The following is a 57,671-nucleotide window of genomic DNA, read 5'->3' as shown; positions in this document are numbered from 1 at the left end:
CCGAGAGGTTGACGACGCAGATGAGGCCGTGGGTCCGCTCGAAGGCGAGGACGCCCGGAGAAGAGGGCAGCCAGTTCAGCCGGCCGTCGGCCGTCTCGCCGGGGGCGGCGGCGAAGCCCGGCTCCCGGCGGCGCAGCCCCAGCGCCTCGCGGTACAGGGTGAGCATGGAGCCGGGATCGCCGGCCTGCTCCTCGGCGGCGTACGAGGGCCAGGAAGCCGGCTGCGGCAGCCAGGGTTCGGCCGTGGATCCGAAGCCCGCGTGCGGTTCGCCGGCGGACCAGGGCAGCGGGACCCGGCAGCCGTCACGCCCGGGGTCGACGCCCCCCGAGCGCAGATGCATCGGGTCCTCGATCCGGTCGCGCGGGATGTCGGCCTCGGGCAGTCCGAGCTCCTCGCCCTGGTAGAGGTAGACGGCGCCCGGCAGCGCCAGGGAGAGCAGGGCTGCCGCCCGGGCCCTGCGGGTACCGAGCTCCAGGTCGGTCGGCGTGCCGAAGACCTTGGCCGCGAAGTCGAAGCCGGTCGCCTCGCGCCCGTAGCGGGTGACCGTGCGGGTCACGTCGTGGTTGCACAGCACCCAGGTGGCGGGGGCTCCCACCGGGGCGTGCTCCGCCAGCGTGTCGTCGATCGCGGCACGCAGGAGCCCGGCGTCCCAGGGGCAGGCGAGGAAGTTGAAGTTGAACGCGGTGTGCAGCTCGTCGGGCCGCAGGTAGCGGGCGAAGCGCTCGGAGTCGGGGAGCCAGACCTCGCCGACGAAGATGCCGTCGTACTCGTCCGCGATGGCCCGCCACGAGCGGTAGATGTCGTGGAGTTCGTCCCGGTCGACGAAGGGATGAGGGTCGGTGCCCTTGACGAAGTCGGGCAGGGCGGGGTCCTTGGCGAGCAGGGCGGCCGAGTCGATCCGCACACCCGCGACGCCGCGTTCGAACCAGAAGCGCAGGACGTCCTCGTGCTCCTGGCGGACCGCTGGGTGGGCCCAGTTGAGGTCGGGCTGCTCCGAGGCGAACAGGTGCAGGTACCACTGTCCGTCATCGATCCTGGTCCACGGGGTACCGCCGAACTCGGAGACCCAGTCGTTGGGCGCGATCTCCCCGTGCTCGCCCCGCCCTTCACGGAAGTGGAAGAGCTCGCGCTCGGGGCTGCCGGGGGCGGCGGCCAGTGCGGCCCGGAACCAGTCGTGCCGGTCTGAGACGTGGTTGGGGACGATGTCGATGATGGTGCGGATACCCAGCTCACGGGCTTCGGCGATGAGCTTCTCCGCCTCGGCGAGATGGCCGAAGGCAGGGTCGATGGCCCGGTAGTCGGCCACGTCGTAGCCGCCGTCGGCCAGCGGAGAGAGGTACCAGGGGGTGAACCACAGGGCATCCACGCCCAGTTCGACGAGGTACGGCAGCCTGGCCCGTACTCCTGCGAGGTCGCCGGTGCCGTCTCCGTCGCCGTCGGCGAAGCTGCGTACGTAGACCTGGTAGATGGCGGCGTCGCGCCACCACGGTGCGGTGGCCTCGGTCGGACGGATGGCTGCCACGTGACGTTCCTTTCGGGCAGGAGGTACTCCGCCCCCGGCCCGGACGCGGGGCATGTGATGGAAGGGCCGGCGGCGGAGTGCTGGTGGGAGGCGGTGTAGCTGGGGCGTCAGCCCTTCAGGCCGCCCGCGGTCAGACCGCTCATGATGTTGCGCTGGAAGAGAAGGAAGATGAGCAGCGTCGGCACGGACGCGATGGTGAGCGCCGCGATGAGGACGTTCGTCGGCACCCCGTTGGAGAGCGAGTAGATGCCGACGTTGAGGGTCTGCTTCCCGGGGTCGGGCAGGGTCAGCATGGGCCAGAGGAAGTCCTTCCAGACTCCGACGACCGCGAAGATGGAGACGACGCCCAGGATCGGCCGGGAGATCGGCAGGATGATGGAGCGCAGGGTCCGCAGGGGCGAGGCGCCGTCGATGGCCGCGGCGTCGAGGAGTTCGCCCGGGATGGAGTCGAAGAACCGCTTCAGCAGGAAGATGTTGAAGGCGTTGGTGACCGAGGGCAGCCAGATCGCCCAGGGCGAGTTGAGCAGGTTGCGCTCGAAGATCGGCACGTCGAGGACCGTGAGGTACTGCGGGACCACCAGCACGGTCGCCGGGATCATCAGGGTGGCGAGCATCATGCCGAGGATGACCTTGCCGAACATCGGGCGCAGCTTGGACAGCGAGTAGGCGGCGGCAACGTCGAGGACCAGCTGGAAGGCGAGCGCCCCGAACGCGTAGTACAGGGTGTTGAACAGCAGTTGGGCCAGGTCCATCACGTTCCACGCCTGGGAGTAGTTCTCCGTGTGGATCGAGGAGGGGAAAGCGGTGGGCGGGCTCTGCACGACTTCCTGGGTGGTCTTGAGACCACCGGTGACCATCCAGTACAGGGGGCCGAGGAAGGCGAGCGTGAAGGCCGCCACGACCAGGGCGAAGATGATCCAGTAGAGCGCCTTCCCCCGTGGCCGGCCGAGCTGGGCCGGTGAGATGAGGGTCCGCTGGCGGCTCTGGTCGGTCTCCCGGCGGCGGGCCCTGCCTGCGCCGGGTCCGCGCCGGGAGACAAGCGTGTTCGATGCCATCGTCGTGCTCCCGTCCTAGTCTTCGCTGCTGCGGCTGAGGCGTACGTACACCGCGGAGAAGCCCGCGAGGACGACGAGCAGGAGGAGGCCGAGGGCCGCCGCTCCGCCGTAGTTGTTGAAGTTGAAGGCGTACTGGTAGATGAGGTAGACGACGGTCGTGGTGGAACCCTCGGGGCCGGCGCCGTTGGTGAGCAGGAAGGGCTCGGTGAAGACCTGCATCGTCGCGATGATCTGCATGAGCAGCAGCAGCGACAGGATGAGCCGGGTCTGCGGGATGGTGACGTGCCAGATCTTGCGGAGAATTCCCGCTCCGTCCAGCTCGGCCGCCTCGTACAGCTCGCCGGGAATGCCCTGGAGGGCGGCGAGGTAGATGAGAGTGGCCCCTCCCATGTTCATCCAGGTGGAGGCGATGACGACGGAGAGCATGGAGGTGCTCGGGTCCTGGAGCCATTGCTGGGCGGGCAGATGGAGGAATTCCAGGATGCGGTTGAACAGTCCGTAGCCCGGGTCGTAGAAGTACTTGAAGAGCAGGACCGAGGCGACCGGTGGCAGCATGACGGGCAGGTAGACCAGCAGGCGCAGGTATCCCTGCGCGTGCCGGAATTCGTTGAGCACCACGGCCACGACGAACGGGACGGCGAATCCCAGGACGAGTGCCAGGACGGTGAAGAGAAGGGTGTTGCGCCAGGCCTGCCAGAACGCCGGGTCGTTGAAGACGTAGCTCAGGTTGGACCAGCCGGCCCAGGTCGTCCTGCCGTCCTCGGTCTTCTGGAAGGCCAGGACGAACTCCCTGACCATGGGATACCAGGAGAAGAAGGAGAAGCAGAGGACGGCTCCGATCAGGAAGCCGTGCGCCGAGATGTTGCGGCGCAGGGCGCGCACGAACTCCTCACGGGCGGAGTCCGGCCCGGTGGGCCGCGGGTGGTGCCCGGGAGGCGGTGCGCTCGCCTTCCCGGTGGACAGGGTGGGGGCCGACATGGTCTCTCCTCGGTGCAGTCGCTCGCAGACGGTACGGATGCGGGGCCGGGCCCGCCCGGCCCGGCCTCCGCACGTCCGTTACTGGTTCGCCAGAACCTGGTTGACCTGCTGCTCGGCGGTGTCGAGCAGCTTGTCGATGTCGGCGTTCTTGTTGGTCAGGACACCGGACATCGCGTTGTCGAGGATCTTGTAGATCTCCTGGGCCTTCGGCGGCTCCGCCTTGCCCTGGACGGGGTTGTCCATGAAGGCCTTGAAGTTCTCGACGGGCATCGTGGCGTTGGCGACGCGTTCGGCGTCGTCCGCCGTCTTGCTCTCACCGACGAAGAAGTTGGGCTGCGGAAGCCCGACGGGGAGGTTGTCGGTCTTCCTGCGGCCCCAGTCGAACTGCCCCTTCTTCGGGGTGAGGTTCTGGAAGTTCAGCCAGGCGACGGCGGCCTTGATCTTGTCGGGCGAGCTGCCCTTCTTGATCATGTAGTTGTTGCCGCCGAAGAGGGTGCCCTGGGCCCCGGGGATCGGGCCCATGCCGAAGTTCTCGTACTTCGCGCCCAGCTGCTGCACCATGTACGTGATGTCGTCGGGCGCGGCGAGGAACATGCCGAGCTTGTCGGTGGCTATCTGCTTCTGCAGATCGCCCCACTTGAGCAGCTGGGTCTGCCCCATGCTGTCGTCCTCCCAGCGCATGTCGTGCAGCTGCTGGAGGACCTGCTTGCCCTTGTCGTCGTTGAAGGCGGCCTTCTTGCCGCTCGCGTCCACGACGTCACCGCCCAGGCCGTACTGCGAGGCGGTGAAGTGCCAGCCGCCGTTGTTCCCGGCGCTGTACTCGCCGAAGCCGGCGATGCCCTTGCCGAGCCCCGCGATCTTCTTGCTGGCGGCGCGTACCTCGTCCCACGTCGCCGGCGGCTTGTCCGGGTCCAGACCGGCCTGCGTGAAGAGCTTCCGGTTGATCATGAGGCCCATGGTGTAGTTGCTGGTCGGCAGCGCGTAGAGCTTGCCGTCCTTGCGGGCCACGTCGAGCACCTGGGGCTGGATGTCCTTGAGTGCGGGGACGGACGTGTCGTTGACATACGCGGAGATGTCCTCGGCGCCGTCGTTGTCCAGCACCTGCTGGAGGTCGGTGAAGTACGCGTAGAACACGTCCGGCTGGGACTTGCCCTTGAGCATGGCCGTGAAGCGCGGGGGCTCCAGACACTGACCGGGAGTGGACTTCCCGTTGATCTTGACGTTCGGGTACTTCTTGTTGAACGTCTTGATGTCCTCGTTCCACTCGCGCAGCTCCGCGGCCTTCGCGGCCGGCGGCATGCAGTCGATCGACAGCGTCACCTTGGCCTTCGGGTCGAGCGGCGCAGACGGATCGGACGAGCCGCTGCCGGAGTCGTCGTTCGTGTCGCCGCTGCTGCTCGTGCCGCAGGAGGCAAGGGCGGTCAGGGCGAGCGCGGTGACTACGGCGGCCGCGGAGGCACGGCGGGTACGGCGAATCCCAGCACTTCTCATCGGTGGTCCCCTTCGGGCATGAGCACGGAAGGCCTCGGCCGACTGTCTGCCGGGGCGCGGCATACTCAACCACCAGCGACATGGGAGCGCAATATCTCGCGCAGATTTCGTAAATGTTTGACAGCGCTCCGCATGTGAGGAGTCCCCGATCACCGGCCCCCTCCGCCCCGCCAACATGGCTCTGCCCGGCTCACACAGGGTGAGCCGGGCAGATACGCCCCACTGGGGCGCCCGTCGGGGATCCGCCCCACTCGGGACGGGCGCCACCGATGTCGGGCCAGGGGCCGCAAGAGTCAGACTTCTGACTGCAAAGAGACTACGCGGGAGGGCGCGGGCCCCGGCCTCCTGGCGAAGCCCAGGAGGAGCCCGTGAGGGCTCCCCGGCGAGTCCTCAGGGAGGAGGACTCGCAGGGGCCTTCCCCGGCCCGCACGGGGCCGGGGAAGCCTCCTCCTACGGGTTGATGTTGATCTTGAATCCGGGGGTGGTGTTCTTCACGTCCTGGGCGTTGTTGCTGAGCTTCAGTCCGTTGAAGGTGACCTCACCGACGGCAGGGCCCTGGCCCGCCTCCGGCATCTCGTTGGCCCACAGGCCGAAGCCGGACTTCGCGTCGAACGCGTCACCGCTCTTGCGCGCGCCGGAGATCGAGATGTCCGTGAGCACCGTGTCCTTGATCGGGAACTGCGGCTGTCCTCCTACGTAGTTGGTCTGGAACATGATCCCGCTGTACGTCGGGTCGACGATGTCCACGTTCGAGATGCGGATCCCCTGGAAGACCTTGGAGGCCGAGAACAGCCAGATGCCCGGGAACGTCTGCGTCCCCCAGAAGTGGCCGCCGGACCGCACCACCGACACGTTCTCGATCGCCGTGGGCCCGGTCCCGAATCCGTTCATCGGGTAGCCGAAGTCCAGCGAGCTGACCGTGATCCCGGAGTACACCAGGGTGTCGGCGATGTGGATGTTGCGGAAGGTGTTGTCGTAGCCGCCGTACACGGCCACTCCCGCGGCCCGCCAGGTGAGGATCGAGGTGAGGTTCTCGTACACGTTGTTCTTCATGTCCGCGCCGCCGGAGTCGATCGCCGAGAACAGCGCGAAGCTGTCGTCCCCGGTGGCTCGTGCCTCGTTGTTGGTGACGTGGTTGTCGGTGGACCCGTTCGTCATGTTGATGCCGTCGGCGAACATGTTGCGGATCCGGGAGTTCTTGATGGTCACACTGTCGGTGTTGGCGCCCCAGTAGAGGCACACCATGTGCTCGTTCCAGATGTTGTCGATCACGATGTCGGAGACATTCGAGAAGTCGAACACCTTGCCGGGCCCGTCGATGCGGGACGTGTAGTTGCCGAAGTACGCGAAGTTCGAGAACGAGGAGCCCTTCGCGCTCGCCTCCGCACGGAATCCGATGTCGGTGTTGTCCTGCGTGGACGGGGCACGGAACCGGGTGAACCAGGGACCTGCGCCGACGACCTTCACGGCCTTGCCGTAGACCTGGAACTTGCTGGCCGTGGAGTAGTCACCGGCCGGCAGGTAGACGCCGACGAGCTTCCCCGTGGTGTCCATCCGGACCTTGTCCAGGGCGTTCTGGACGTCCTGGTGGGTGAAGCCGGCGGGCACCGTATAGGTGGCCGGGTCCGGGTTGGCGACCTGGGAGACCTGCTCCAGGCTGACGAAGTCGATCGCGTAGGTGCTGGTGTTGGCCGCGTCCTTCTGCAGCCGGATCCTGCTGCCCGCCGGGACGGTCTTCCCCAGCATGACGTTCGCCTCGTCGTAGATGTGCCGGGGCGCGCCCGAGCCCGGGTCGTTGCCCGGCCCGGTCTCGTTCCCGTACAGCCAGGCGTACTTCGAGGTGAGGTCGATGGCCTTCAGGAAGGTGCCGTCCACATAGACGTTCAGCTTCGAGTCGATGCCGCCGCCGCCCGCGGAGTCCGGGATGGAGAACCGGGTGACCAGGGTGTTGGTGGTCGCTCGCGTCGTGAACTCGACGTAGTTGCCCGTGGAGTCGAGCGTGACGGCCTTGCGGCCCGACGCCTCGCCCGCGACGTCGCCGACGGTCCTGTTGGGGCCGACGACCTTGGCACCGCCGCCGGTGACCCCGTCCTCCGCCTCGTACATGTCGTACGGCATGTTGGCGCCGCGCCCGACGAAGAGCGATTCGGTGCTGGTGTTGTTCGTGCGCTTCACCAGCAGCTCGTTGGCGTCGTCGGCGATCACCACCTTCACCGTGTACGAGCCGTTGGCCGCCGTCCAGGTGCCCAGGGAGACCGGTGCGGTCGTGGCACCCGCGGCGATGGCGCCGTTGTGCGCGCCGGTGAGCGTCTTGACCGTGGCGCCCTTGGAGTCGATCAGGCTGAGCGTGATCCCGTGGGCGCCGCTCGCGGAGGCCACCGAGCCCTGGTTCTTCACGGCGACGGAGAAGGTGACCGTGTCACCGTTCGAGGGGCCCGAGGGGGAGTTCGTGACCGCGCTCGCCACGAGGTCGGAGCTGGAGACCGGCTTCACGACCAGCGGTGTGCCACTGGTGAAGCGGTTGTTGGTCTCGTTCTGCTCGATGATCTCGCCCGCCGGGTCGACGACGGCTCCGATCGTGTAACTGCCCGCGTCACGCGCTCCGATGGAGGCGGTGACCTGGGCGGAGGCGCCTGCGGCAAGAGCGCCCACCGAAGCGGTGGCGACCTTGGAACCGCCGAGCTCGAAGTCCACCTTGCCGGCGGGAGAGGCGACCGCGCCGGAGTTGCGGACGGTGGCCGACAGGGTGATGGCGTCCGATTCCACAGGGGCCGAGGGCGAGGCGGCGACCGCCGTGACCTGTAGGTCCGGGTTGGGGGCCGGAGCGCCCAGCACCTGGAACTCGGCGACCTGACCCGCGCCGGATCCGCTGTTGGACGTGAACTTCAGCTGGACGTCGGCCACTCGCGCGGTGACCGGGATCGTCACCGTGTTGCCCGTCGCCGGGCTGAACGCGTAGTCCTTGGCGGCGGCCAGACTCGTGAACGCGGTGGCGTCCTGCTCCCGGCCGAGCACCTGGATGTTCTGGGTGCGCGCTCCCCAGCTGCTGTCGGGGTTCAGCTTGACGACGACGCTCTCCGTGTCGGCGTTGGCACCCAGCTTGACCGTCAGGGTGTTGGGGTAGCTGCCGCCCGCACCCTCCCAGTACGTGCTGAGGGAGTTGTCGTTGGCGTTGGCCGCGACGAAGGTGTGGACGACCGATGAGGCGGTGATCGGCTTGGAGACGGCGAGGTTGGAGGCGCCGCTCGTGGCTCCGTTCCGCGTCACGGTGTTGCTGGCGCCGGACACGTTGCCCGCCGCGTCCTTGGCCCGCACGACGTAGCTGACGGTCGTGGCGGCGGACTGGGTGTCGGTGTACGTGGTGACGTCGCCCGCGACGCTCTTGCGGAGCACGTTGTTGGCGTAGACGTCGTAGCCGGTGACGCCCTTGTTGTCCGAGGACGCCGACCAGGTCAGCTTGATCTGCCCGGTGGCCGGCTCCGTGAAGGCGAGACCCGAGGGCGCGGTGGGCGCCTGCGTGTCACCGGAGTCGCCGGTGCGGGTGACGGTGTTGCTGTTGCCCGACTGGTTGCCCGCCGCGTCCTTGGCCCTGACGTAGTAGGAGACGGTCTCGCTCGCCGGGCGGGTGTCCGTGAAGGTGGTGACACCGCCCGCCACGCTGGTCAGCAGCGTGTTGTTGGCGTAGACGTCGTAGCCCGTGACGCCGGTGTTGTCCGAGGACGCCGACCAGGTCAGCTTGATCTGCCCGGTGGCCGGCTCCGTGAGGGCCAGACCCGAGGGCGCGGTGGGCGCCTGCGTGTCACCGGTGGCGGGGCCGTAGATCTCCAGCTCGGAGAGCTGGGCAGCAGGCTGGACGGAGTTGGCGGTGACGAGCACCCGCACGTAGCGGGTCGTGGTCGCGTCGAAGGAGATCGTCGCCGACTGCCCGCCCGCGGCGTTGAAGGTGTACGCCTTGGACGCGGTCAGGTCGCTGAACTCCGTGCCGTCGGCGCTGCCCTGGATCTTCAGCGTCTGGGAGCGCTGCTCCCAGCCGTCGGGCAGCCGGAGCACGACCCGGTCGACCCGGACCGACGAACCGAGGTCGGCCTGGATCCACTGCGGGAGCTCGTTGTTCCTGCTCTCCCAGTAGCTGGCCCTGTTGCCGTCGTTGCCGTTGGAGGCCGTGTACGTCTCGGTGTAGCTGCTCGCCCTGAGCGTCTTGCCCGCGGCGAGGTTGGCCGAGGACTCACCCGCGGCCCGGACCTCCAGCTCGGAGAGCTGCGCGTTCTGCCACCCCGTGTTGGCCGTGACGTTCACGCGCACGAACCGGGTCTGGGTGGCCGGGAAGGATATCTTCACGGCGTTGGAGGTGCCGGGGCTGAAGGTGTACGCCGCCGAGCTCTTCAACGTCGAGAAGCTGGTGCCGTCGGCGCTTCCCTGGACGGAGAGGGTCTGCTGCCTGGTCTCCCATCCCGCGGGGAGCTTCAGCGTCACCTCGTCCACCCGGGCGGTCGTGCCGAGGTCTGCCTGCACCCACTGCGGCAGCGTGCCGCCCGATCCTTCCCAGTACGTCGCCTGATTGCCGTCCGTCACGTTACGGGCGGCGTACTCGCCGGCGCTGCTCGCCGCGGCGGTCCGCCCTGCGGCAATGTTGGGCCCGTCGGCCGCCGCAGCGGTGAGCGATGGCCATCCGATCATCAGAAGACTGGTCGTGACCACGGCGGAAAGGGCCCGCCATCTCCAGCGTTGGGCTCTCATAAGTCCCCGATCTTGGGCCTCGGTGCGGGACACACCGAGGACGCGGCTCTGTCGGTACAGCTCTGCGGCACCCATTTCTGCATGCACTGAGCTGGCTTTTGCGCTTTGCCGTCAGAGAGTTGCAGAGAAGTGCGAGAGCGTCCACGGTTGGGACAGAAACCGGAACAGCGGATCGCGTCGCGCATGACCCCCAAACACGCCCGTATGAAACGGATTTGGAAGGAGACTTGAGTCTGGAACGAGAGAGAGGACGCACATGCAACGAACGTAAGAAATTTGCGTAGATCTGCAAGCTGTCGGAAAGTGCCTGTTCCACGGCACGACGAAGAGCGGGGCCCGCGGCACGCGGACCCCGCTCGGTGGAGCAGGCGGAGGTCAGAGACCGCCGGTGTACAGCAGCCGGTCGGGCGAGCCGGAGCCCAGACCCGTCAGGACGTCCGGGGTCGCCTCGGCGGCGAGCCAGTCGGCGACCTCCTGCGGCGCCGCGTCGGGATTCTGCTCCTTGTAGAGAGCCACGACGCCGGCGACGTGCGGACTGGACATGGAGGTTCCGCTCAGCGTCGTGGAGCCGCCGTCGAGCTTCGCGGACACGATGTTCACGCCCGGGGCGTACAGCCACACACAGGTGCCCCAGTTGCTGAACGTCGCCTGTCGGTCCTGGTCGTCGGAGGCACCCACGGCGAGCACGCCGTCGGCGCGCGCCGGGGAGACGTCACAGGCGTCCTGGTTCTCGTTGCCCGCCGCGACCACGGGGAGGGTCCCCTCCGCCGCGAGGGCGTCGAACGCGTCGTCGACGGCCGACGACGCGGGCCCGCCGAGGGAGGCGTTGACCACGGCCGGCTGCTCGGCGTTCTGCGCGATCCAGTCGAGACCGGCGATGATCCCGGCCCACGTGCCCGACCCCTCGCAGTCGAGCACCCGCACCGGCACGAGGGTTGCGGCGGGGGCGACACCGTACGTCGCACCGGCCACGGTCCCGGCCACGTGCGTGCCGTGGCCGTTGCAGTCCTCGCCGTTGCGGCCGTCACCGATGGCGTCGTAGCCGGCCCCCACCCTGCCGCCGAACTCGCTGTGGGCGGCCTCGATGCCGGTGTCGAGGATGTACGCGGTCACACCCTGCCCGGTGCCGGACACGTCGTACGTACCGTCCAGCGGCAGATTCCGCTGGTCGATGCGGTCCTGCCCCCAGCTCCCGGCCGCGGCCCGCTTGCCCGCCGCCCCCTTGGCCGCGGGCGGCGCGACGGACGCCTCGCTGTTCTCCTCGACGGTCTGGACACCGGCCGCGCCGCGCACCTGCTCGAGCTGCGCGGGCGTGAGCGAGGCCGCGAATCCGTGCAGGACCTTGCTGTACGTGAAGAGGGTGCTGACCCCGAGCTGCTCGGCCATGGCGCCCGGCTTCTGCTCGGGCGAGAGGGTGACGATGTACTGGCCGGGCACGGCCCGGGCCGACTTCTGCACCGGCACGAGGGTCTCGCCGGTGTCGGCCGTGGCCGTGGTGGTGCCGATCAGAGGGGCGATCAGCAGTAGAGCGGCTGGTGCCCAGCGGGCGCGCAGGCGCATGCGTTCTCCCTTGAGGTGGAGGAGCGGATCGCGGACCACGTCAGGTCCGCGACGTGCGAACACCTGACCTTTCGTCCACATCCCGGGCGGGCCTTGAGCCGCGTCAGCCGGACAGCGCAACGATCGGTACCGGGCCAGGCCCATTCGGCCGATGCCATGAAAGGTTTCAATAGGTTCTGGCGGGCGGGGTCCGACCCGGCTCGACAGGGCCACCCATTCCGCAGACACCCGGCTCAGGACAGTCGGGTCAGAGGCAGCACGATCGCGGAGCGGCCTTCGGCAGGCGCCTGGTGCACCCTCGGTGCGAATTGAAACGTTCTATCCCACGCTCCGTGCCCCGGCTCCCGGCATGGGCGCGGCAGCCGGGGCGGGCCCGGCTCCATGTGGGGCAGGCACCGGCCTGCGGCACGCATGACGTGGACACCCACCACCTGACGTGAACACCGTGACCTCGTCGGGAAGGCCTGCGCCCCGGCTCAGCCTCCGAAGGCCGGCACGGGCTTGCCCGGTGTCGCCTCGTGGGTGATGAGGTCCGCGATGTGACGGAGCATCGGCTCGGCCCACTGCTGCCAGCTCGTGTCCTCGCGCCAGCGCAGGGTCAGGGTCACCCGGTCCTGCCGTGCGATGACCATCAGCATGCGGGGGGCGGCGGTCGCACGGGGCGGCATCGCCTCCACTACGTCGCACGGCGCGTCCCGCATGACCGCCGGAATCGGGTCGCCCCGCAGCGCGGCCTCGGGCATGAAGTTGAAGACCGCGCTGGTGAGCGCGCCGCCCCGCAGATCGCCCAGGACCTCCTCGGCGATGCCCCCGGTCAGCCGGTGATCGGCGTTGGCGTACCGGAAGACCTGGACCTGCTGGGCCGCCGCGGCCACCACCGTTGCGGCGAAGCCGCCGGGCTGCGCGACGTCGAGGGCGACCGGCGCGCTGATGACGGCGTTACGGACCGAACGCATGGCGGCCGCCGTCAGCCTGTTGGCCGAGAGCATCAGCGTGCCGACGACACCGGCCTGTTCGGCGGCACCGATGGCGCTGCTGAAGGCGGCCAGGTAGACCGCGGCGACCGGGACCCGAAGCCGGTCGGCGACCGTGGACGCGGCCTCGGCCAGCCGGAAGGACGTCATCGTGCAGCCCGGGAAGGACAGCGGGGGCCCGCCGGGCGGTGCCTTCGGCACGGGGTCGGGCCTGTGGCCGGCGAGGTCCCGTGACAGACGCTCGCACTGCTTCCGCCAATAGGTCAGGGCCCGTTGGAGGTGCGCGGCTCCGGCGGGCGTGGCCGACTCCCACAGGGCGAGGTCGACGGGCTGTTCCACGGGTCCGGCGGGGGTCCAGTCGGTGCCCCGGGCATGGGCCAGGAGTGCCGAGGCGAGGTCGTCGTGCAGCACGAGGACGCCGAGGCCGTCGGACGCCCAGTGGTCGACCACCACGGCGATCCGCAGGACCTTCCCTGCCCGGATGCCCATCAGCAGCGTGAGCGGCCACTGCGAGGCGAGCCGGAAGGACGTGCCCCGTGCCTCGGCCACTGCCTCGTCCCATGTGTCGAGGTCGACCGTCCGCAGGACCTGCTCGTATCCGGCGTCGAGGGCGTCCACGACCTGCCGGGCGCCGTCTCCGAGACCGGTGATGCGGCTGCGCAGCACCTCGTGGCGTGCCAGGACCTGACGCACCGCCCGCCGTGCGGTGCCGGGGTCCAGGGGCGTGGTGAGGGACAGTTCGCGGAACTGGTTGTCCTCGTGCGAGGCGATCTGGCGGTCGGGCGCCTCGGGCAGCCAGAGCCGCTGGACCCAGGTCAGCGGCCCGGTCCGGTCGGGGGCCGCCCGGTCCGCAGGGTCCGCGGGTCTCCGCAGGGGGGTCGGGTCTTGGACGGACACGTGGGCGTTCCTCTCGCGGGACGTGGGCCGGGCGGTGGACCGGCACGGCATCCGGTCCGGGGTACACCGCGTCGTGTCACGGCTCGTCCGTGGGGCGGCACGGGAGCGTGTGCACGACGCGGGGCGTGTTCAGGGCAGGAGGACCGTCTGGGCGCAGTGGCCGAGTCCTGATCCGAATCCGAGCAGCAGGGCCGGACGACCCGACATCTCTCCCTGGGCCAGCAGGGATTCCAGGGCGAGGGGGATCGAGGCGGCCGAGGTGTTCCCCGCACGGACGACGTCGCGCGCCACGCGTACCTCCGGGGGAAGACCGAGTGCGCGCACCAGGGACTCGGTGATGCGCAGGTTGGCCTGGTGCGGCACGAAAGCGGCGAGGTCCTGGACGCTCATGCCCGCACGGGCCAGTGCGCCTTCCGCGACCGCGGGCACCGAGTCGGTGACCCAGCGGAACACCTCCTGCCCGCGCATGCCCAGGTACCGGTTCGCCGGTTCCGGCCGCGCCGGTCCGCAGTCCCAGGGATCGGGCTGTGCGATGGCGTCGGCGCCGGACGGGTCACTGCCCCACTCCGGGGGGAAGATGCCGGTCTCGCGCGACGGTGCGACCACCACGGCTCCCGCGCCGTCGCCGAAGAGGAAGGCGGTGGAACGGTCGTCGGGGTCGACGATGTCGGACATCCGCTCGGCGCCGACGACGACGACGTGGTCGGCGCTGCCGGAGGCGACCAGGGCACGGGCCAGTTCCAGGGCGTGGCAGAACCCGGCGCAGGCCCCCGACACGTCGAACGCCGCGCCCCGGAACCCGTCGAGCAGGGCGCCGGCCCGGGCGGCCAGCGGGGGTGCCTGGTAGAGGTAGGACATGGTGGCCACGATGATCACCCCGACCTGGGACGGGTCCACTCCGGCCTCGGCGAGCGCCTTGTCGGCGGCGGCCGCCGCCATCACCTCCAGCGTCTCGTCGGGCTCGGCGAAGTGCCTGGTCTCGATCCCGGTCCGGCGGCGGATCCACTGGTCGGTGGAGTCGACGTGGGTGCAGATCTCCTCGTTGCCGACGATGCGGCGCGGCCGGTAGCCCCCGACCGCTGCGATCCGCGCCTGCCTCGGGAGCTGTCCGGCCTGTACGTACTGCGGCATGGGGGGTGCCTTTCGTTTGCGAGTGGGTTGCTTCCCGCCGCTGCGGACCGGTCACCGCCCGGCGGGGTCACCGTCCGGCGCGCTGCCGCCCGACGGGAGGGGTCACTGGCCGGCGAGTCTTCGGTACCTGCTGCCGTGGAAGACCAGGGGCGGCACCTGCGGGTCGACTCCCATGGCGTGCACCCTGAGGAGGGCGATCCGGTGGTCCCCGGCGCCGATCTCCCGCTCGGTCGAGCAGTCGAACCAGGCGCTGGCCCCGCTGAGCAGTACGGCGTCGCCGGGCGTCCCGTACCACGCGAGGCCGGCGAAGCGTTCGGCGCCGGGGGACGCGAGCTGCCTGCTGGCCCCTTCCTGGCTGCCGCTCAGCACACTGATCCCGAGGCGCGCGGCGCGGCGCAGCCGGGGCCAGGTGGTCGAGGTGAGCGCGGTGCAGAAAGACACCAGCGGGGGGTCGAGCGAGACGGGGACGAAGGAGGACGCGGTCATGCCGACGGGCTCACCGTCGACGAGCGCGGCCAGGGCCGTCACCCCGGTCGGGAAGGCCGCGAAGACCCGGCGCAGCGCGATCGGGTCGAACGCGCCGACGGCCAGGCCTGCTTCGGCGCTCACCGCTTCAGCGCGCGGTGGAAGACCGCCGCGGTCCTGGCGTAGTCGTCGTCGGCACGCGCCGTGTCCAGGACGAACGTCCCGCACCCGGAGTCCACGTAGCCCCGGATCTCGTGCTCAACCTTCTCGTGGCTGCCCACCAGATAGGGGCAGTAGGTGGCGTGGTTCAGGAAGGGGCCCATCCAGTACGGGCTGTCCGGCCCGCCGGGGAACTCGTCCGCGGCGGACAGGTCGGCCACCCACCGCGAGTCGGAGACGCCGCGCGCCGCCATCTGCGCGAGGCGGCCCGCCCTGCTCGCCGGAAAGCGTTCGTGCGCCACGTCCCAGGCCTCCTGGTCGGTGTCGCGGGCGATGACGCCGATGCGTACTCCGCCGCCTCCTGGGTCGCCCCCTGTTCCCCGCGCGCCGGTGCCCGGCGGTTGCGGGTAGCGCACCGGGACCGCCCCCAGTGTCCGCCCGGCCCGGCGCCCCGCGTCGGAGGAGCCCGAGATGAACAGCTCGGGTGCCAGGTGGGCGGGCAGCGCGGGTGACATCGGCAGGGACCGCACCCGGTAGTAGTCGCCCTCGAAGGTCACCGGTCCGCCACCGGCGAGCAGCAGCCCGATCAGTTGGGCGTACTCCGTCAGACGTCGGTAGCGGTCGTCGTGGGCGCCGTTGTCGTCGCACAGGGCCGCGAGATCGCCGACGGACCCTCCCGCGACCAGGTTGAGGGCGATGCGGCGCCCGTACAGCGAGGCGTAGGTGGCGATCTTCTTCGCCACCGCGTACGGGTGTACGTACAAGGGTTGCAGGGCGACCAGCGGGACGAAGTCCGCGGTGGCGGCCAGCACCTCCTGCGCGACGACCCACGGGTCGACGGTGTTGTTGTCGGAGTAGACGAGGGCGCCCGTGAAGCCCGCCTCCTCGGCGGCGCGCGCGGCCCGCCGGACCGTCTCCGGACCACCGCCGGGACCCGTGATGGGTGGGATCGTCGCGAACAGCCGGAGGCCCAGCGCTGCATCGGCCACGGAAACACCTCTCGTCATCTGCTCAGCCTGGAGAACCGGGGGGACCGGGGCTCTCACGGTGGGCGAGGCGGACGGGGTGCGTCCAGGTAGTGCGCAGGCAACTTTGCTGCCTGTCGTCAGAGGCGCCCAAGCTGCCGCACGCTTGCCTGTTCCCGTGCCGGTCGGCACTTCTAGGCTGACGCGGCGTCACCAGTACCGGCGCAAGCCTCGTGCGAACGAACGGAGCCGTCCGTGAATGAGCCCGCCCCCCTTTCCTACGGCCAGCTCTCGGTCTGGCGCGACGTCCGGGAGCTGAGCAGGGGCCGCTGGCACGAAGCCAACACCCAGACGTTCTGGCAGCTGCCCGAGGACGAGGAGTACGGCGCGACGGAGGTCGAGAACGCCGTTCTGACCCTCGTCGGCCGGCACGAGTCGCTGCGGACCGCCTACGACCTCACGGACCCCTTCGCCCCGGCCCAGCGGGTGCTGCCCTTCCTGGAGAGGGTGGACCGCGGTGTGGTCGAGTGCGGTCCGGAGGAGTTCGACGACGTCGTCGCGCGGCTGGCGGCCGAGCCCTTCGACCTTCGCGCCGCGCCCAGTTGGAGGTTCCGGGTCCTCACCCACGGTGGGCGTCCCCAAGTGGTGGTGCTGGTCCAGCACCACATCACCGCCGACGGCTGGAGCAACGGCATCCTGGAGTCGGACTTCCGGACGGCCCTGCGCGCGTCCGCTCCGGCTGCCGCCGCCCCCGTCCCGACCCCCCGGGGGCTTGCCGCGTGGCAGCGCTCCGAGGGCCGGCACGCCCGCCGCGCCGCGCTGACGGCCTACTGGGAGCGGATCTTCGGCCTCAGCGCCGCCTCACTCGCCGGGGCCGGGCCCCAGGCACCGCCCGGCACCGCGTGCCAGTACTCCGTCCGCTCCCGGCAGGCGTACTCCGGGTGCCGGCGGCTGGCGGAGCGGCTGTCCGTCCCGGTCTCCAGCGTGGTGCTCGCCGCGTTCGCCCTCAGTGTCGAGCACGCGGTGGGGCCGGGCGCCCTGGTCGCGCAGCTCATGTCCTCCAACCGCTTCGTCCCGCCGTGGAACACCGTGGTCAGCTCCATGAACCAGTGGACGGCGGCCTCCGTCAGCCCGGCACCCGACGACTTCGCGGCCTACGTCGGGCACGTCAACACCCAGAGCCTGCTGGCCTACCGGTACGGGATGTACGACGTGGACGAGATGGATCTGCTGCGCGACAAGGTCCGGGCCGGCCGTGAGCCGTACGAGGCGTCGCTCGGGTTCAACTTCCTCACCGGCTCGGCGCCGCCACCCGGCGCCCCGGCCGAGTCGGACACGCTCCGGGAGTCGCCCTTCTCCCGCATCGGGCACCCCTGCTATCTGCGGGCCACCGACGAGGGCGGCGAGTCGCTCCACCTGAGGCTGCGCACCATGGGGCTGGCGGACTCGCTCACCCGGGACCTGCTGGAGGAGACCGTCGCCCGGCTGACGGACGCGGCCGCCTGACCCCGGCCGGCTCCCGATCCGGCCGGCCTCCCGCCCGGCCGGCCTCCCGGTCCGGCTCACCCGCTGATCCGGACCACGACCTTCCGTTCATGGAGCCTCCTGTGCCTGCCCATGTGATCGTCCTCCACCGTTGGACCGACTCCTACGCCGACTACGCCTCCTACCTCGACCACCGCACCCTGGCGGTCAGCTACGTGACCACGGCACGCGCCCGTCCGGTCCTGCCCGACGCCGCTGCCGGCGTCCGCGTCGTGCCGAGCACCGAGGACCGCGCCGCGGTCCGCGCCGCGGTCGGCGAACTCGTGGCGCGGCACGGCCGCCCCGACCGGATCGTCGCCCTGCACGAGGTGGACCTGGACGTCGCCGCGGAACTGCGTGAGGACCTCGGGGTGCCGGGCGAGACCCCGGCCGGGCTCCACCCCTTCCGCGACAAGCTGGCCATGACACGGCGGCTCGCCGCGCGGGACGTCCCGGTGCCCGCCGCCGAACCGGCCCCCGGACACCGGGCGGTGGCCGGGTTCGCACGACGGCACGGCTGGCCGGTCATCCTCAAACCGGTGCGGGGCACGGCGAGTTCGGATGTCACACGACTGGACGGCTCCGCCGATCTGGACGCGTACGTTTTCCCGCCGGACCTCCCGCTCATGGTGCAGGCGTACCTCCCGCACGCGGTCCTGCACGTGGACGGGATCGTCGACGGCGGCGATCTGCGAGTGTGGCGGGCGTCGCGGTACGTCAACACCTGCCTGGACTTCGCCCGTGGCGCGGCCCTCGGTTCGGCCGAGATCGACGATCCGGTGCTGCTGAAGAACATCGGGGAGTTCACCCGGCGGGCCGTGCTGGCGATGTCGGCCGACCCGTGGGTCTTCCATCTGGAGCTGTTCGCCTCCGACGACAGCACCGACCCGGTGTTCCACGTCCTGGAGGTGGGCGCCCGCCCCGGTGGCGCCGAGGTGCCCTTCGTCTGGCGCGAGGTGCACGGTGTCGACCTGATGGCCGCCACCGTCGACGTGCAGATGGGCAGGCCGCTGCACGGCCACTCCCCCGGGGCGGAGCCGGGAGAGGAGGAAGGGGCGTACGGCGGGTGGCTGCTCGTCCCCACGCCGGCCGCGCGCCCGTGCCGGGTCCTGGCCGCGACGTCGCAGACGGGCGAGGCGGACGGGCCGTACGCCGAGCGGCTTCCCCCACCTGGCGGGTATCTGGCGGACCTGCCGGGATACGAGCACTCGGGCGCCCGCTTCCGCTTCCGGGGGCGCACCTCCGCCGACGTCGAGAATGCGATCGCCCGGACGCTGGAACGCCTCGACTTCCGCTGCGAACCGGTGGACCCGGCCCACCCGGCGCGGGTGGTCGTGGTCGCCTCCGGTGGCCGCGCCTACCGGGAGTACGCGCTGCGGGACGCGGCGGCGCACGGCCGGGTGCTGGCGGTCGGGGACACCGCCCCGGACTGGGAGTCTCCGTACCTGACAGCGCATCAGGTCGTGGACACCGGGGACGTCGACGCCCTGACCCGGGCCGTGTCAGGGCTGCTGGAGTCGGACAGCGGCCCGGCCGGCCTGCTGACCTGGAGCGAGGTACACCTGGAGCGGACCGCCCGGGCGGCCGCGCGCCTGGGGCTGGCGCACATGACACCACAGGCGGTGCGCAACTGCCGTGACAAGCTCCGCACCCGGCAGCTGCTGGAGCGGGCGGGACTGCCGTCGGCCCGCTACACCGTCGTGCGGTCCCTCGCACAGGCGCACGAGGCGGCAGCGCGGATCGGCTATCCGGTGGTCCTCAAGCCGCGCGCCCTGGCCGGCAGCAGCGGAGTGGTGCTGGCCCGCTCCCCCGCCGATCTCGACGAGGTCCACCGGCATGCCGCCGGGGCCGCCTTCGCGGGTCTCGACGCGCTCGACGGCCTGATGGTCGAGGAGTACCTGGACGGACCGGAGATCAGCCTGGACAGCGTGGTCGTCTCCGGTGAGGTGCACTGCGTCAACCTGGCTCGCAAGCGGATCGGCTACCCGCCCTTCTTCGAGGAGGTCGGGCACCTGGTGTCGCCGTGGCGCCAGGAGCCATGGGCGGACGAGCTGACCGACATCGTCACCCGTGTCCACTCGGCGCTCGGCGTGACGGCCGGGGTGACCCACGCCGAACTGCGGCTCACCGCGGACGGGCCGCGCCTGGTGGAGCTGAACGGGCGCCTGGGCGGCGACTTCATCCCGCTGCTCGGCCGGCTGGCCACGGGCGTCGACCTGACGGCGGCCGCCCTGGACGCCTCGCTCGGCGTCGTCCCCGATCTGCGGCCCACCCGGGACCGCTGCGCCGCCGTGCGCTTCCTCTACCCCGAACAGGACGGCACCGTCGACCGGCTGGAGGTGTCCGCCGCACGCGAGGTGCCGGGCGTCGAGCGTGCGGTGGCGCTGGCGGAGGCCGGGCAGCGGCTGCTGCTCCCGCCGCGCGGGGTGGTGCCCCGGCTGGCGGCCGTCATCGCCACCGGCGACGACGCCGCCGCGTGCGACCGCGTCCTGGACGAGGCGGTCGGCCGCATCCACGTCCGTGTAACCCCTGCCGAGGAGCGATGAGCACTCTGATGGAATCTCCGGAAATCACCCATGTGGTCCTGGGGTACAGCGTCGGCCTGCTGAACCAGCTGGAGCGGGTGCTGCCGCCCGGTTCGGTGCTGGTGGTCGAGGAACCCGCGATGTGCGCGGCCAGGGACGTGGCCGGGCAGCTGGCACGCTTCGCGTGCGCCGCCGGGCTGGCCGAGGCCCCGGTGCAGGACGAGGCCGGTGCGGCGCGGCTCGCCGAGCACGTCGAACGGCCCGCCACCGTACGCGCCGTGCTGCCGGGGCTGGAGTACACCGTGGTCGCCGCCGCCGGACTGGCCGAGTCCTGGGGACTGCCGAACGGCGGCCCGGCGGCCGTCCGCGCCTTCCGTGACAAGTCCCTGCTCCGTGAGCTGGTGGCGGAGCAGGGCATCGCCCAGCCGGACTGGCGTCGGGTCGACGGCCCCGAGGACGTGGCCGCCTTCCGTGCCGCCCACGGCGGTGAGTGCGTGCTCAAGCCGACGCATCTCCAGGGCAGCGTCGGTATCCAGCTCCTCGGCGCCGGGGACGACACCGTCGAGGCGTGGCGGCGGACGGCGGCCGCGGACGAGGCGAACCTGCGCACCGCGCGCGCGGGCACCGCCGGCTACGTGGCCGAGGAGTGGCTCCACGGCCCCGAACTCAGCGTCGAGGCGCTCGTCCACGACGGCTCGGTCGTCTTCCTGAACACGACCGGGACGCAGCTCTACCCGGGACCGCATCCCGTCGAGCGCGGCCACGTCGTCCCCGCCGCCCCCGATGACGCGGTGGCGGCCGAGAAGGCGATGCACACCCTCGTGGCCGCCACGGGCTTCCGCAGCGGCATCCTGCACGCGGAGTGGATCCTGCGCGACGGCACACCCCATCTCCTGGAGTGCGCGGCCCGGCTGCCCGGGGACTACATCCCGCTGCTCATCGCGCTCGCCTACGACAGCGACCTGGTGCGCGGCCTGCTCGACGTACTCGAAGGACGTCCGCCCACGATGGCCGCCGCCCCGGTCAGGGGCGCGGCGGTCCGCTTCCTCGACGCGGCCCCCGGCACCGTGCGGGAGATCCGCGGGCTGGACGCGGCGCGCGCCCTCCCCGGTGTCGTGGACATCTGGATGTCCGTCGACCCGGGCGGACAGGTGGCTCCTCTGACCAGCTCCTGGTCCCGGGCGGGCGAGGTCGTCGCCCTCGGCGCCGATCGTGAGGAGGCCGCCGCCAACGCCCTGGCGGCGGCCGAGGCCGTGGAGGTCGTCACCGTCTCCGCGTAGCGTCCGACAAGGCCGGGGCCGGCGCCGACTTCCCTGTCGGCGCCGGCCCCCGGCGTTGTCGGACGGTCCCGTCAGACCTGGGCGGCCCGGAACTCGCGGACCTGCTCCCACAGCATGCGCGGGGTGCGGAACATGTCGACGATCTGGAAGTCGTCGGGGATGACCAGGTCGTAGAGCTGCTCGATCGCCACCATGAGACCGACCGTGGCCATCGAGCTGAGGCCCGCGTCGGCCAGGGGCACATCGGGATCGAGCGGGGTGTCCTGGGGCACGTCGGTCAGCACCCCTCGCAGCAGCTCCTCGAAGTCGGCGTCCCAGGGCGCCGGTGCGTGCTCGGCGGGCCCCTGGGCCGGGTCGGCCGCAGTGCCGGGCGGCTCGGGAAGCCGGTCCTGGTCGACGGTTCCGGCCCCGGTCAGCGGCCACTCGTCCACCACCACGAGGACGTCCGGGATCAGGTGGCGCGGCAGTCTGCGCCCGGCCAGCGCCCGGCGGATCCCGTCCGGGGAGAACTCCTCGGCGGGCACCGTACGCACGTAACCCACCAGCAGCCGCCCGCCCGGGGCGGTGTCCGGCCGCTCGACCACCCGGCAGTCCAGCACCGAGGGGTGGAGCCCGAGCAGTTCCCGGGTCCGGTGGACGGCGGCCGGGCCCATGGGCTCCAGCCGTCCGGACCGGTGGACTCGTGCCGTCCGGCCGGTGCGGTGCGGCCCTTCGGTGCCGTCGACCCGCAGCTCCGCGACCACACCGGCCGGCACGGAGCGGCGCCGGGTGTCGACCACGTCAAGGGCCAGACCGCAGGGCGGCACTCCGTCGTAGGCGACCGGACCGATGAGTCCGTCGGAGTCGACGGTCTCGATCACCCGGGCCCGGCCGCGCAGGGCGGCGGGCAGGGCGGGCCCCGCCTCGTCGTCACCCCCGAGGACCACGGTGAGAGGACGGGGCGGGTCGACGACCACCCGCTCCGCCACCAGCGGCGTCGTCCCGAGGTGGGTCACCCGGCCCTCGGAGATCAGGCGCCTCATCTCGGGAACGGCCTCCGGCAGCGGGGTGGGCACCAGGACGACGGTGGCTCCGGACGTCAGCGCCGTCAGGATCTCGATCAGACCGGTGGGGGTGACGGCGGGGCCGGCGCAGAGCCAGGAGGATCCCGGTTCGGATCCGGCGCCGCGTGACGCCAGTTCGTCGCGGAACCGGGCGAGGGCGCGGGCCAGGGCGTCGTGCGTCACCGGGGCCCCCGGCTCCCCGGGCAGGACGCAGGCCGCACCGGCGGGCAGCGCTTCCGGGCGGGTGACGGCGGGCGGGCCGGCGGCCGGGGCCGCGGCGCCGGGCGCCGCGAGGGTGACGGCGGCTCCGGCGCGTACCGCGGCGAGCAGCAGGGCGACCGTCTCGGGGCCCCGCTCCGGTGAGAGGGTTCCGACCACGACGAGGGCGCCGGGTCCGACGCCGCGCTCCCGCAGTTCCCGGGTGATCCGGTCCGCCGTGGCGTCGAGTTCCCGGTAGCTGAGCTCGTTCCCCCCGCAGCGCACCGCGACCGCGTCGGGGTACGCGGACACCACCGCGTCGAAGGCCTCGGCGACGGGCCGCGGTTCGGGTACGGGCTGCGCGGCGCGGTCCAGGCGGAGCAGTCCCTCGCGCTCGTCGGCGGGGAGGCAGCCGGCCCGGGAGTCGCCCTCCGGGCCGAGGGACATCCGCTCCAGGACCGTCCGGTAGAGGGCGGTGAGCCGGGCCGCGGCCTCGCGGTCGAGGCGGTGGCTGGTCGTGTTGAGCTTGAGGACCCCGGAGATCGTGAAGACGTGCAGCGCGAACTCGTTGTCGTTGTCGTTGTACGTCGCGTCCTCGTCGATCAGTGACGCGTCGACCTGCCGGAAGTCGAGGTAGTTGAAGAAGACGTCCAGCAGCCGGCCGCCGGGGCCGAACTCCTGCTGGATGACCTGCATGGGGAAGACGCGGTGCGGCCACATCTCCGTCAGGCCGTCGTAGACCGCCCTGACGAGATCGCCCCAGGTCTCCGCCTCCGTGGGCATGGCGAACGGCAGGGTGTTCAGATACATGCCGAGCACCCGGTCCGCGCCCAGGACCTCGGGCCTGGCGTCGCACACCAGCCCCGTGTAGAAGTCCTCCGTGGCGACGACCATGCTCATCACCTTCATGTGCGCGGCCAGCAGCACCGCCTTCATCGAGGTGCCGGTCCCGGTCGCCAGCCGGCGCAGGTCGTCCTCCAGGTCCCGGAAGTCCAGCGTGTACTGGTACCGCTCGCGGGCCAGCGCCCTGTCGCCCTGCCAGGCGGAGGGCAGTGCCGTGCCGGTACGGCCCTCGACGACGCCGCGCCAGAAGTCGCGGTCCTCCCGCGACTCCCTGGCCGCCGCCTCGGCCGCGACGTAGTCCGCGTACCGGAAGGGCACCGGCTCGGGCTCGGGGGGCGTGCGACCCTCCCGGATCTCGGCGTAGCCGGTGAGGATCTCCATCAGCATCGTGTGGAAGCTGAATCCCTCGAGGATCGGATGGCACTCCGTGATCGTGATCCACCACTCGGGGGAGTCCTGCGCGGTGTGGGCGTGCACCCGGATCAGCGGAAAGGTCGTGATGGCCATCGGGGACCGGCGCTCGGACGCCGCGTACTCCTCCAGCGCGGGCCGCCAGCCGCCCGGGCCGAGCGTGCCGTGTCCGGTCGCACCGACGTCGATCCGCGCGGTGCGGTGCACCAGCTGCAACGGCTCGGTGTAGCGGTTCAGTTCGAAGCTGGTGCGCAGCACCTCATGGCGGTCGACGACGAGTTGGGCCGCGAGCTGGAGTGCCGCGACGTCCGGTGCCATTCCGTCGCGGACGAGGTAGGAGGTGGTGTCCTGGTAGGTGTTGATGTCCGGACGGGCCCGCAGCTCGATGATCATGCCGAGCTGGGTCGCGGTGAGCGGGTAGGCGTCCACCACGTCCGTGGGCAGTGCCGCCCGGTCCTGGGCGCTCAGCAGGGCGAAGGGTTCCAGCGGCGCGGGCAGGGCGGCGCCGTCCGGTGCCGCGTCGAGGGCCTGCCGCGCGCACCACGCGGCCAGTTCCTCGACGGTCTGGTGGGCGAAGATGTCGGTGGCCGACACCTCCAGGCCCTCCGCACGCAGCCGGCCGGCGAGGGCCACGGCCCGCAGCGAGTCCCCTCCGACGTCGAAGAAGTTGTCCTGGAGGCCGATGTGGTCCGTTTCCAGGATCTCGGTCCAGAGGCGGTGCATCATCTCGGTCGGCACGGTCGCGGAGGGGACGGCGGCCGGGACGGGCTCGCTCGCGGGTCCCCCGTCCGCCGGACGGACGGCGGGCCGCGCGAGAGCTGGGCCGACCGGCTCGTACGGGCGGCCGACGAGGCCGGCGAGCAGCGCCTCCCACTCCGCGGCCCAGGTCCGCGCCGTCTTCTCGTCGATCACCGCGGCGGCGTACTCCAGCCGGGCGTGGAGCCGTCCGCCCGGGGCGGTGACCGTGTGCAGGGTCAGATCGAACTTGGCGTCGGGCACCGCGTCCGTCGCGATCCTCTCGACCCGCAGGCCGGGGAGCCGGAACCGGCCGTCCTCGTCGGCCTCCTCCATGTCGAAGGCCGCCTGGAACAAGGGGTTCCCGTCGAGTCCGCGCGCCGGGTTCACCGCGTCGACCACTCGCTTGAAAGGGACGAAGCGGTGGTCGAACGCGTCCAGTACGCCTTCCCTGACCTGGACCAGGACATCGGCGAAGGGCAGGCCGGCGGTGCGCCGTGACCGGACGGCGACCGTGTTCACCGTGTAGCCGACGAGCCCGTCCAGGTCGGGGGTCCGGGTGGAGACGGGTATCCCCACCGTCACGTCCTCGCTCCCGGTGAGCTGGGCGAGCATGACGTGGTAGGCCGCCAGCAGCACCATGTACGGGGTGGCGCGGTGCGCCGACGCAAGGGCGTGGACGGCCGCGGCGGTCTCGGGGCCGACCGTCAGCTCGACGAGTCCGCCGCGCCGGTCGGGACGGGCCGGGCGTGGGCGGTCCAGCGGCAGCGGCAGGTCCGACACGCCGTCGAGTGCGGCGCGCCAGTAGTCCAGGTGCGGGCGCAGAGCGGCGTCCGTGGTCCGGGTCCTCTCCCGGGCGGCGAAGTCGGCGTACTGGATCGGCGGTGCGCCGAGTGCCGGGGAGCCCCCCTCGGTGCGGGCCGCGTAGAGCGCCGCCAGTTCGGCGGAGATGACCTGGTAGGAGTCCTCGTCGCAGGCGATGTGGTGGATGTTGACGACCATGAGGTGCAGTTCGGGCCCGGTGCGGATCAGCGTGACGCGCAGCGGCTGGTGCCGGGTGAGGTCGAAGGGCCGGCTCCGCTCCCAGTCGGCGATCTGTCCGGCCCGCGTCCCGCGGTTCCCGGCCGGCTCGTCCGCCAGGTCGACGACGCGGAGGTCGACGGCCCCGGGCGGGTCGATGATCTGGTGGGGTACGTCGTCGATCTGCCGGTAGCGGGTGCGGAGGATCTCGTGGCGTTCGACGAGGGTCTCCCACGCCCCGCGCAGGGCGTCGGTGTCCAGCCGGCCGGAGAGCCGGAGCGTCCAGGTCATCAGATAGGCGCGGCCGGCCGGGGCGAGCTGGTGCAGCAGCCACATCTGCTGCTGGCCGGAGGAGAGCGGAAGCGGTCCTGTCCGGTCCACCCGCTCGATGGTCCGTATCTCCTGGGTGCGGGCGGCCGGCATCAGGCGTCCCTCTCTGTCGTTCCACGGTGCGCTGACGGATCGCCGTCCGGGACCTGGGTGTCCGGCGGCGGCTGGAGTCTCGCGACCTCACGGGCGAGGGCGGCCGCCGTGGGCAGGTCGAAGAAGGACCGCATGGACACCTCCACGCCGAAGACGCTCTGTACGTTCCACAGCAGGCGGGCCGCGAGCAGCGAAGTGCCGCCCCGGGCCATGAAGTCGTCGTTGGGTCCCACGTCCGGCTGGGTGAGCAGTTCACGTACGAAGCCGAGGACGGTGTCCGGAAACGCGGCCGGCCCGTCGGCCGGCGGCGGCGCGGCCGGGGTCTCGTCGGTCCTGATGTCGTGGAGCACGTCGTCGTTCCCGTCCTCGTCGTCGTCCGCGTCCAGGTGGGTCGCGCCGATCGGCAGGCCGGGATCGACGGCGAACTGTCCGGCCAGGCGGCGCAGGCGCTCGGCGAGACCCGCCGCCAGCGTCCGGTCGTAGAGCGCCGAGGAGTATTCGAGCGCTCCCCCGTATCCTCCGTCGGGCCGGGGCCACAGAGTGAGCGCCAGATCGGTCCTGGAGACCGTCCACGCCCGGCCCAGCAGTTCGAGATCGCGTTCGCGCGGGACCTGCCCGACCGTCTCGTCACCGGTCAGCGCGAACAAGGTCTGGAACAGGGCGGTGCGGGAGAGCTCGCGCTCCGGTGCGACCGCGTCGGCCACCGCTTCGAAGGGCACGGCGTGCCGGGCGAAGCCCTCACGGCAGGTGTGCTCGACGGCGGCGAGTGCCTCGGCGAAGCTCAGGTCCGGTGTCAGCTCGGGCCGCAGGACGACGGTGTTGAGGAACAGCCCGACCAGGCCGTGGAGTTCTGGACGGGTGCGGCCGGCGTGCGGGGAGCCGACCCCGAAGTCCCACTGCCCGGCCGCTCGGGCGAGCGTGACCGTCCAGAGGGTCAGCAGGACCACGTAGGGGGTCGCTCCGGTCCGGCGGCCGAGGGCGATCAGCGCCTCGGCGGCCGGGGCGGGCACATCCACGACGATCCCCGCGCCGTCGATGCTGCGCCGGGCCGCGCGCTCGCGGATCGCGGGGAGTTCTAGCGGGGGAAGTCCCGCCAGCTGCCGGCTCCAGTAGGCGAGCTGTTCGGCGGACTGCGCCTCGGTGATCTGGTCCCTCTGCCAGGCGACCGCGTCGACGTAGCGCAGGGCGGCTTCCGGGAGGGCCGGTTCGCGGCCTTCCCGGATCGCCGTGACCGTCTCACGCAGCTCCTGTTCGAGCAGCCGGGAGGACCAGCCGTCGCCGATGATGTGATGGCACACCAGGAGCAGCAGCTGCTCGGGCCCGCCGTCCCGGACCAGGGCCGCCCGGAACATCGGGGCGACCGACAGGTCGAAGCCCTCCGCCAGTTCCTCGGCGAGGGTGTCGGCCATCTGCCCGGGAGTGGTCTCCACGGTCCGCAGGGCGTCGGGGACACGGGGCTCGACGACGGCGGCCAGGCCCTGCGCGTCCATGCCGTAGCGGGTGCGCAGCACCTCGTGCCGTTCCACGAGCCGGGCCAGTGCCTCCCGGACCACCTGTGCGGGCACCTCGGACGGCAGCCAGACGAGGATCGGCAGCAGGTACTCCCGGTTGCCCGGGTCCATCCGGTCCAGGACCCAGAACCGCTCCTGGGCGTGGGAGAGGGGCAGCCGGGCGCCGGGCGGCAGCTGGGCGATCGGCTGTGCCTTCGAGGCCCGGCCCAGCAGTTCGGCCTGCCGGCGGGCGGTCGAGGCGTACTGCAGGTCGCGCAGTGTCACCGCGAGTCCCGAGGCCCGGGTGAGCAGGGCCGAGAGCCGGGTGAGCATCAGGGAGTGACCGCCCAGGCGGAAGAAGTCGTCGTCGAGGCCGATCTCGTCGGTGTCGAGCATCTGTCTCCAGGCGCCCAGGACGATGCGCTCCTCGGCGGTGCGCGGCGCCGCGGCGGTACCGGGCGCGCGCGACCAGTCGGGATCCGGCAGCCGCGCGCGGTCCGTCTTGCCGCTGCTGGTCCGGGGCAGCGTGTCGATCTCGGCGACGACGGCCGGCACGAGCGCCGGGGGCAGCCGGTCGCGGAGGTAGGCGGTCAGGCGTTCGGCCGCACCGGGCCGTGTGGTGACCACCCAGGCCGCCAGCCGACGTGCTCCGCCGGGACCTTCGGGGCCGTCGACCGCCCGGACGACGGCCTCGACGACCTCGGGATGGGTCTCCAGCGCGGCCTCCACCTCGCCGGGTTCGACGCGCACACCGTTGATCTTCACCTGGCTGTCGGCCCGCCCGACGAACTCCAGCGCTCCGTCGGGGCGACGGCGTACGAGGTCCCCGGTGCGGAACATCCGGGAGCCGGGCGGGCCGTCGGCGTCCGGAACGAAGCGCTCGGCGGTGCGCGCGGCGTCCTGGTGGTAGCCGCGGGCGACGCCCGGTCCGCACAGGTAGAGCTCAAGTGGGGCGTCGCCGGCGGTGCTGTCGCCGTCGGCGGGAAGCGCCAGGACACGGGCGTTGTCGATGGGGCGGCCGATCGGGACGGCACCGGTGAGCTGGGCGGGGTCGAATCGATGGGCCAGCGCGTCGATGGAGCACTCGGTGGGGCCGTAGGTGTTCCAGATCTCCACGTCGACCTGGGCGAGCACGCGCCGGCACAGTTCGGCGTGCAGCGGTTCGCCCGCGGAGCAGACCGTCCGCAGGCTCTTGCACGAGGCGAGGTCCGGCTCGGCGGCGAGCAGGCGCAGCATGGTGGGCACGACCTGCACCACGGTGGCCTCCTGCTCGCGGAGCGAGGCGAGGAGTTCGGCCGGATCGCGTCCCGCGTCGGCGCGGCCGAAGGTGACCGGCGCACCGCAGACCAGCGGGCCGAATATCTCCCAGCCCGCGGCGTCGAAGGTGAGCGGCGTCTTCTGCAGCACCCGGTCACGGGGCGTCAGTTCCAGGGCGCGTACGCCCCACAGCACCCGGTTGGCGATGCCCTCGTGTTCGACGACGACGCCCTTGGGGACGCCCGTGGAACCCGAGGTGAAGATCATGTAGGCGGCCCGGTGCACTTCGGTGGCGCACGGCGGGGTGTCCGGGTCGCCCATTTCCAGAAGCCGGTCGACCTGGTGCGCGGTGGTCGTAGGGGAGAGTTCGGCGCCCCGGGCGGCCCACGTCTCGTCCACCACGGCCAGGCGGGCGCCCGCCGCCTCGACCGTCTGCCGCAGCCGGGCGGGCGGGGCGTAGGGGTCGAGCGGGAGATAGCACCCTCCGGCCAGCCAGATGCCGAGCAGCGCCGCCACCAGGTCGGGGCCCGGTGTCATCAGGACGGCGACGACGGACTCGCGCCCTGCTCCGAGTCCGGTGAGGGCGCCGGCGACACGGCGCGCCGCGCCCTCCAGCTCGCGGTAGGAAACCTCGTCGGCGCCGGCGACGACCGCGGGTGCGTCGGGGTGCTCACGTGCCCGGTCCAGGAAGAGTTCCGGCAGCAGCGCGGTCATCGGCTACCTCGCTCCGGTCTGCGCGGGGCGCTGCCCGCCGCGGACGCTGAGCGGACGCATGTCCGTCCAGACGGTGGCGATGTGGTCCAGGCACTGCTGCCGGTCGCCGGTGAACCCCTGGGCGCGCCAGCCCGCCGGCGGCTCACGGTGCGCGTTCCAGATCGAGTACTGCTCCTCGTGGTTGACGACTACTCGGTACGCCGTGTCCGCGGCCGTATCACTCACCGGGTCCTGCTTTCCTGGGGTCTTCGGATGCGTGGGTCTGGTGGAGCGCGATGGTCACAGCCGGGTCCGCAGCGCGCGGGTGTCGACCTTGCCGTTCGCGGTCAACGGGATCTCCCGGACGGTGCGGAGGTCGGCGGGGACCATGTAGTCGGGCAGGTCCTGTGCCAGCTCGGCCCGTAGGCGGGACAGGTCGGGGCCGGCTCCGGCGGCGGGGACGACGAACGCGGCCAGCCGCTGTGCCCCGGACGGCCCCGGATAGGCGGTGACGACCGCGTCGCCGACGCCCGGGCACCGCAGGAGCGCGGCCCTGATCTCACCCGGCTCCACCCGGTAGCCGCGGATCTTCACCTGGTGGTCGGTGCGGCCCATGAACTCCAGCCGGCCCTGGCGCCAGCGGCCTCGGTCACCGGTGCGGTAGAGCCGGGCTCCCGGCTCCCCGTAGGGGTCGGGCACGAAGCGCTCCGCGGTGAGCGCCGGGGCGCCGAGGTAGCCGCGGGCTACCCCCGCCCCGCCGACGTACACCTCGCCGGGAACACCGTCGGGGACGGGTTCGAGGCTGTCGTCGAGGACGTACATCGCGGTGTTCGGGATGGGCAGGCCGAGCGGGACGAGACCGTCGGCCGGCAGGCGGGTGACCACCTGGCCGGAGTTGCCGACGGTGATCTCCGTCGGGCCGTACTCGGTGGCGACCGGGGTACCGCCGGGCCCGGTCAGTTCGCCCCAGCGCCGGGCCAGCTCCACCGGAAAGGCGTCACCGGCGGCGATGACCAGTCCGGCGAGGCCGTAGGCCTCCTCCGGTTCGAGGTCCGTGCTGAGCAGGTTCAGGTGGCCGGGTGTCATCTTGATGAAGCTGTACGGAGCGCCCGCGAGCAGGTGCACACCGAGATCGGCGGCGTCCAGCGGGTCGGGCAACAGGTCCACCCGCTGACCGACCACCAGGGGCGCGAAGAGGCTCGGGACGCCCAGGTCGAAGCCGATCGAGCTGAAGTGCGGCGAACCGCCGATCCCGCGGGCCGCGTACTCCAAGGCGGTCCACAGCACGTAGTTGGCCAGGCCGCCGTGGTGCACCATGACGCCCTTGGGCGCCCCGGTGGACCCGGAGGTGTAGATGACGTAGGCGAGGTGCGCGGGGCCGACCGGGACGTCGACAGGGTCGAGGCCGGCCGCGTCGATCGCGTCGCGGTCACGGTCAAGGAGGATGTAGTCGCCCTGGTCGAAGGGGCCGAGCGCGGGCAGGAGTTCCGAGCGGGTGACGATGAGGCCGCAGCCGGCGGTGGAGACCATGTGGCGGAGCCGGACTTCGGGCAGGTCCGCGTCGAGCGGCAGGTAGGGCGCGCCGCACTTCCAGACGCCGAGCAGGGTCGGCAGCAGGTCCGGGCCGCGCCGCAGACCGACGCCGACGGGCACCTCGGGACGCGCGCCGCGTGCGAGGAGGTGGTGGGCGAGCCGCGTGGAGGCCTCGTCCAGTTCGCGGTAGCTGAGGGTCCGTCCGTCGGCCCGGACGGCGGGGGCGTCCGGGGTCCTGGCCGCCTGGTTCCTGAAGAGTTCCAGGACATCGGCGGGTTCACGGGTGACGGTGCGCCCGACCGCCCAGCGGCGCAGTACGGCGTCGCGCTCGCCGTCGGGCAGGACGGTGGTCACCGCGTCGCCGTCCGGCGCCGCGGCCATCGCCTCCAGCACGCGGCGGTACATGGCCGCCAGCCGGTCGAGCCCGGCGGCGCCGACGACACCGGCGGCGCGCAGGGTCAGGGTGTCCCCGCCGACCCCGACGCACAGGCCATGGCGGCCCGGGACGGGCGGGGTGTCCGGTGCGGCGGCGAGGAGCACGCGGTCGGCCCGCGAGGCCCCTCCGTCCGGCCCGGGTGCCGGTGGCATGGCGCGCAGGGCGTGCCCGGCGTGTGCGACCAGTTCCCGCCAGGTGGGCGCGGCGCCCGGCCGCACCGTCATGCCGCGCACCTCGCGGCCTCCGGCCGGCAGCACGTCCGTACGGAACGCCTGCTCCTCGACCAGGGTGTTCAGCACCTTGATGTGGGCGGCGGCCGGCACGGCGAAGGGTTCGGCGCCGGCGGAGACCGCCAGCGCGTCCAGCGCGGGGGCGAGGTCCGTGTAGTCCACCTCGACGCGGTGGCCCGACTCCTCCTCGGGTGCCACGCACAGCCACGCGCCCGGCAGTGTGAAGTCTCCCGTGCTCACCCGTCGTCCCCTCTCTCCAGCAGCCGTCGTGCGATCTGTCCCATCCGTTCCCCCGCCTCATTGAGGATGTAGTGGCCCGCGTCCAGCAGGTGCAGGGAGAATTCCCTGGTCGTGGCGGTGCTCCACGCGGCCATGGCCCGGGCGCCGACGAACTCGTCCCGGCGGCCGCCGATGACGGTGACGGGCAGCTCCAGCGGGGCGCCCGAGGAGTACGCGAGCGTTTCGACGACCTGGTAGTCCGCCCGCAGAATGCGTTCGAACATGGTCATCAGGTCGGGGTCCTCCAGGACTTGTTCCGCCATGCCGCCGTATCCGACGACCCGGGTGATCAGCTCGCCGTCGGGCAGCCGGTGCAGGGGCGGGTCCTCCACCGTGCGCATCGACGGTCCCTCGGAGGAGGAGACCACCAGCTCGACCGGGAGCGGGCCGCCCGCGGTACTGAGCCCGCGGGTGAACTCGTAGGCCAGCACGCTGCCGGAGCAGTGGCCGACCACGACGAACGGCACGTCGAGCAGGGGCGCCAGGTGCGGGGCGGCTTCGTCCAGCAGGATGCGCCCGTCGGTGAGCGGGGCTTCGCCCATCCGGTTCTCGCGGCCGGGTGGCCGGACCACGCACAGGTCGGCCTCGGGCGGCAGGTGCTCCAGCCAGGGCCGGAAGACGCCTGCGCCCGCTCCGACGTGCGGGAAGCACACGATCCGCAGCCTCGCGTCGTCGTTGGGACGCAGCCGGGCGATCCACCGGCTGGTGACCGGCCGCGTCGCGGCCGCGGTGGTGGGAGCGCCGTTCACGCGGCGAGCACCTCCCTCATCAGGTCGGCCACGTGCGGGTCGTTGACGACGGGCAGGGGGGAGGCGAGCGCGAGGTCCAGCTGGTGGACGGTCAGCCGCTCCGGAGTCTCGCTCCAGGCCTGCTCGGCCGGGTGGGGGGTGCGGCTGCCGGCGACCAGCACGGCCGGTCCGTCGTAGGGCGGGTAGCCGTACTCCTGGACCGCCAGGGCGACACCGGCCCAGGCGCGCTGGAGTCCGGGCAGGTCCTGCGCCCGGGACACGTCCTCGTACCAGCCTCCGTCGTGGAACCTGGCATGGATGTCCTCGATGCTCTCGTCGCCGGTGAGCGCGAACCGCCCGGCGAGCATCGCCAGCCTGCGGCTCAGCAGATCGTCCAGGTCCGCGGGCGCCTCGCCGGGGGCGGGTCCGGCGGGCGGGGCGATCAGGGCCAGCAGGGCGGGCTCGGCGCCGAGGCCGCGCAGGCGGCGGGCCACTTCGAGGGCGACCACCGCCCCGTGCCCGAATCCGGCCAGCCGGTAGGGGCCTACCGGCTGTCGCCGCCGCAGGGCGGCCAGGTACCGGTCCGCGAGCTGCTCGACGGATCCGGCCGTCGGAGTGGAGCTGCCCGGGCCGGTCAGCCTCAGCCCCACAGCCGCGCGCCCGTCCGCCCACGCCGCGACGGCGTCCCGCTCGGCCCGGACATGGCTCTGCGAGTGGATCACGTGGAGCGGTTCGGCCGCGTCGCCGTCGGTGATGGACACCGCCCGGACCTCCGCCGGTCCCGGGTCGGGGCCCGGCCCCGCGCCTCCGGGGTCCAGGGCGGGCGGCCGCACCCTCGGCGCACTGTCGCGCGGGAGGGTCAGGTGCTCGGCGAGTCGGGCAGGCACCGGGAACCGCAGGACCTCGGAACTGCGGAGGGACAGGCCGTGCACACGCGCCGCGGTGGCGATCTGGATGACCGAGAGCGAGTCGCCTCCCAACTCGAAGAAGTCGTCGTACGGCGAGACCGCACGCCCGAGTTGCGCGCCACTGATCTCGCACAGCAGGCGCTCGACTGCCTGGCAGGTGAGCGGTATTCGATTCCGCGGGTTCGTGTGCACGGCGGGCTCCGTCTCATGGATCGAGCTTCTCGGAAAGCTTCGTTTCCGGGCCCTCCGCGGTACAGGCATGCAGCAGGCAAATTGCCAGGATCCAATTGCCGGTCCGCTGCCTTGAGATGCCCCCGCGTGGCCGTGAAGACTTCCCAAGGGTCGCTGAGACGGGGCTCCGTGCAATCGCCTCATCGATACAGAGAAACGCGGAAGAGGAGAGGCAGGCGTGACAACGATGGTGAGCGCGAACGCCGACTACGGCAAGGAATCCTCACTGCTCGAACTCACCGGTGAGGAAAGGACCGCACTGGAGGAACTGGCGGAGCGGCTCGCTCTCGTCGAACCCGCCCTGATCGACGATCCGGACTGGCGGACCCACGCCCGGCGGGAGAGCTGCCGGGTTCCGGTCCGGCTGAGCAGAGCCGTGCGGGACTTCGCCTACGACGCGGGTCCTGACGGGACCCTGACCATCAGCAACCTGCCCCTGCCGGCCTCGGGGCTCCCGCCCACGCCCACCGTGCGGGACTCCGTGGAGCGCGCCGCCACGACGCCGGCGACGCTGGCGATGCTCCTGGGCAGCGAACTCGGGGCGGTCATCGCCTACCGCGAGGAGAAGCAGGGCGCGCTCGTGCAGAACGTGGTCCCCGTCCCGGCACTCGCCGACTCGCAGAGCAACGGCGGTTCGGTACGCCTGGAGTTCCACACGGAGAACGCCTTCCACCCGCACCGGCCGGACTTCGTGGGCCTGTTGTGCCTGCGGCCCGCGCACGAGGACCAGGTGGGCACGCAGGTCGCGTCGATCCGACGGGCCCTGCCCCTGATCGACGACGGGATCCGCGCGGTCCTGCACGAGCCGCGCTTCCTCACCGAGGCGCCGCCCTCCTTCCGCTCGAACGGCCTGTCCGAACCGAAGCCGGTGCTCGACGGCGCTCCCGAGGACCCTGACATCTGCGTCGACTTCCACGCGACCGGTGGGCTCGACGAGGGGGCGGAGAAAGCCCTGGTGCAACTGAGGGAGGCACTGTGGGCGGTGCGTTCCGACGTGGTGCTGGGGCCCGGGGACATGATCTTCGTGGACAACCGGATCGTGGTGCACGGGCGGGTGGCGTTCTCGCCCCGCTACGACGGCAACGACCGCTGGCTGCATCGGGTCTTCGTCCACCTCGACCACCGCCGCAGCCGCGGCTTCCGGCCGGGCAACGGCGCCGTGCTGACCTGACCCGGCCGGCGTCGGCGGGACGGCGCGTGCCCTCGGATCCCCGCGCCCGGCCCCCGGATCCACCGCCTCGACCTGCGGCTGCTCCGTGCTCGGGGCGTCCGCGACCGGGCTTGTTGATGGCGGGCGAACAGCGAAACCATACCGCCGCCGTACCGTCCTCAAACCGGGCCTTCCTAGCTTTGGGGCCGTCGGCGCCCCTCCCCTCGCGGCATCATCTCGACCGGACAGGAAGTGTGCCTCTCCCATGCCCCTTCTGCGCATCCCCCTGAGCCGAAGGCCGAAGATCCCCCCGACTGTCCACGGAATCATCACCCTCCTGGGCCTGCTCCCCCGCATCAGCCGGACCAAGGCGGTGCTCGGCCTGTTCAGCGTGCTGGTGGCCGCGGTCCTCCCGATGGCCGGCGCGGTGGTGACCGGGCTGCTCATCGGATCGATCGAGGAGGCGCTCGACGGCGGGCTGTCCTCGCCGGCCGGGCGGCACACCTTCGTCCTGCTGGCCGTGGCCGGGGGGCTGGTCCTGGTGCAGCAGACCCTGGCGCCGCTCCTGGCGGCGCTCGGTGAGACCCTCGGTCGCGAGGTGGACCGGGATCTGCAGCAGCGGGTCATGGCGGCCGCGGGCCGCCCGGAGGGCACGGCCCACCTGACGGACCCCCATGTGCTCGACGCCCTCAGGGTGGTGCGTGGCCTGGGGACCACGGAGACCGACCGGCCGAGCCACGCCGTGGCCGCCCTGTCGGTGGTGCTCCCGGCCTGGCTGCGGGCGCTGGCCGCGGCGGCCCTGCTGCTGACCTTCCACTGGTGGCTGGGAGTGCTCTGGCTCCTGGCCTGGCCGGTGATCGTGCATTTCATGCAGCGGGAGTACTTCCGGGTCGGCCAGGTCGGCGGCGAGCACAGCACCGCCCTGCGTCGGGCGGAGTACCTGCGCGATCTGGTGCTGACCCGGCCCGCGGCCAAGGAGGTACGGATCTGGGGCCTGCTGGACTGGCTCATCGACCGGTTCGGCCGGTCCTGGAGTGAGGCGACGGAGCCGGTCTGGCGGGAACGCAGACCACGCGCCCGGGTTGTGCTGGGTGCCACCGGGTCGGTCGCCCTGATCAACCTGCTCTCGTACGGCTTGCTGGCGTGGGCGGCCGTCCACCAGGAGATCGGAATCGGCGCGGTCGCCGTCTACACCCAGGCGCTCGTGCTGGCCAACAACTACACGGCGTTCGACGACAACAACGCCTATCTGTCCTTCGCCGGTGCCGCGGTCCCCCGCGTCCTGAGCCTGGACGCGCGACTGTCCGCCGAGGTGCGGGACAGGCCGCGGCTCACCGAGCTGCCCGCCGGGTTCCCCACGGCGCGGATCGACTTCGAAGGGGTCCGGTTCCGCTACCCCGCGAACGACCGGGAGGCGCTGAGCGGGATCGACCTCCACATCGCCGCGGGCCGTTCACTGGCCGTCGTCGGGGACAACGGAGCGGGAAAGAGCTCGCTGGTGAAGCTGGTGTGCGGCCTGCACACCCCGACATCCGGAGTCATCCGTGTCGACGGCCACGATCTGGCGGATCTGGACCCCGCGGCATGGCGCGAGCGCATCGGCGTGCTGTTCCAGGACTTCGCGCGCTACCACCTGACCGCGGCGGAGAACATCTCCATGGGCGCGCCGCAGTGGGCCGGCGACCGGGACAGACTGCGTGAGGCGGCGCACCGGGCCGGGGCACTGCCCCTGATCGAGGGGCTGCCGGGCGGCTGGGACACCGTGCTCTCGCCGGAGTACACCGGGGGCACGGACCTGTCGGGTGGGCAGTGGCAGCGCATCGCGCTCGCCCGTGCCCTGTTCGCGGTGGACGCGGGCGCCCGGGTCCTGATCCTCGACGAGCCGACCGCCGCACTCGACGTGCGGGCCGAGGCGGAGATCTACGAACGTTTCCTGGAGCTGACGGCCGGACTCACCACGATCCTGATCTCGCACCGCTTCTCCACCGTCCGGCGTGCGGAGCGCATCGTCGTACTCGAGAAGGGGCTGGTCGTGGAGGACGGCGCACACGAGGAACTGCTCGCCCGTCAGGGGCGGTACGCGGCGATGTTCGACCTCCAGGCGGCTCGCTTCGTCGAACCCCGGAGCGGTGGGAGTGCGGCCGCGGCGCCGCGGGCGGCGGCGGAGGCGGGACATGCGTAAGACACTGCGGGGCTACCGGGAACTGATGCGGATCGGTGTGGGGGCTGCCCCCTTCCACGCGACGATGCAGTTCCTGACCGGCATCCTCTTCGAGGTCTCCGTGCCGCTCGGCGGGCTCGGCGCCAAGCTGATCATCGACGCGGCGGTATCGGGCGACACCGGCCTCGGCCTCGGCGCCGCCGTGCTGCTCGCGCTCGCCGTCGGGGTCGCGCTGGGCTCGGTCTTCTACTACGTGCACTGCCTGTTCACCGTCCAGGAGCGTGCCACGGCGGCGGCCAGCAGGCGGCTGATGAGGCTGCTCGGCGGCGCCGAGGGGCTGACGCACTACGAGTTCCCGGCCTACCTGGACCAGGTGCAGCGCATCCGTGAGCAGCAGGGCCAGCTGTCCGGCATGGTGAACGCGACGGCCGGTGTGCTGCGGGTCGGGGCGACGCTGATCGTCACCGCGGTCCTGCTGGCGGGTGTGGACCCGCTGCTGCTGTGCCTGCCCGTGCTCGCCCTGGTGTCCTTCTGGCTCGGCAAGCTCAGCCGTGATCTGACCGTACGGGCGCAGGAGGCGACAAGCGAGCAGGAACGCCTCCGCCGGCACCTGTTCGAGCTGGGCACGTCGACCGACGCGGCGGGCGAGCTGCGCGTCTACGGTCTGACGGACCTGCTCGGCGACCGCCACCGGCAGGTGTCGGGCGGGGTGATCGGCAAGCGCAACCGGGCGAGTTGGCGGGGGGCGCGCCTGCAGGCGCTCGACGCGGTGGTCACCACCCTCGGGTACATCGCCGCGATCACGCTCGTCGTGGTACTCGCCGTGCGCGGTGAGGCCACGGCCGGCGACGTCGTCCTGGTGCTGGGACTGGCCGCCCAGCTCACCATGACGGTCAGCACGGCGGTGCAGTACGGCACCTACTTCCTGGTGGTTCTGCGGGTGGGCCGCATCCTGGTGTGGCTCCAGGACTACGTGGCCGAGGAGCGGGGCGCCCGCAAGGCCTCCGCCACCCTGCCCGAGACCCTCGAACAGGGCATCGAGCTGCGCGATGTCGGCTTCGCCTATCCGGGTGCGGAGGACGGCCGCGGCGTGCTCGCCGGAGTGGACCTGCACCTGCCGCCGGGTGCGGTCGTCGCCCTGGTCGGGGACAACGGGGCGGGCAAGACCACACTGATCAAGCTGCTCTGCGGCTTCTACCGGCCGGACTCCGGCACGATCCTCGTCGACGGCGTGGACCTGGCGACGTGCGACACCGCCGAGTGGCGTTCCCGCTGTTCCGCGGCCTTCCAGGACCATGCCCGGCTGGAGTTCCCCGTCCTGGAGACGGTGGGGGTCGGCGATCTGCCGCGGATCGAGGACCGGGCCGCCGTGGGAGCCGCCCTGGAGCGGGCCGACGCCTCGGGTGTCGTGGACAGCCTGCCGCAGGGTCTGGACACCCAGCTCGGGAACCGCTGGAACGACGGGGCGGAGCTGTCCGGCGGCCAGTGGCAACGGCTGGCGCTGGGTCGCGGACTGATGCGTACCGATCCCCTGATCGCCGTGTTCGACGAGCCGACGGCCGCTCTGGACGCCCACACCGAGAACGCCCTGTTCGAGCGTTTCGCCGCGGCGGCGCGCGCGGGGCGGCAGCGCAGCACCGTCACCCTGCTGGTCTCGCACCGGTTCTCGACCGTGGGCATGGCCGACCTGATCGTCGTCCTGGACGGCGGAAGGATCAGGGAGCAGGGCAGCCACCAGGAGCTGATGGCCCTGGGCGGCCTCTACGCCGAGCTGTTCGAACTTCAATCCCAGGGGTACCGATGACGCTCGACTACACCGACGGATTCGCCCTCCTGGGCGGGCACCTGCCCGTCTGGAACTCCCGGCGGTTCGCTGCACTGAGAATGCAGCGTGGCTGGACCCAGGAAGAACTCGCGGAGTACTCGGGCCTGAGCGTGCGCACCATCAGGAACCTGGAGCTGGGCCGGGTGCAGAACCCGCGCCGCTCCTCGGTGGACCTGCTGGTGAACGCGCTCGGGGTCACGGACGAGCAGCAGCAGTGCGCCGAGAGCCCGGAGCCCGCGCGATGGCGCGGGCTCCAGGCGCCGGACTCCGCTCTGGTCGGCAGCCCTTCCGCGCACCAGCAGCTCGTGCACACCGTCCGGACGCACCGGCTGACGACGTTCCTGGGCCCGGGAGGGGTCGGCAAGACCCGGATGGCCCTGGACGTGGCCGCGCAGGTCAGCCACCTGTTCAGGGACGGTGTCGAGGCGGTGGAGCTCGGCGACCTCGATCCCGAGGACGGCCGGCACGGGGAGCAGACGGCCGCGGTGCTGGAGCGGGTGCGCCGGCAGATGGCGCGGGGCCTCGCCCCGGGCCGGCCGGGCACCGGCACTCCCGAGATCGGGCCGGACACCGACATGCTGCTGGTGCTGGACAACGCGGAGCACATCCCGGCCGGTGTGATGGCGGCCACCAGGGAGCTCCAGGCCGCGTTCCCCGCCGTCCACATCCTCATCACCACCCGTCGCAGGCTGACCGAGCGGATGGGCGCCAACCGGGAGATCCAGCCGCTGCCCCTCGAACACCCGCCCGGTGAGCCGCTGTCACGTGCACCGGCCGTGGAGCTGTTCCTGCGCCATGTCGGCAGCGGGACCCCCGCGGCCACGGAACTGGAGAAGGACCTGCCGCTGGTCGCCGAGCTGTGCCGCCGGCTCGGCGGTCTGCCGCGCTACATCGAGTTCGCGGCTGAGTGCCTGCGGGCGATACCCATCCGCCTGATGCTCTCGTACGGGCCGACACCGGAAATGCTCTGGTCGAACGACCACGCGCTGCTGCGCCATCAGCGGTCGGTGACGGACAGCATCCTGTGGAGCGTCGACCTCCTCAGCAAGGACCACCGGCTGCTGCTGGAGCGCATCGCGGCTCTGCCCTCGCGCCGTTTCGTGCTCGACGAGATCAGTGCCGGCTACGACCGGTCGGGGCGCCCCGAGGGGCCCAACCCCCTGACGCTCGTCTCGGACCTCCTGGACACCTCGCTGCTGCTTCCCGATCCGGCACACCCCTACCACTACCGGCTGGCCCCCTTCGGGGCCGAGGTGCTGCTGCGCTCGGGCCGTCCGACGCCTGAGCCCGGTGGTCCAGCACTCGGCTGAACCACCGGGCCCGGACGGCCCTCGGACCGGCTCAGCCGATCTCGGGCCAGTCGTCGAGGTTGTCGCCGTGTGCGTGGATCAGGGCGGAGACGGTGCGTTCGAGACCGAACGCCATGCAGGAGCTGTGTGCCGGTCCCTGGTCGGCGAAGTCGATGGCGAATCGCTCGCCGAGATGGTCCTTGTGGCAGTTGGCCGAGGCGATCGCGGTGCCCGGGTCACCGTCGTAGACCTGGGTGTGGAACTCGTACTTGAGGTCCTGCTGGATCTGGCTCGTGCGCATGAAGCGGTCGCCGGGACCGAAGAAGGGGTCGCTGGCCTGCTGGACGGAGATCTTCAGCCCCAGCCTGGTGAACAGCTCCTCCGTGCGCGCGATCCAGGCGTCCCTCCACTGCCAGGCCTCCTCCTGCCCGGCGACCACGACGAACTCGCGCATCCGGAAGGAGCGGAAGCGGCCGTACTCGCTGGTCGCCTCGTGGCGGTAGCAGTGCCCGACCGCGTCGAAGAAGTGCGCCTCCCCGACGGTGCTGTCCGCGATCTGCGGATAGACGCTGTAGCAGATGGCCGGGGCGAGCACCACGTCCGTCTCGGACCGGGCGGCCGCGGGGTCCTGGGCGTCCGGGTTCTCGCCGGTCCGCAGCGCGTGCACCGAGCCCAGCAGTTGCGGGAAGGACTCGGCGTACTGCGCGCGGTCGATGTTCGCACGCGGGACGACCGGTGCGTACCAGGTCGGGCCGGGCGAGGCGGAGGGGTCCACGGCGGTGAGGGCCGTCTGAAGATTCGCCAGGACCTGCTCGAACTTCGGGGTGAAGCTCAGCAGCCCGGGTATCCCGGTGGGCAGCACCCAGCCGGCCTTCGTCGTTGTCATCGGGACAGTCACGCTCCTTGGGAATGCGGGATGGGTGAGAGGTGGACACGCGGCGCGGTGTGCCCGGGGAGCCCTGGAGGTCCGGGGGCGCGGGAGCCCTTCGGCAGGGGCGTCTACCAGCCGGCGGTCTCGGCGACCGTGTCGTAGGCACGGTCGAGGCCCGCCATGAGCGCGGGGATCTGATCGACGTGCAGGGGAACTCCCAGCACACTCTCCAGCTCGACGACGAACTCCACGGCGAGCAGGGAGTCGACGTCCAGGTCCTTCTCGAAGTCCGTGGCCGCCTCGACCGCGGCGGGTTCGGCGGAGAAGATCGCGACCGCGACATCGCGGATGAGCGCACGGCGGGTGGCCCGGTCGGTGTCGATTCTCATGTTGTCCATCGATTCACTCTCGCTTCTGGGATCAGCTCGCGCAGAGCAGGGGGAAGGGTTTCACCGACGGCCGAGCGCAGCAGCTCCAGGTAGTCCCCGGCCAGCCGTCGGGCAGTGCGTTCGGTGAACAGGGAGGTGTTGTACTTGAGCTTGGCCTGCATACTGCGGGCGCGGCGCGTCATCTGGAGGGACAGCTCGAACTGCCCCTGCTGCTGCGGCAGGTAGTACTCAGCGGTGCGCAGCCCGGCGTGTTCCACCTCGCGTCCGGGTTCCATCGCCGCGGCGATGGGGTCGTCCTCGTCGAGCTCGTTGAGCGCGAACAGGACGGTGACCGGCCCCGGCCGGCCGGGGTCGCGCGGCAGGTCGACGAGTCCGGACAGCAGCGCGAACGGGTAGTCGCGGTGCATCAGACTGCGCCAGAGCGCGGCGGACGTGCGGCGGACCAGGGCGTCGAAGCCGTCCCCGGGGTCCAGGTCCGCGCGCAGCGCGAGGGTGTTGACGAAGTATCCGATCGCGTCGCGCGCTCCCGGACCCTGCCGCTGGGTGACCGGATAGCCGACCACGAACGTCGTCCGGCCGGTGGACCGGTAGACGAGCAGCTCGAAGACCGAGAGGAGATAGGCGAACAGAGTGACGTTCCGCGCGGCGACCGCGCCGTCCACCCCCGCCACCAGGTCCGCGGGCAGTTCGAGGTCGATCTCCGCGCCCTCGGGACGGTAGAACGGCGGCCTCGGCAGGTCGACGGGCAGGGTGACGTGCTCCGACACACCCTGGAGTTCACGCTTCCAGTGCTGACGTGCCCGGTCGGCGCGCGGCGAGTCCAGATACGCGCGCTGACGGGCCACGAACCGGTCGAACACGGCGCCGGCGTCCCGGGGCTCGTGCCGGCGGCCCGCTCGCAGTGCCGCGTAACGCGAGAGGATCTCCCGGCAGATCAGCAGTTGGGAGATGTTGTCCGCCACGATGTGGTGGGCGGTGATCAGCAGGACGTCCGGACGGCCGCGGGGCCGCAGGAGCGCGGCCCTGACGGGCGGTTCCCGGTCGAGGCCGAACGGGCGCCGGGTCAGGCCCAGCGCGAAGGCGCGGAACTCGTCCGCGCCGAGGTCCGGCTCGTGCCGCTCGAAGACCGGGGCCGTGGCCGGCGCCGGGCGGCGGCGGACGCGGCCGGTGTCGTCGCAGGCGAACACCGAGCCGAGCAGGGTGTGGTCCAGGATCGTGGCCCGGACGGCCGACTCCAGTACTGCGGCGTCCACCGGGAAATGCAGGCTGAGCGCCGCCGTGACGTTGTAGGCGACGCAATCGGGGTCGAGATTCTGGATTAGCCAGAGAGCTTCCTGACCAGGAGTCAGCTCTCCGCCGACCGCGGGTGCGGAATTCCTCTTCGTCATGGGTCAAGTACGGCACGGGTCCGCGGGGCTCGACAAGGAATCGGAACGGCAACTTTGCTGCCTGTACCAAACTGCCGGGCACTTGCCTGTCCTCCGCCGGAAACACCTCCCTACGCTGTGCTCGTGATAATCGTCCTTGAATTCTCCGATGCGGGGTTGACGAGAATTGATATATGAAAACGCGTACGAGATGGTCCAGGACGATGTCTTCCTTCATCTCGACGACGCTGCCGCGAATATCGATCTCTATCTGAAGATAGAGGGCCTCAACCCTGCCGGGTCCATCAAGCTGAAGACGGCACGGAGCATGGTGGAGGACGCCGAGCGCCGGGGCGTCCTGCGCCGGGGCTCCCGGCTCATCGAGTCGTCCTCGGGCAGCCTCGGCATCGCCCTGGCGGTGGTCTCCGCCGCCAAGGGGTACCGCTTCCTGTGCGTCACCGACCCCAGCACCTCGGCGCTGAGCGTCGAGATCATCAGGGCCCTCGGCGCCGAGGTGGTCACGGTGAACCGGCTGGACGCCAGCGGCGGCTACCTGGGCACCCGGATCGGCTACATCCACGAGCAGCTGGCCGAGGACCAGGACCTCGTCTGGCTCAACCAGTACGCGAACCCGGCGAACTGGGCGGTGCACGACCGGTGCACGGCGGCGGCGATCACTGCCGCCGTCCCGGACCTGGACTACCTGTTCGTGGGCACCGGCACCTCCGGCACCCTGATGGGCTGCATCCACCACTTCAGCCGGCACTCGCCGGGGACCCGGATCATCGCGGTGGACGCCGTCGGCTCGGTCAACTTCGGCCATCCGGCGGCACGGCGGTACATCCCGGGGATCGGGACGAGCAGACGCCCGGAGATCCTGCGCACGGAACTGGTGGACGACACCGAGCTGGTCGCGGAGACCGACACCGTGCGCACCTGCCGGTGGCTCGCCCGGCGCTACGGCCTCTTCGCCGGGGGATCGACCGGGTCGGTGGTGCGGGCGGTACTGCAGCGTGCCCCCGAACTCCCGGCGGGGTCGCGGGTGGTGGCTGTCTCGCCCGACCTGGGCGAGCGCTATGTCCAGACGATCTACAACGACGACTGGGTGACCGGAACCTACGGCCCCGAATGTCTCAAAGAGTCCGACGACGAGCTGTTCGAGCTGACGAGGGCGAGGAACTGACTCATGTTCTCCTTCCAGGTCATGGGCGGAAAGAGCGTCCGCGCCGTGATCGAGACCTCCCGACCGGAGATCTTCGCCCGGGTCAGGGAGACCTACCTGGCCCATCAGCGGGGCGCGACGATCAACCCCGACAGCTACTTCCTGCGCTTCCCCGACAGGCCCGACGCGAGGATCATCGCCCTGCCCGCGGCCCTGCCCGCGGACGCGGCAGCCGGCGGGACGGAGGGGCTGGCCGGCATCAAGTGGATCGGCAGCTTCCCTGGCAACATCGTGCAGAACATCCCGCGCGCCTCGGCGGTACTGCTGCTCAACGACCTGGAGACGGGCTATCCCTTCGCCTGCCTGGAGGCCGCCCAGATCAGCGCGGCGCGCACCGCGGCCTCCGCCGTGCTGGGGGCCGAGCATCTGCACGGCTCCCGGGAGGCGGCGAAGGTGGCCGTCGTCGGGGCGGGCGTCATCTCCCGCAACATCCTCGAGTTCTTCCACGCGCTCGACTGGTCCTTCGGCGAGGTCACGGTGTACGACACGGTGGAGGAGTACGCGAGGAGGTCGGCCGGGCACGCCGGGGCACTCGGCTACCGGGCCAGCACCTCGGGCACGCTCGAAGAGGCGGTGGACGGCGCCGACCTCGTGGTGCTGGCGACGACCGCCGCCACGCCCCACATCCTGGACCCGGGTGCCCTGGCTCCCGGCCAGTCGGTACTCAACATCTCGCTGCGCGACATCGGCCCTGAGCTGATCGCCGCCTCCCACAACGTCCTCGACGACATCGACCACTGCCTGAAGGCCGGCACCTCGCCCCACCTGGCGGTGCAGAAGTTCGGCCACCGCGACTTCATCGACGGGACGATCGCGCAGCTCGTCCTCGGGGAGCTGCGCCTGGGGCGGGACCGGCCGCGGATCTTCTCACCGTTCGGCCTCGGGGTGCTCGACCTCGCGGTCGGCCGGGAGATCCTGCGGGCCGGCCGGGAGTCCGGCCAGGTCCAGCAGGTGCCCGACTTCTTCGCCGAGGTCGAACGATGGTGAGGCCCCGCATCCACCGCAGTGAACGGAGGCTCGTTCCATGACGAAGCACCCCAGCAGGCACCTGATCTCTCTCGACGACCTCGCGGACTCGGAGGTGCGGGACATCGTCGAGCACGGCGCGGCGCTGGCCCGCAGGTCGGCCCAGGGGCACCGCGCCACCGGCACGGCCTTGGCCGGCGATGTCGTCGGTGTCTACTTCCGCAAGACCTCGACCCGCACGCGTACGGCGTTCTCGTCCGGCGCCCTGCGGCTCGGAGCGGGTCTGGTCACCTACGGACCCGACGACCTCCAGCTCAACACCGGGGAGACCACCGAGGACACCGGCCGGGTGATGGCGGGGATGCTCGACGTCCTGGTGGCGCGCACCGCCGGGGAGATGGGCGAGTTGCGCGCCTGGGCGGCGCAGCAGCGGATGGCCGTGGTCAACGCGATGAGCGCCGAGGAGCACCCCACCCAGGGGCTGACCGACCTGACCACCCTGACCCAGCGGTTCGGCGCGGTGGACGGCCTGAGCGTCGTGTACGTCGGCGAGGGGAACAACTCGGCCGCGGCGCTCGCGCTCGGTCTGAGCCGGTACCGCGGGGTCCGCCTCGAACTGCGCACGCCGCCGGGCTACGGCCTGGACGGGTCGGTGCTCGCCCGCGCACGGCGGTCTGCGGCCGAACACGGTTCCGACGTGAGCGAACGACACGACATGGACCGGCTGCCGGCCGATTTCGACGTCGCCTACACCACGCGCTGGCAGACCACCGGGACCAGCAAGCCGGACCCGGACTGGCGCAGCGTGTTCGCCCCCTTCCAGGTGACGGACGCGCTGATGGAGGGCTCCCCCAAGGCCGTGTTCATGCACGACCTTCCGGCGCACCGGGGCGAGGAGGTCACCGCCGAGGTGCTGGACGGCCCCGCGAGCATCGCGTTCGACCAGGCCGAGAACAAGCTCTACAGCGCCATGGCTGTCCTGGAGTGGTCCCGTGCTCTATCTGCGTAAGATCGTGCCCTTCGTCCCCGCGCACAGCACGGCCATCGCCGACCTGCGCGAGCGTCTGGAGCTGTCCCGGACCGAGCTCAGGCTGCTGACCCGGTTCCTGGGGCTCGACCGGGTCGTCATCGCGGAGGGGCTCTCCACACTGGACATGCTGCTGTCGATCGGGCAGGAGGCGCTGGCGGACCTGGACCGTTCCCGGATGCGCTGCCTGATCCACGCCCACACGGTGCAGCACCTCGCCCCGCCGGGCCTGCGCTGGATGGACGTGCTGCGCACGAAGCTGGGACTGGACGGTGCCACCGCGTTCTCGATGTCCCACCAGGGCTGCGCCGTCGGCCTGAACGTGCTGAAGGTGGCGGAGAGCCTGCTGGCAGCGGAGCCGGCCGGGAGCACGGCGCTGGTCCTGGTCGGCGAGAAGGCCCTGTCCTCGGTGATGCAGCACCTGCCGGGGACGTCGGTCCTCGGGGACGCGACGGTCGGCCTGGTGGTCGGGCTGGAGGGTCCTGGCGACGCACTGCTGAGCGTGGCGCACCACACCCGCGGCGAGTTCCACCAGGCCATGAACATGCGGGAGGAGATGCAGCACGACTACACCCTCGCCTACGCGCCGGAGTTGGCCTCGGTGATGCTCGACGCGGTGCACGCGGCAGGCCTCGATCTCGACGGGATCGACCTGGTGCTGCCGCACAACGTGAACCGCTACTCGTGGACGACCACCGCGCGGAGGCTGGGTCTCCCCCTCGACCGGATCTATCTGAAGAACGTGCCGAAGACCGGCCACTGCTTCTGTGCGGACCCCTTCATCAACCTCTCGACCGCTCGCGCCGAGGGGGTGGTGCGGCCGGGAGCGACCGTGCTGCTGGCCTCCGCCGGCCAGGGCGGGACCTTCACCGCCGCGGTGGCCAGAACCTCTACCGGACAGGAGTGACATGTCTTCCCCACCCGCGTCGTCCCCACCCGCGTCGTCCCCGCCCCCGTCATCCCCGCCCGCATCGTCGCCACCCGCGCCGTCCCAGCATGCGCCGTTGCCGCAACGGCCCTCGACGACCGCAGGGTTCACCGCACGGCTGAAGGACGCCCTGGTCTCTGACCCGACCGCCCGGTTCGTCTACGTGAACAACTTCGAGGTCGAGCGGGTCTGGGGCCTCGACGAGCCGAGGCTGCCCGGCACCGGGCTGTCCTTCTCGTCGGCCACGGTGAACCGGATCGAGGAGGTCGGCGTCCTGCTCGCCGACGAACACGACGCGGTGGTGCTCAAGAGCGCGGTCGATCCCGGCTACGCCGAGTATCTGGACGCCCTCGGCGCGGCCGAGGGCGAGCACCTGGCAGTGGACCACAACGTGCCGGACCGGTCGGTCACCGTCGACGCGCTGGAGTCGCCCCGGCTGCTGGAGGCGCTGCGCGCGCTCGCCGACGGCCGTACGTACCTGATGCCGCTCGGCATCTCCCCGGACGAGGAACGCCTGGCCGAGGCCGCGGGGCTGCCGCTGGCCGGTCCCGGCGCCGCGGTCTGCAAGGAGGTGAACGGGAAGATCTTCAGCCGGGAGCTGGTGGACGCGGCCGGACTGACCGCCGTCCCGGGCGCCGTGTGCCGGACGGTGGAGGAGCTGGCCGCCGCGCTCGACACCCATCTGGTCCGGGCGGGCACCCCGGTGGTGGTCAAGGAGTCACTGGGCGTCTCGGGGCGCGGCATGGTCGTCCTGGAGGACGCGGGACGCGGTGAGCGCCTGCTGCGGATGATCGAGCGGCGGGCCGGCGCCGACCGGCGCGTCTCGGTCGTCGTCGAACGCTGGATCGACAAACAGGCTGACCTGAACTACCAGTTCATCGTCGGCCGCGACGGCGGGGTCACGTTCGAGACCGTGAAGACCGCGCTCACGGAGAACGGCGTGCACCGCGGGCACCTCTTCCCCCCGGCCCTGCGGCCCGACCAGGTCGGGGAACTGCGGGTCGCCGCCGATGTGATCGGCAAGGAGCTGGCGGCCGCGGGCTACTTCGGACTCGTCGGGGTCGACGCGCTGCTCGCCGCCGACGGCACGCTCTACCCCTGTCTGGAGATCAACGCGCGCTTCAACATGGCCACCTACCAGAACCGGATCTCCGAGCGCCTGATCCCGGACGGGCAGTACGCCCTCGCCACGACCTTCGATCTCAGGCCGGGCCGCGTGTACGGCTTCGGGGAGGTCCGAGCCGCACTCGGCGATCTGCTCCTGGACAGCCTCCCCGAGGCCGGGGCCGGCCGTCGCGGCGGTGTGCTGATCAACAACTTCGCCACGCTGAACGCCATGTTCCTCGCCGAGGGAAAGCCTTACGGGCGCCTCTACGCGATCTGTGTCGGTGACGACGAGCAGGACGTGCGGCGGACGAGAGAACGGGCCGAGACCCTGCTGAACGAAATGGTGGCCACGCCGTGAGTGAAGAGATCGACTGGAACGGGCTCGCCGAGCGGTACGGAACCCCGACCTACGTGTACGACGGCGACTGGCTCGCCGCCAACCTCAGGGCGCTGCGCTCGGCGCTGCACCCCTCGCTGGAGATCTTCTACTCGCTCAAGTCGAACCCGAACCGGGGCGTCTACGACGTCCTGCACACGGCGGGGGCGCGCGCCGAGGTCTCCTCCCTCGCCGAACTCCGCCTCGTCCTCGACGCGGGGACGGATCCGGCCGACATCATCTTCCTCGGCCCCGGCAAGAGCGAGGAGGAGATCGACGCCTGCGTGGAGGCGGGCATCTACGCGATCGTCTGCGAGTCGTTCGACGAGCTCGAGAGGATCGACGGGACGGCCCGCTCGCGGGATGTGCGCCAGCGGGTGCTGCTGCGGGTCAACCCCGCGCTGTCCATCGCCGGTTCGCGTCTGACCATGGGTGGCAAGCCGCGCCAGTTCGGCATCGACGAGGCCCAGATCCTTGCGGCGGGACCGGCCCTGGCCGCGTACCGGCACGCCGACGTGGCCGGGGTCCAGGTGTATCTGGGCACGCGCATCCTCGACGCCGCGGTGGTCGTCAAGAACACCGCGTACATCCTGGACCTCGCCGAACGCATCGCGGCGGCCACCGGCATCAGCCTCGACGCGGTGGACATCGGGGGCGGTCTGGGTGCGGCCTACTTCGACGGTGAGGAGGAGCTGGACACGGCCGTGCTGGCCAAGGACCTCAATCCGCTGCTGGACAGGTTCGCCTCGGCGCACCCGGAGACCCGTCTCGTCATGGAGTCCGGCAGGTATCTCACCGCGCTCGGTGGCACCTACCTGATGCGGGTGCGCTACACCAAGGAGTCCATGGGCGAGAGGTTCGCGGTCGCGGACGGAGGCACCCACCACCACATGGCCGCAGTGGGCATCGGGTCCTTCGTCAAGCGCAACTTCCCGATCGAGCTGCTCTCCCGGACGGCCGAGCCGTCCGAGGAGCCCGGCCGCTGGAACATCGCGGGCCCGCTGTGCACCCCGAACGACACGGTGGCCAAGGGGGTGGCCCTGCCCGAACTGCGTCCGGGCGACCTCATCGGCGTGCTGCGCTCCGGCGCCTACGGTCCGTCGGCCTCGCCGGTGTACTTCCTCAGCCACGGCTACCCGGCCGAGGTCGTCCTGCGGGGCGGCCGCTCGTACCTGGTGCGCCGCCGGGACTCCGTCGAGGACGTCCTCGGCAAACAGGAGACCCATCCCGAACTGCGCGACGCCGATCACGTCGGCTGAACCCGACCCCCGCCCCGCCCTCGTAAGGGAGAAGAGACCATGGTGAACACCGACAACACCACGACGGCCGGCACGCTTCAGGAGGCCCTCGCCGCCGTACTGAACAAGGAGCTACCGGAACTGACGCCGCAGACACGGCTGTTCAGTGATCTGGGGCTGGACTCCACGAGCGTGATCGAGCTGCTGATGGAGCTCGAGGACACCCTCGGGCTCCAGATCGATCCGGACGAGCTGACGCCGGACGTCTTCGAGACGGTCGGCAGCCTGACCGCGTACGTCGAGGCGCGCATGCCGGAACAAGAGCAGGCGTCCTGACCGATGCGGCAGACGACGCGGACGACGGACGTGCCGCAGCGTGACACCGCGCGCCCGGACGCCACCAGGACCCTGCGGCTCGGCCGCCCGGCCGCACGGGACTTCCCCGAGCGGCCGGCCGTGCTGGCCGGGGTCGATCTCACGTTCATGACCCAGTTCCTCGCCGCCTTCGGCGAGGAACCCGATCACGCGCGCTACGAGGGCGGCGGCGGCAACAGCTTCATCAGCATGGCGGGGCGGCTCCTGGACGGCCTGGACCGGCCGCTGCCCCCGCTGGACAAGGTCGTGCTCGCCTACCACGTGCCCGACATGAGCATCGTCGAGGTGGCCGGCTGCTATCTGGCCGAGAGGTGTCCGGGGAATCCGGAGGTGTTCTCGTTGTCGGGGCAGGGCGTGGGCGCGCCGTTCACGGCGCTGCGCGTCCTGTCCGGCCTGCACACGGCCCGGCAGTTGACCGAGGGCGCCGTCCTCGTGATGGACCAGTCGACTCTCCCCTATTACGACGCCGACACCCACACCGGGCCGAGCACCGACTGCGCGGTCCTGCTGGGCGTGGGGAGCGCGGGCGGGCACGGGAGCATGGAGCTCGACTTCGTGGACGAGCGGGCCGTCGGCCCGGACGCGGCGGCGGGGCTGCTCATCGAGCGGGGACACGGGCCGCGGACCATGACGGTGGTGGGCCGGACGCTCGCCGACCTGCTCGATCCGCTGCCACGTGCCGGGGGCGACCTGGTCGAGGGGGCGTCCGACCTGCTGTGCACCAGTGCGTGGGCGGCGCTCGCCGAGCACTGGGCACCGGACCGCTACACCGTGGTCGCCGACTACGATCCGCACTCCGGCCGGCTGTTCCGGGCCGGGCTGCGACCGGGGGCGGCCTCGTGAAGGGCACCGCCGGGGCCGACCTGGGGCGCTGCCGGGACCTGGGGCGCGAGGGCGGTCTGGCCGCCGGTCTGACAGCGGTGCTGGAGGGCCTGGACGTCGCCGCCGAGGCACCGGGCGGCTCGGCGCTCCTGCCGATGGCCTCGCTGGAGCGGGGCGGGGCGGCCGGAGGCGCGGAGGTGCTTCCGCACCCCTTCGCCGCACTCGAGGGGCTCGCCCTCGTCCGCTTCACCGCGACGGGTACCGGCGCCGGAGCGGGGCTCACCGCGCTGCGCGCCGCCCGCCTTGCCGCCGTACGGGTCGGTGTGCTCTCCGCCCTGCTGGACGCGGCCGTGGAACGGCTGAGCGCCCGGCGCTTCGGCGGGGTCCCGCTGATCGATCACCAGCTGGTGGGCGGGGCGCTGGCCGACGTCGTCACCGAGATCGAGATCGCCTCGGTGGAGCCCGCGAGCGGGTCGGCCGAGGCCGTGTGGGACCGGCACGAGCGACTGACCGAGGCCGGCTGGGCGACGACGCGGCTGTTCGGCGCGGAGGGCTACATCACCGGCCATCCGGTGCGCGCCCTCTATCTGTCCTCGCTCGCCTCGGACCTGTGGCTCGCCCGTCCGGGCGTCCCGGAAGGAGCACGATGACCGTGGACGGACTCGACGACCGGCGCGTGGCGCTGCGGGGCGCCGCCGCCGAGTGTGCGGGTGAACTGCGTGACCACGCGGCGGCGCTAGACGCGGCCCCGTCCGAGATGAAACCGCACCTGGGTGTGTCGGGCTTCGACCTGGTGCGCCGGTGCACGACTCCGGAGCGCTACGGCGACCCGCTGCGTGTCGGCCGCTTCACATACGCCTCCGGGTCGTCCCTGGACACCGTGGTGTGGATGACCGAACTCGCCTACGGGGACGCGGGGATGGTGCTCGCCGCCCCGGGCCCGAGCCTGGCCGGCATCCTCGTCGACCAGCTCGGCGACGAGTGGCAGCGCGAGTACTTCTACCGCGCGGTCGCCGGTGAGGGCGTCTGGGCGTTCTTCGCCGTGACCGAACCCGCCCACGGCAGTGACGCCAGTGGCATGGAGTGCGCCCTGAGCCGCGACACTCCCGGTTCGCACCGGCTGGACGGAACGAAGAAGTACGTCGGCAACGGCGCCCGCGGCAGCGTCGGCGTGGTCTTCGCCCGGACGGGCGCCGGGCCGTTGTCGATCCGTGCCGCACTCGTGGAGGACGGAGCTCCCGGCTTCGACGCCCGGGGGCTGGACATGGTGGGCCTGCGCGGCGCGGCCCTGGGCGAGATCCGGCTCGACGGCGTCGCGGTACCGGACGAACGGCTGCTCGCCCGGCATCTGCCGCCCACCAGGCGCGGTCTGTGGGGCGCGGTCCGCGTGTTCAACACCGTACGGCCCCAGGTCGCCGCGCTCGCGGTGGGCACGGGGCTGGCCTGCGTGGACCTCGTGCGCGCCGAGCGACCACGGGCGCCGGGCCTGGAGACCGTCAGGGCCCGCCTGGAAAGCTGCCGTCGCCTGGTCTACGAGGCCGGTGCGGCCCTGGACCACGACCGTGACGCCGGTGCGCTCTCCAGCACGGCCAAGATCGCCGCCGTGGCAGCGGCGCGCGAGGCGTCCCGCTGGGCGGTGCGGTCGCTCGGTCCGGCGGCGCTGACGGACCATCCGCTGCTGGAGAAGTGGACGCGCGACGTGTGCTCGTTCGAGTTCATGGAGGGCACCAGCGACATCCAGCGCCTGCACGTCTCGCGTGCGTGGGTGCGGGGGCGGGTCCGGGCCGGAGGTCCGCGGTGAGAGTGGGCGTGGACCTGCTGGAGATCGCCCGGTTCGCGAAGATCGCCGCCCATCCGGGCGGCCGGCGGATCGTGTTCTCGGCGGCGGAGCTCGCCCACGCCGAGACCCTGGGCGCTCCCCGGCGCACGGAGTACCTGGCGGGGCGGTTCTGCGCGAAGGAGGCCAGCGCGAAGGCGCTCGGCCGAGGCCTGGGACAGGGCCTGGTCTGGCACGAGATCGAGGTACTCACCGACGCCCACGGGGCGCCGCGGGTCCGGCTCGGCGGTGGCGCCCTGGCGGTCGCCGAGCGGGCCGGCGTCGAGCGGATCGACCTGTCGCTCAGTCACCACGGCGGCCTGGTGGTCTGCGTGGCCATTGCAACCTGAATCCGAGGGATGGACCGATGGACCTGAGTCTCTTCTTCTTCGCCGACACCGCGGCCGACAGCTCCGCGGACGGTGACGGCGACCTGTACCGCCTCCTGCTGGAGAGTGCGCGCTTCGCTGACACGCATGGTTTCCGCGCCGTGTGGACGCCCGAACGGCACTTCCACACCTTCGGGGGGCAGTATCCGAACCCCTCGCTGACCGCGGCCGCCCTGGCCGCCGTGACCGAGCGGGTGGCGATCCGCGCGGGCAGTGTGGTGGCCCCTCTGCACCATCCGGTCCGGATAGCCGAGGAGTGGTCCGTCGTCGACAACCTCTCCGGCGGCCGTGCGGGTGTCTCCTTCGCTTCCGGTTGGCACGAGGGGGACTTCCTGCTCCAGCCCGGCAACTACAAGGACCGCAAGAACATCATGGTGGAGGCGGTCGGCACCGTACAGCGTCTCTGGCGCGGCGAGGAGGCGGAGTTCGAAGGGCCGGAGGGCGAGAGGCGCCGGGTCCGGCTCTTCCCCTGCCCCGTCCAGGCGGAGTTGCCGGTGTGGATCACGGCGGCGGGATCGCCGCAGAGCTTCCGGATCGCGGGCACACTCGGCGCGGGCGTCCTGACCCACCAGCTGGGACAGGCCGACGACGCCCTGGAGCGCAACATCGCCACCTACCGGGAGGCGCTGGCCGAGGAGCACGGTGCCGACGCCCCCGGCCATGTGGTGCTGATGCTGCACACCTTGATCGGCGAGGACCGCGCGCGGATACGCGACATGGTGCGCGAACCGCTCACCGGGTACCTGCGCAGCTCGATGGAGCTGATCGCGGCCTCCCCGGCCGCTCCCGGCGCCGACGGCTTCGACCTGAACCGGGTCTCGGCCCAGGACAAGGAGTTCATGCTCTCCAGGCAGTTCGACCGGCTGTTCACCAGCGCGGGCCTGTTCGGCACCGTCGAGGACGGCGTCGAGGTGGTGCGCAGACTCGCCGCGATGGGCGTGGACGAGATCGCGTGCCTCGTCGACTTCGGCGTGGACCGGGACGAGGTGCTGGGCTCCCTGCACCACCTCGACTCGCTGCGGGCCAGGGTCGCCGGGGACAGCGGAGGTCCTGGCACGGAAGCCTGACGTCCGGGACCGGGCGGAGGCCGGTCCTGGCACGGAAGCCTGACGTCCGGGACCGGGCGGAGGCCGGTCCTGGCACGGAAGCCTGACTTCCGGGACCGGGCGGAGGCGTTCGCCGGCGTCGTCCGACGCCGGCGTCCGCGTGTGCGGCCTTCGTCCGGCGGAGGAGTGCACGGGCCGTCGTCCTTTTGCACATCGCTGCCGCGCGAACTCTTTACGGGCCTGTCATGCACCGGTAACTTCCTGACTGCAAGAGATTGCAGCAAGCTTCTGACGGATTTTTCCGTCAGAAGGTACTGCTCGCCCGAACCCCGAGGCGCGTCCGGGTTCTCCGGCGGGATCCTCGCGGCCGCTCGCTGAACGGTCGTGCTGTCGGCAGCCGCGGTCCACCCGCCCGCGGCCCTCCCCTGGAGACACACGAATGAGACGCACCCCTGTCCGGCTGCTCGGACGCCCCGCGGCGGCGGCCGTCGCGGCGACGGTGATGCTGGGCCTCCTGACCCCGGCACCCGGGGTCTCCGGCGCGGAATCGGCCGTTCCCGCGGCCTCCTCGGAGTCCATCACCACGGTCTTCTACTACACCAAGACCAAGAACTGGTCCTCGTACAGACTGCATTACGCGCCCGACGGCGGCTCCTGGACCACCGTGCCCGGAGTGGCCATGGAAGCCGCCTGCACCGACTGGGTGAAGATGACCGTGGGCCTGGGCAGCGCCTCGGGTCTCGCCGCGACGTTCAACAACGGCTCCGGGGTGTGGGACAACAACTCCGGCAAGAACTACGCTCTGGGCACCGGCGCCGTCACCGTCAAGGACGGCGTGGTGGCCCACAGCGACCCCTGCACGGATTCCGGGACGGAGCCCGAGGAGGGCAACACCGCCTCCGTCTACTACTCGACCGCCACCGTCGGCTGGACGACCACCAATCTGCACTATCAGCCGGCGGGAGGCGCCTGGACCACCGTGCCCGGTGTGGGCATGGAGCCCGCCTGCACCGGCTGGGTGAAGAAGTCGGTGGACCTCGGTGCCGCCACCTCCATGCTGGCCACCTTCAACAACGGCAACGGCGTCTGGGACAACAACAACGGGGGCAACTACACGGTCCCCGCCGGTCTCACCACGGTGAAGGACAAGAAGGTCACCGCCGGCGCGAAGGACCCCTGCGCGGCCGAGACGCCGGACACCCGGGCCCCCACCGCCCCGGCGAAGGTGTCGGCGAGCGCGGACGGGGTGTCGGTCGTGGTGACCTGGGACCCGTCCACCGACGACCGCGGAGTGACGAAGTACCAGGTGACACGGACCGGCGGCACCAAGGGCACGCTGGTCGGCGACGTCGGCTCCACGGTGTTCTCGGACACCGGCCTGGAGGCGAAGACCGCCTACAGCTACACGGTCAGGGCCGCCGACGCCGCCGGGAACGTCTCGGCGCCCTCCGCCGCGGCCACCGCGACCACCGGGGAGAAGCCGGCGGCCCCGGCCGCCGGGAAGCCGCTCGGCACCGACCCTCGCAAGGACCCGATCTACTTCGTCCTCACCGCCCGCTTCAACGACGGTGACACCACGAACAACCGGGGCGGCAGCCAGCACACCAAGTCGGGCAACGCCGCCAACGACGACCCGATGTTCCGGGGCGACTTCAAGGGCCTGGTCGAGAAGCTCGACTACATCAAGGGCCTCGGCATGTCGGCCGTCTGGATCACCCCCGTGGTCCTGAACCGGTCCGACTACGACTACCACGGCTACCACGGCTACGACTTCTACGAGGTCGACTCCCGGCTCGAGTCCGCCGGCGCCTCCTACCAGGACCTCATCGACGCGGCCCACGCCAAGGGCATGAAGATCTACCAGGACGTCGTCTACAACCACTCCTCGCGCTGGGGCGCCAAGGGCCTGTTCACCCCGAAGACGTACGGGGTCCGTGACGCCCAGTGGAGCTGGTACTACGACGAGGGGAACGACGGCTTCGAGTACGACGGACTGACCGTCGAGACCAAGTCGGGGAAGTCGTACTACAACGGCGACCTCTGGTCCACGGCCGAACCGTCGGGCAACACCTGCGTCAACTGGGGCACCCCCACCCAGTACACCTCTCCGGAGGGCTACCGGATCTACAACTGCCAGTGGCCGAACCCCACTTCGGGCATGTTCCCGAAGGCGTACTACCACAACTGCTGGATCGGGAACTGGGAGGGCGAGGACTCCCGCTCGTGCTGGCTGCACGACGACCTCGCCGACTTCAACACCGAGAGCGCGCCCGTGCAGAACTACCTGATCGGCGCCTACAACAAGTACATCGACATGGGCGTCGACGGATTCCGGGTCGACACGGCCGTCCACATCCCGCGCACCACCTGGAACCGCCGCTTCCTCCCGGCCATCCAGGAGCGTGTCACCCAGCAGTTCGGCACCGAGGCCGCGAAGAACTTCTTCGTCTTCGGTGAGGTCGCGGCCTTCGTCAACGACAAGTGGAACCGCGGCTCGGTCAACCACTCCGCGCAGTTCTACACCTGGAAGGAACGCAAGGAGTACAGCGCGGACGACGGGAAGGCAGCTCTGGAGATGTACGACTACGAGCAGCAGCAGGGCACCGGATCCCAGCCGACGTCCACCAACGCCTTCCTGGACGGCAACAGCTACCACGCGCCGGACCACAGCAAGTTCTCCGGGATGAACGTCATCGACATGCGCATGCACATGAACTTCGGTGACGCGAACAACGCCTACAACAACGGCAAGGACTCCGACGACAGCTACAACGACGCCACCTACAACGTCGTGTACGTCGACAGCCACGACTACGGTCCCAACAAGAGCAGCGAGCGGTACGCCGGCGGCACGGACGCCTGGGCCGAGAACATGTCCCTGATGTGGACCTTCCGGGGCATCCCCACGCTGTACTACGGCTCCGAGGTCGAGTTCCAGGCCGGCAAGAAGATCGACTGCGGGCCCACCTGCCCGCTGGCGACGACCGGCCGCGCCTACTTCGGGGACCACGTCGCCGGCACGGTGAAGGCGTCGGACTTCGGCACGGTCTCCTCCGCGTCCGGCGCGGTCGCCGACACCCTGGCGAAGCCGCTGGTCAAGCACGTGCAGCGGCTCAACCAGATCCGCCGCGCGGTGCCCGCCCTGCAGATGGGGCAGTACTCGACCGAGGGCATCACCGGTTCGATGGCGTACAAGCGCCGCTACACCGACACCGCGAGCGGAACGGACAGCTTCGCGCTGGTGACGGTCACGGGCGGCGCCACCTACACCGGCGTCCCCAACGGCACCTACAAGGACGCCGTCACCGGCGACACCAAGGTCGTGACGGGCGGAACACTGGCCGTCCCGGCACCGGGCAAGGGCAATCTGCGGGTGTACGTCCTGGACCTGGGCGGCAGGAACGCGGCCCCGGGGAAGATCGGGACGGCGGGCCCCTATCTGAAGTGACCCACGGTGCGGCCGGGCACGCGCGCGTGCCCGGCCGCCCCCCCGGCGGCGCTCCCCGCCCCCCGGCGACCCGGCGCGGGGTGGGCAGGAGGTACACCGAGGGGTTCAGCGGGTCACCGGCGGGGCAGGGCCAGTGCG

At 71.5% G+C, this 57,671-nt stretch carries 39 protein-coding genes (1 of these 39 running past the window's edge); 20 read left to right on the top strand and 19 right to left on the bottom strand.

The window, feature by feature from the left end:
• The 10 genes from ACFUNE_RS10650 to ACFUNE_RS10605 form a co-directional block, all read right to left on the bottom strand.
• Positions 1-1,522, bottom strand: partial view of a glycoside hydrolase family 13 protein gene (locus ACFUNE_RS10650; RefSeq protein ID WP_383564869.1) — the 5' portion only. The gene continues 113 nt to the left of window position 1, outside the view; only the first 1,522 of its 1,635 coding nucleotides appear in the window; the start codon lies at positions 1,520-1,522; the stop codon falls past the left edge of the window.
• 107 nt (positions 1,523-1,629) lie between these two features.
• On the bottom strand, positions 1,630-2,577 hold the full coding sequence (locus ACFUNE_RS10645; RefSeq protein WP_383564867.1) for a carbohydrate ABC transporter permease: 948 nt from the start codon (positions 2,575-2,577) through the stop codon (positions 1,630-1,632).
• Between the two features lie 15 nt (positions 2,578-2,592).
• Complete coding sequence (locus tag ACFUNE_RS10640) at positions 2,593-3,555, bottom strand: carbohydrate ABC transporter permease (RefSeq protein ID WP_383564865.1); 963 nt, start codon at positions 3,553-3,555, stop codon at positions 2,593-2,595.
• Positions 3,556-3,633: 78 nt separating this feature from the next.
• Positions 3,634-5,046, bottom strand: coding sequence for an extracellular solute-binding protein (locus ACFUNE_RS10635; protein WP_383564863.1), 1,413 nt, complete (start codon positions 5,044-5,046; stop codon positions 3,634-3,636).
• A 450-nt stretch (positions 5,047-5,496) separates the two neighbouring features.
• Positions 5,497-9,783 (bottom strand): discoidin domain-containing protein, encoded by a 4,287-nt coding sequence (locus ACFUNE_RS10630; RefSeq protein WP_383564861.1) that lies wholly within the window; start codon positions 9,781-9,783, stop codon positions 5,497-5,499.
• 375 nt (positions 9,784-10,158) lie between these two features.
• Positions 10,159-11,343: a S8 family serine peptidase gene (locus ACFUNE_RS10625; protein ID WP_383564859.1), complete on the bottom strand. Its 1,185-nt coding sequence runs from the start codon at positions 11,341-11,343 to the stop codon at positions 10,159-10,161.
• Positions 11,344-11,819: 476 nt separating this feature from the next.
• Positions 11,820-13,214, bottom strand: a complete 1,395-nt coding sequence (locus ACFUNE_RS10620; RefSeq protein ID WP_383564857.1) for a condensation domain-containing protein — start codon at positions 13,212-13,214, stop codon at positions 11,820-11,822.
• Positions 13,215-13,343: 129 nt separating this feature from the next.
• Positions 13,344-14,345: a beta-ketoacyl-ACP synthase 3 gene (locus tag ACFUNE_RS10615; protein WP_383564855.1), complete on the bottom strand. Its 1,002-nt coding sequence runs from the start codon at positions 14,343-14,345 to the stop codon at positions 13,344-13,346.
• Between the two features lie 102 nt (positions 14,346-14,447).
• Positions 14,448-14,954 (bottom strand): flavin reductase family protein, encoded by a 507-nt coding sequence (locus ACFUNE_RS10610; protein WP_383564853.1) that lies wholly within the window; start codon positions 14,952-14,954, stop codon positions 14,448-14,450.
• Positions 14,951-15,958: an LLM class flavin-dependent oxidoreductase gene (locus ACFUNE_RS10605; protein WP_383564851.1), complete on the bottom strand. Its 1,008-nt coding sequence runs from the start codon at positions 15,956-15,958 to the stop codon at positions 14,951-14,953. The genes ACFUNE_RS10610 and ACFUNE_RS10605 overlap by 4 nt, the downstream gene beginning before the upstream one ends.
• Positions 15,959-16,189: 231 nt before the next feature.
• Here ACFUNE_RS10605 and ACFUNE_RS10600 point away from each other — a divergent pair, with 231 nt between their 5' ends.
• The 3 genes from ACFUNE_RS10600 (at position 16,190) to ACFUNE_RS10590 (ending at position 21,263) form a co-directional block, all read left to right on the top strand.
• Positions 16,190-17,440 carry a condensation domain-containing protein gene (locus ACFUNE_RS10600; RefSeq protein WP_383564849.1) on the top strand — a complete coding sequence of 417 codons (1,251 nt, stop codon included), beginning with the start codon at positions 16,190-16,192 and terminating at the stop codon, positions 17,438-17,440.
• Positions 17,441-17,541: 101 nt separating this feature from the next.
• Positions 17,542-20,004, top strand: a complete 2,463-nt coding sequence (locus ACFUNE_RS10595; protein WP_383564847.1) for an ATP-grasp domain-containing protein — start codon at positions 17,542-17,544, stop codon at positions 20,002-20,004.
• A gap of 8 nt (positions 20,005-20,012) precedes the next feature.
• Positions 20,013-21,263, top strand: a complete 1,251-nt coding sequence (locus tag ACFUNE_RS10590) for an ATP-grasp domain-containing protein (RefSeq protein ID WP_383564845.1) — start codon at positions 20,013-20,015, stop codon at positions 21,261-21,263.
• Between the two features lie 71 nt (positions 21,264-21,334).
• On the opposite strand, the gene ACFUNE_RS10585 is transcribed toward ACFUNE_RS10590, so the two are convergent.
• Genes ACFUNE_RS10585 through ACFUNE_RS10560 form a run of 6 tightly spaced genes read right to left on the bottom strand, consistent with a single transcriptional unit; the run spans position 21,335 to position 33,682 of the window.
• Positions 21,335-25,936: a condensation domain-containing protein gene (locus tag ACFUNE_RS10585; protein ID WP_383564843.1), complete on the bottom strand. Its 4,602-nt coding sequence runs from the start codon at positions 25,934-25,936 to the stop codon at positions 21,335-21,337.
• Entirely contained in the window at positions 25,936-29,397 is a 3,462-nt protein-coding gene (locus tag ACFUNE_RS10580) for an amino acid adenylation domain-containing protein (RefSeq protein WP_383564841.1), read from the bottom strand. Before ACFUNE_RS10580 ends, ACFUNE_RS10585 begins: the two co-directional genes overlap by 1 nt.
• Before the next feature lie 3 nt (positions 29,398-29,400).
• A complete protein-coding gene (locus ACFUNE_RS10575; protein ID WP_383564838.1) occupies positions 29,401-29,622 on the bottom strand; it encodes an MbtH family protein in 222 nt (73 codons plus the stop codon).
• A 54-nt stretch (positions 29,623-29,676) separates the two neighbouring features.
• Positions 29,677-31,815, bottom strand: coding sequence for an amino acid adenylation domain-containing protein (locus tag ACFUNE_RS10570; protein ID WP_383564836.1), 2,139 nt, complete (start codon positions 31,813-31,815; stop codon positions 29,677-29,679).
• On the bottom strand, positions 31,812-32,603 hold the full coding sequence (locus ACFUNE_RS10565; RefSeq protein WP_383564834.1) for a thioesterase II family protein: 792 nt from the start codon (positions 32,601-32,603) through the stop codon (positions 31,812-31,814). Before ACFUNE_RS10565 ends, ACFUNE_RS10570 begins: the two co-directional genes overlap by 4 nt.
• Positions 32,600-33,682 (bottom strand): thioesterase domain-containing protein, encoded by a 1,083-nt coding sequence (locus tag ACFUNE_RS10560; protein ID WP_383564831.1) that lies wholly within the window; start codon positions 33,680-33,682, stop codon positions 32,600-32,602. Before ACFUNE_RS10560 ends, ACFUNE_RS10565 begins: the two co-directional genes overlap by 4 nt.
• 226 nt (positions 33,683-33,908) lie before the next feature.
• Here ACFUNE_RS10560 and ACFUNE_RS10555 point away from each other — a divergent pair, with 226 nt between their 5' ends.
• The 4 genes from ACFUNE_RS10555 (at position 33,909) to ACFUNE_RS10540 (ending at position 40,167) form a co-directional block, all read left to right on the top strand.
• Positions 33,909-34,892, top strand: coding sequence for a TauD/TfdA family dioxygenase (locus ACFUNE_RS10555; RefSeq protein ID WP_383564990.1), 984 nt, complete (start codon positions 33,909-33,911; stop codon positions 34,890-34,892).
• A gap of 244 nt (positions 34,893-35,136) precedes the next feature.
• Positions 35,137-37,053, top strand: coding sequence for an ABC transporter ATP-binding protein (locus ACFUNE_RS10550; protein ID WP_383564829.1), 1,917 nt, complete (start codon positions 35,137-35,139; stop codon positions 37,051-37,053).
• Positions 37,046-38,836 carry an ABC transporter ATP-binding protein gene (locus ACFUNE_RS10545; protein WP_383564827.1) on the top strand — a complete coding sequence of 597 codons (1,791 nt, stop codon included), beginning with the start codon at positions 37,046-37,048 and terminating at the stop codon, positions 38,834-38,836. The genes ACFUNE_RS10550 and ACFUNE_RS10545 overlap by 8 nt, the downstream gene beginning before the upstream one ends.
• Positions 38,833-40,167, top strand: a complete 1,335-nt coding sequence (locus ACFUNE_RS10540; RefSeq protein ID WP_383564825.1) for a helix-turn-helix domain-containing protein — start codon at positions 38,833-38,835, stop codon at positions 40,165-40,167. Before ACFUNE_RS10545 ends, ACFUNE_RS10540 begins: the two co-directional genes overlap by 4 nt.
• Before the next feature lie 31 nt (positions 40,168-40,198).
• Here ACFUNE_RS10540 and ACFUNE_RS10535 read toward each other — a convergent pair whose 3' ends face one another.
• The 3 genes from ACFUNE_RS10535 to ACFUNE_RS10525 all read right to left on the bottom strand — a co-directional run bounded on the left by ACFUNE_RS10535 (position 40,199) and on the right by ACFUNE_RS10525 (position 42,794).
• Positions 40,199-41,032, bottom strand: coding sequence for an aminoacyl--tRNA ligase-related protein (locus ACFUNE_RS10535; protein WP_383564823.1), 834 nt, complete (start codon positions 41,030-41,032; stop codon positions 40,199-40,201).
• Positions 41,033-41,145: 113 nt separating this feature from the next.
• Positions 41,146-41,415, bottom strand: coding sequence for an acyl carrier protein (locus ACFUNE_RS10530; protein WP_383564821.1), 270 nt, complete (start codon positions 41,413-41,415; stop codon positions 41,146-41,148).
• On the bottom strand, positions 41,403-42,794 hold the full coding sequence (locus ACFUNE_RS10525) for a condensation domain-containing protein (RefSeq protein ID WP_383564819.1): 1,392 nt from the start codon (positions 42,792-42,794) through the stop codon (positions 41,403-41,405). Before ACFUNE_RS10525 ends, ACFUNE_RS10530 begins: the two co-directional genes overlap by 13 nt.
• 190 nt (positions 42,795-42,984) lie before the next feature.
• Between ACFUNE_RS10525 and sbnA the strand changes: the two genes are divergently transcribed.
• From sbnA to ACFUNE_RS10460, 13 genes are all read left to right on the top strand, one after another.
• Complete coding sequence (sbnA, locus tag ACFUNE_RS10520) at positions 42,985-43,956, top strand: 2,3-diaminopropionate biosynthesis protein SbnA (protein ID WP_383564817.1); 972 nt, start codon at positions 42,985-42,987, stop codon at positions 43,954-43,956.
• A 3-nt stretch (positions 43,957-43,959) separates the two neighbouring features.
• Entirely contained in the window at positions 43,960-44,982 is a 1,023-nt protein-coding gene (gene sbnB / locus ACFUNE_RS10515) for a 2,3-diaminopropionate biosynthesis protein SbnB (RefSeq protein WP_383564815.1), read from the top strand.
• A gap of 37 nt (positions 44,983-45,019) precedes the next feature.
• Entirely contained in the window at positions 45,020-45,970 is a 951-nt protein-coding gene (locus ACFUNE_RS10510) for an ornithine carbamoyltransferase (RefSeq protein WP_383564813.1), read from the top strand.
• The gene (locus ACFUNE_RS10505; RefSeq protein WP_383564811.1) at positions 45,954-46,895 is read left to right on the top strand and encodes a 3-oxoacyl-[acyl-carrier-protein] synthase III C-terminal domain-containing protein; all 942 of its coding nucleotides are present in this window, start codon (positions 45,954-45,956) and stop codon (positions 46,893-46,895) included. Before ACFUNE_RS10510 ends, ACFUNE_RS10505 begins: the two co-directional genes overlap by 17 nt.
• A gap of 97 nt (positions 46,896-46,992) precedes the next feature.
• Positions 46,993-48,381: an ATP-grasp domain-containing protein gene (locus ACFUNE_RS10500; RefSeq protein WP_383564809.1), complete on the top strand. Its 1,389-nt coding sequence runs from the start codon at positions 46,993-46,995 to the stop codon at positions 48,379-48,381.
• The gene (locus ACFUNE_RS10495; protein ID WP_383564807.1) at positions 48,378-49,658 is read left to right on the top strand and encodes a type III PLP-dependent enzyme; all 1,281 of its coding nucleotides are present in this window, start codon (positions 48,378-48,380) and stop codon (positions 49,656-49,658) included. Before ACFUNE_RS10500 ends, ACFUNE_RS10495 begins: the two co-directional genes overlap by 4 nt.
• A 39-nt stretch (positions 49,659-49,697) precedes the next feature.
• The gene (locus tag ACFUNE_RS10490; RefSeq protein ID WP_383564805.1) at positions 49,698-49,973 is read left to right on the top strand and encodes an acyl carrier protein; all 276 of its coding nucleotides are present in this window, start codon (positions 49,698-49,700) and stop codon (positions 49,971-49,973) included.
• A gap of 3 nt (positions 49,974-49,976) precedes the next feature.
• Positions 49,977-50,855: a hypothetical protein gene (locus ACFUNE_RS10485; RefSeq protein ID WP_383564803.1), complete on the top strand. Its 879-nt coding sequence runs from the start codon at positions 49,977-49,979 to the stop codon at positions 50,853-50,855.
• Positions 50,852-51,484 (top strand): acyl-CoA dehydrogenase family protein, encoded by a 633-nt coding sequence (locus tag ACFUNE_RS10480; RefSeq protein ID WP_383564801.1) that lies wholly within the window; start codon positions 50,852-50,854, stop codon positions 51,482-51,484. The genes ACFUNE_RS10485 and ACFUNE_RS10480 overlap by 4 nt, the downstream gene beginning before the upstream one ends.
• Positions 51,481-52,635 carry an acyl-CoA dehydrogenase family protein gene (locus ACFUNE_RS10475; protein WP_383564799.1) on the top strand — a complete coding sequence of 385 codons (1,155 nt, stop codon included), beginning with the start codon at positions 51,481-51,483 and terminating at the stop codon, positions 52,633-52,635. Before ACFUNE_RS10480 ends, ACFUNE_RS10475 begins: the two co-directional genes overlap by 4 nt.
• Positions 52,632-53,000 carry a holo-ACP synthase gene (gene acpS, locus ACFUNE_RS10470; RefSeq protein WP_383564797.1) on the top strand — a complete coding sequence of 123 codons (369 nt, stop codon included), beginning with the start codon at positions 52,632-52,634 and terminating at the stop codon, positions 52,998-53,000. Before ACFUNE_RS10475 ends, acpS begins: the two co-directional genes overlap by 4 nt.
• A gap of 17 nt (positions 53,001-53,017) precedes the next feature.
• On the top strand, positions 53,018-54,106 hold the full coding sequence (locus ACFUNE_RS10465) for a MupA/Atu3671 family FMN-dependent luciferase-like monooxygenase (RefSeq protein WP_383564795.1): 1,089 nt from the start codon (positions 53,018-53,020) through the stop codon (positions 54,104-54,106).
• Between the two features lie 418 nt (positions 54,107-54,524).
• Positions 54,525-57,533 carry a carbohydrate binding domain-containing protein gene (locus tag ACFUNE_RS10460; protein WP_383564793.1) on the top strand — a complete coding sequence of 1,003 codons (3,009 nt, stop codon included), beginning with the start codon at positions 54,525-54,527 and terminating at the stop codon, positions 57,531-57,533.
• The last annotated feature ends 138 nt before the right edge of the window (positions 57,534-57,671 follow it).

The sequence above is a fragment of the Streptomyces sp. NPDC057287 genome (genome assembly GCF_042667905.1).
Classification (GTDB): domain Bacteria; phylum Actinomycetota; class Actinomycetes; order Streptomycetales; family Streptomycetaceae; genus Streptomyces.
This window is presented reverse-complemented; position numbering and strand designations above follow the sequence as displayed.

Excerpts from the sequence above, each read along its gene's own strand:
- ACFUNE_RS10645 (WP_383564867.1), bottom strand. The coding sequence starts at position 2,577 with ATGGCATCGAACACGCTTGTCTCCCGGCGCGGACCCGGCGCAGGCAGG.
- ACFUNE_RS10640 (WP_383564865.1), bottom strand. The coding sequence starts at position 3,555 with ATGTCGGCCCCCACCCTGTCCACCGGGAAGGCGAGCGCACCGCCTCCC.
- ACFUNE_RS10635 (WP_383564863.1), bottom strand. The coding sequence starts at position 5,046 with ATGAGAAGTGCTGGGATTCGCCGTACCCGCCGTGCCTCCGCGGCCGCC.
- ACFUNE_RS10630 (WP_383564861.1), bottom strand. The coding sequence starts at position 9,783 with ATGAGAGCCCAACGCTGGAGATGGCGGGCCCTTTCCGCCGTGGTCACG.
- ACFUNE_RS10625 (WP_383564859.1), bottom strand. The coding sequence starts at position 11,343 with ATGCGCCTGCGCGCCCGCTGGGCACCAGCCGCTCTACTGCTGATCGCC.
- ACFUNE_RS10615 (WP_383564855.1), bottom strand. The coding sequence starts at position 14,345 with ATGCCGCAGTACGTACAGGCCGGACAGCTCCCGAGGCAGGCGCGGATC.
- ACFUNE_RS10590 (WP_383564845.1), top strand. The coding sequence starts at position 20,013 with ATGGAATCTCCGGAAATCACCCATGTGGTCCTGGGGTACAGCGTCGGC.
- ACFUNE_RS10585 (WP_383564843.1), bottom strand. The coding sequence starts at position 25,936 with ATGCCGGCCGCCCGCACCCAGGAGATACGGACCATCGAGCGGGTGGAC.
- ACFUNE_RS10580 (WP_383564841.1), bottom strand. The coding sequence starts at position 29,397 with ATGACCGCGCTGCTGCCGGAACTCTTCCTGGACCGGGCACGTGAGCAC.
- ACFUNE_RS10555 (WP_383564990.1), top strand. The coding sequence starts at position 33,909 with ATGGTGAGCGCGAACGCCGACTACGGCAAGGAATCCTCACTGCTCGAA.
- ACFUNE_RS10550 (WP_383564829.1), top strand. The coding sequence starts at position 35,137 with ATGCCCCTTCTGCGCATCCCCCTGAGCCGAAGGCCGAAGATCCCCCCG.
- ACFUNE_RS10545 (WP_383564827.1), top strand. The coding sequence starts at position 37,046 with ATGCGTAAGACACTGCGGGGCTACCGGGAACTGATGCGGATCGGTGTG.
- ACFUNE_RS10540 (WP_383564825.1), top strand. The coding sequence starts at position 38,833 with ATGACGCTCGACTACACCGACGGATTCGCCCTCCTGGGCGGGCACCTG.
- ACFUNE_RS10535 (WP_383564823.1), bottom strand. The coding sequence starts at position 41,032 with ATGACAACGACGAAGGCCGGCTGGGTGCTGCCCACCGGGATACCCGGG.
- ACFUNE_RS10530 (WP_383564821.1), bottom strand. The coding sequence starts at position 41,415 with ATGGACAACATGAGAATCGACACCGACCGGGCCACCCGCCGTGCGCTC.
- ACFUNE_RS10525 (WP_383564819.1), bottom strand. The coding sequence starts at position 42,794 with ATGACGAAGAGGAATTCCGCACCCGCGGTCGGCGGAGAGCTGACTCCT.
- sbnA (WP_383564817.1), top strand. The coding sequence starts at position 42,985 with ATGGTCCAGGACGATGTCTTCCTTCATCTCGACGACGCTGCCGCGAAT.
- sbnB (WP_383564815.1), top strand. The coding sequence starts at position 43,960 with ATGTTCTCCTTCCAGGTCATGGGCGGAAAGAGCGTCCGCGCCGTGATC.
- ACFUNE_RS10510 (WP_383564813.1), top strand. The coding sequence starts at position 45,020 with ATGACGAAGCACCCCAGCAGGCACCTGATCTCTCTCGACGACCTCGCG.
- ACFUNE_RS10490 (WP_383564805.1), top strand. The coding sequence starts at position 49,698 with ATGGTGAACACCGACAACACCACGACGGCCGGCACGCTTCAGGAGGCC.
- ACFUNE_RS10485 (WP_383564803.1), top strand. The coding sequence starts at position 49,977 with ATGCGGCAGACGACGCGGACGACGGACGTGCCGCAGCGTGACACCGCG.
- ACFUNE_RS10475 (WP_383564799.1), top strand. The coding sequence starts at position 51,481 with ATGACCGTGGACGGACTCGACGACCGGCGCGTGGCGCTGCGGGGCGCC.
- ACFUNE_RS10465 (WP_383564795.1), top strand. The coding sequence starts at position 53,018 with ATGGACCTGAGTCTCTTCTTCTTCGCCGACACCGCGGCCGACAGCTCC.
- ACFUNE_RS10460 (WP_383564793.1), top strand. The coding sequence starts at position 54,525 with ATGAGACGCACCCCTGTCCGGCTGCTCGGACGCCCCGCGGCGGCGGCC.